A 57,671-nucleotide genomic window follows, 5' to 3' on the forward strand; every position below is an offset into this window, starting at 1 on the left:
ATTTTGGGGGGGGGCACCACGGGGGTAGTGTTCTCCTGTCCAGTCGATAAGGTCGGCGACCGGAGAGGCCAGGGTAGGATTGGCCCGTCTCCGTCCGTCGTTACCTGGATGGTGCCTGGACGGTGTGATGGCGTAGGGGACGTTCACTGCCGGTGCGTTCTCGGTTCGGACGAGTGATGTCTGGGGCCAAGAGCGGAACACGCAGGACCCGAGAAGACACCACGTTCGTCAGGGCCGTACCTCCGAATACGGGCTATGCACGGAGTAGATTGTGCCGACTCTCGGACAGCTGAGGAGTTTCGCTTCCCAGGTGCCCTGCTGTGCTGGGCGTGCGTTCTCTTGGTGGCGGCGTTTTTCTGCGTTCGTTTGGTGCGGCATTGATGCCGCAGAATTCCTATGACCGGTTGCAGTGGTGGCGCGAACTGTTCACCCCCTTTCGGCCTCGGCGATGAGCCGGATCACCGGTGCAGATCCCGAAGGGGCGAGGTGAGTGGTTCGGGTGCGTAAGGAGGGGTGATGGCGCGGTTGTTGGCGGCGACCGATCTGGTGGTGACGGTGGATCATCACTTGTTCGGGATTGTTGATCAGGCTTGTGAGCAGGATCGGACGGATCCGCCTCAGGCGCCGTCCGAGCTTGGGCAGTGGATGAGTGTGGGGGTCGCGGCGGTGTATGTGGAGGCCGAGCAGGATATCATCACTGCTGGTCTGCGTCTGGAGTGCTGGGATGGCCCGGCCCCGCTCGAGGAGCGGGACTGGCCGCGTAGTGGGCTGGCCGTGGTGCGGATGCCCAGTGGTCGCCTGGGCGTTGACGAGATTGCCGCGGGAGGTAAAGGAGACGTGTTCGCGCTGCCAGCTCCGGGGGAGTATCAGGTGCGGGTGGCGTGGCGGGAACTCGAACCGGAGCAGCAGGAGGATGACGAGAGCCCGGAAGGGTTCGCACTTGCCCAGTACTGGCCAAGCGCCTGATCAGCAAGCCCTGAGATTTTTCGGTGGCACTGCCGCGTCGGTAGGCCTCGTTGTGCCCACCGACGCGGGGGTGTCGCCCTTACCGGATAGGAACGAAGAACTCGTCGCTGTCGAGGATGCGCTGGTTGATGTACCAACGCCCTAGTCGACGACCAGCTTCCTGGTTCTGATCACGGTCGACCCAACGCACTGAGTAGTGTCCCTCGTGTTGGCTGCCCTCGTAGTTGTGGCGGGCAGCGCCCTCGTAGGTCGAAGCGAAGGCGTACTCGTCGCAGTCGTACCTACCTGGTCCCGGTTTGGGAGGCATGTTCGAGCTGCGGCAGAAGTTGCGAACCACACGGCGATTGGCAGCGTAGCGGTCCTGCTGTGCCTGCCCCGCGCCCGGAGCGAGCCTACGTAACGTGTCCTGGGGACTGGCTCCCTCCAGGGTCTTGTCCGACCGAGAAGGAACCGTGGCCGACGGGTTGGCGCGGGCATCCCCGATGTGGTCGGCCACACCTGCAACGGGGGTGTCGTCACGCCGGTACACCATCCCGGGTGTGGTGCGATCGAACACCGATCCGAGTTGGCGTGAGGAGTCGCTCGATGCCAGGTACCAGGCACTGTCGAAGCGCATGCCGCTCTCGTAGCCGTGGATGGGTTGGTCCGCGTCCCAGCCGGGCATATCGAAGTCGTAGACCGGATGGAACGTGCACGTCGCGATCTCTTCGCCTTGCTCTGCCGAAGGCGCGTCGGCTTCGGAGACCAGGTCGATCTCCGCCCCGTCACTAGCCATCCAGGATCGCAGGGAATCGTCGCGACCATCTTTCTCGCCGATCTTGCAGGGATCGGCGAACCAATCCCCTCCATCGGGGTACTCACCGTCGGTGTGGAACCGCACAGTAAAATCGGCACCCCGATAAGGGCCTGTGACCAGCAGCGGGTTGAGCTGAAACTCGAAGTGGGCCCACCGGTCGGTGGGTTCTTCCGGGTAGCCCCCGTGTTTGCCATGCCCGAGAACCGTCGGCCTCCCTATAAACAGGCCAACTAGCCGACAACCACGAGGTCCGCAGCGCAGGTGTCTTCTGACCATGAGTGTGCGCTGGCAGTAGGAGAAGCGGTTTTTGATCCATCCCTGCTCTCGGACGGCTTGCCCGTTCGCGGCGCACTCCTGCTCAGTGATGTACTGATACGGATCGGCCGGTTTGGTGCCTCCAGGAAAGCGGTCACTGTCCACCGTGTACGAGGCCGGCTGCTGCTGATACGACACCGGCCCTTTCATATCGGTGACGGGATTTACCCCCAGCGTGTCCAACGACCCTGTGCGGCGCAGTGTGTCAACGACGCGCTGCGGGTTGGCGACAAGCTCGGGGTCATTGATCAACCAGGTTTGCTGCTGATGCCTCGGTCCCTTGCCCGGCGGGGCCGAGGACGGCGTACGCCCCGATTCCTGTCCGGCGGCCGTGCCCGCCGGCATCAGCACGAGCAACGCCGCGGCGGCGAGAACGGCGACACCACGTCCACCACGCTGCATAATCACACCACCCCCCGACAACGCTCAGTCCACATCGGCAGTGGTGCGGCGACGACGACATCGACATCCAACGAGTACACAAGCGTCCCTTCGTCACGTGTTGTAATCACGTGAGTAGGAAAGCAAAGCAGTCACCAGATCAGTAGGAAACCCAGCACCAATCACTCACATGGCGGCGCAGAAAGCCCCTGGCGGAGCAATCCGGACTGAACTGCGGCCCCACCCCACCACGATGGGCCCGGGCCGGTTGGGCAGCACTTGCTGGCGCTGTCCACCGAGGAACTGAGCTCGAACGTCCGTCGATGCCGCAGACTGGTGAGCTCGCTGGTGGGCGTGCGGCGTGGCGGGTTAAGCCTGTCTGGTTCGGTTACTCCCGGCTGGGGTGCCGTAAGCCGGGCCGTAGAGGATTTCCACCATGGTGGGCGGATTCGTCAAAGGGAGCTCGTGGGGAGCACCTCGCAGTGCAAGAGTTCTCGCAGATGCCGCAGCGCCGCCCACAACACCTCACCGTGTTCCCGCTTCGGTCGCCAGGGCGTCGAACTCGGCCTGGTTTGCGATTCTGTTGACACGAAAGGCATCGTCTGATTTGTCGTCGCTGGGTATTCCCAGGATCTGTGCTCGGGTGGTCAGCAGTAGCAGCACGAGTTTGGCGGTGGGCCAGCCCAGGTCGACGGTGCGCGCGTAGTCCAGGGCGAAGTTGTCCAACGGGGGAAGTGCCGAGGCGCCCTCGGTGTGCCTCTTGCGGTGGGGCGGCGATGGGTGGTGGGCGGCTTGCCGGGAACGGGCCACCCGGTCCGATTGGGAGCGGCGGAAGCGGGGCACATACCCGGCGGCGACGTCGTCCTGAAGCAGCAGTGCGATGTTCTTGGTCGCCAGCCAAAGCGTTCATCGCCAAGCCAACCAGGGCGAGCACCGGTGCGACGATTCCGTGCCACAAGGTGGAGTCGGCTGGCTCACCCACCAAGTCCTGCGAGAAGGAGGGTGGGGAAGCCTGCCGATGCCCAGCGGGCCGTCATCGAGAAGTCGAAGTCGCTTTCCTCGCGTCGACCCGGCTCGTGGAATGTCGGAGCAGGAGTCAAGACGTCCTCCTGTCTGGTGACCGGGACCTCGGGGCGGCAGCGCTACGGGCGCGGCGCCGACTGCCGTTGACCAGGTCGTTGAAGCGGTCCACAGTCCACACTGTGCGCAGGCCGAGTGGATCCAACATCGTGACGGGAGGGAACTTCGGCTCCTTCGCCCAGATGGCGTCCAGGTCCTCGGGCCGTGATCCGTCCACGATCCGGTCAGCGATGAGCCCCCGACGTACGGTGCCTGGGCCAGTCCGTGTCCGTTGCACGCGATCGAGTAGTAGATGTTGTCCTCGATCCGGTCGGCGATCGGAAGCCAGGACGAGGTGAACGCGGTCCAGCCGCCCCACGCCCACTCGACGGCGACGTCGGCAAGGGTGGGGAAGCGCGTCGCGAACGCGGACACGGTACGTGTTCGCAGCATCTGTCCACGTGACATGGCAGCGTGCGCGAGGCCGTTGGGCTCGTAGTCACAGTCGATGTCGTGGGTCTTGATCAGGTTTTTCACGAAGCGCGCGGAGTTCTCCCAGCCGCACTGTGCCGGGCACTTTCTTGGGGTGGAGGAGGCTCAACAGTCGGAGGTCGCCGCCGGGAACGCCTGCGATCTGTCCCCCGTTGCGGGAGTTGGCCCCGTAGCCGCAGAACTCGGCCTCTAGCAGCGCCACGTCCTGACCGCGCTCGGCGAGCCGCAGCGCCGTCGCCATGCCGCCCATGCCCCGCCGACCACGGCCACATCGCACGTGAGGTCGCCATCGAGGCTTGGGAGGATGTCCGCGGGCGGGTCGATCCAGCCGGTGAAGGTGCTGTACTCCACGTTGTCGGTCTTCATGACTTCGCACTCGCTTCCTGAGTCGGCTCGACACCCGTCGCCGCGTTGTGGACGTGCAGCGCGCGGTATGCGAAGTAGTAGACGAACCCCTGGGTGCCCCATGTCGCCAGAGCGGCGGTGTAGAAGATCGTGCGTTGCTCGTCGTCGAACGGGAGCGGAAAGAAGTCGTACGTGATCGCGATGATCGACGCCGCAGCGGTGACCAGACCCGTCCAGATCGCAAGCCATTTGGAGCCGATGCTCCAAAGTCGCCTGGCGAAGTAAACCAGGAAGAGCGTCGTGAGCAGGTTGACCACGACATAGAACGCAGCGACGTAGAACGCTGTGGGGGCGGCATGAATGTCCTCGCCGTGGAAGTGCCGGAGGTAGAGCCCGGCGGCGATGGCGAGTCCGAACACGCCGATGTCGACGGCGAGCGTCGGTTTGTACCGATGAGTGACGGCCATAAGACCAAGGACGAGGATCAGAGTGATGCCGACCGATCGTGAGAACGCGTCGAGGAAGTACGCGATGTCGTAGAAAACGCTGTGCTCGTCGCCTCCGAGCAGTGACCAGAGGAGGAAGTTGGAGCCGGACGTCGCGACGATCATCCACTCGAGCCCGAGGAGGTAATTGCTGTGGTTCCGGATGAATTTCCACCCGAAGACGAAGCCGGCGAAGATCATCCAGAGATCCGCCAGCAGGAAGATCAGATCCTTCACTGTCTTGGTTCCTTTCGGGGCTCGGGTCGGGGCGGAACGACGTGACGACAGGTGCTCGATCGTGAGTTCAAATGGCCATCTCGTGCATGGCTGCCGAATTGTTCAAACGAACTCACCCGCTTCGGATTTGAGCGATAATGGTGCGTGTCACATCGCTTGTCAATCGGTGACGCTCTGAAGAAGTCGGCTTGGTGCATCCTGCACTCGTTTCGACCGAAACAGGTGCGTGTTGTTGTTGATACCGGGGTTCACGATTAGGGACGGTGAACATGCCGGTGACGGTGGATACGCCGGTACCGCGATCAGTGAGGAGTCGGAAGCAGCTATGGCCACTGAGGACTCGGAAGCAGCCGCGGAGTTCGACGTCGTCATCATCGGAGCGGGAATATCCGGGATCGGCGCGGCGACCTATTTCAGCCGGGAACTCCCCGACAAGTCGCTCATCGTTCTGGAAGGTCGTGACAACATCGGTGGCACCTGGGATCTGTTCCGTTATCCGGGGATCCGATCGGATTCCGACCTTCACACCTTCGGCTACGAGTTCAAGCCGTGGCGCCACGAAAATGCGATCGCGGACGCGCCCCTGATCCGGGAGTACCTCCAGGAAACCGTCGACGAGAACGGCCTGGGGCGCCTCATCAGGTTCCGGCACCGGGTCGTGAGGTCGGAATGGTTCTCAGCGGACTCGAAGTGGACCCTGAGCGTTGAGGCAACCGACCCTGCCACAGGAGCGACCAGCACCAAGACGATCCGCGCGAGGTGGGTGTTCGCTGCCACCGGCTACTACAGGTATGACGAGGGATTCTCCCCGGAGTTTCCGGGGCGCGAGGACTTCGAAGGATCGGTGGTACATCCCCAGCACTGGCCCGAAGACCTCGATTACAGCGGCAAGAAGGTCGTCATCATCGGCAGCGGGGCGACCGCGGTCACGATGGTGCCGGCCATGAGCACAGGACCGGGTGCCGCCCAGCACGTGACGATGCTGCAGCGCACCCCCAGCTACATCATGGCGATGTCCCGCGTTGACGGACTCGCTGTGACTCTCACGAAGCTTCTCGGTGAAGAGCGTGGTTACGCCGCGACGAGGTTCAAGAACATCTGGCTCGAACACGCGATCGTCAAGGGTCTGCGGGCGTTCCTCAGGGCCGGGCGTGCGCTGATCCGGCGGCACAACATCAAGCGCCTGCCCAAGGGGTTCGACGTCGACAAGCACTTCAACCCGCCGTACGACCCGTGGGACCAGCGGTTGTGCCTGGCACCGGACGGTGACTTCTTCGATGCGATCAAAACCGGCAGCGCCTCCATCGTCACTGACTCGATCGCGAGGTTCAGCGGACGCGGAATCGTTCTGAAGTCGGGCGAGGAGCTGGAGGCCGACATCATCGTCACCGCGACCGGGTTGAACATGCAGCTCTTCGGCGGAATGCCGATCGTGGTCGACGGCCGCGAGATCGACATCGCGGAGTCGGTCAGCTACCGCGGGATGCTGCTGAGCGGGATCCCGAACTGGGCGATGGCGATCGGCTATACGACATCGTCCTGGACTCTCAAGGTGAGCCTGATGTGCCGCTACTTCATCGACCTGGTCAAGCACATGGATGCCCAGGGACATGACTGGGCGGTCCCGGTCCCGCCGCCGGGGATGGAGCACAAGCCGGTCGTGGACCTGAACGCCGGCTATGTCAAACGCGGGGAGGCGGTCCTGCCCAAGCAGGGGTTGGCCAGCCCCTGGCGGATGGCGATGTCGTACCCCGAGGACGCCAAGGCACTCCGCGGTCCGGTGTCGGACGAGAACCTCCGGTTTGGCGTCAGCCAGTTGACGGCGCGGCCGGCCGGTGGGAGGCGGTCTGCCAGTGTCTGAGAACAGCGGCCGCGGGAGCGTCGACCAGTACGTAACCCTCCCGTCCGGAACAACGATCTGCTTCCGCGACCACGGCGGCGAGGCCGACCCCGCGATCCTGCTCATCGCCGGACTGGGCGAGGACCTCACCTTCTGGGGCTCGTTCGTTCACTCGCTTGTCGTCAGAGGCTTTCGGGTCGTAGCCATGGACAATCGTGACGTCGGCCGATCCACGTTCACGGCCACACCGGAGCCCCGGCTGTGGCGTCAAATGCTGGGATTCCCCCGCCGTGATGGCTACTCGCTGGCGGACATGGCCGAGGACGGCGTCGGAGTGCTCGACCATCTGGGCCTCGTGCGGGTTCATCTGGTCGGGCGTTCCATGGGCGGAATGATCGCGCAGACGATCGCCGCGACGGAACCTCGGCGATCCCTTTCCCTGACCTCTCTCTTCTCGACCACCGGGGCTGGCAGGGTCGGTCAGCCCGCACTGTCGACACTGTGGCTGCTCGCCGCCCCACCGGCGAGAACCAGAACCGAAGCGGTGCGCGCCCACCTGCGGATCACCGCGCACGTCGCGGGGGAGGCATACCCCATCGACGACGCGGCGGAGGCCGCCATCGCGGCACGCGGATGGGACCGCAGCGCCGGTGACCCGGCAGCAGGCAACGCTCGTCAGATCCAAGCGATCCAGGCATCCGGAGACCGGACCACCCAGTTGAGCAGGATCACTGCTCCCACCTTGGTCATCAACGGTGATCGGGACCTGCTGGTGGCTCCCAGTGGCGGTGCCGCGACCGTCAGGGCGATCCGCTCAGCGCGGCACGTCGCCTTTCCCGGCATGGGCCATCACATTCCCGAGGCCCTGGTCGACCCGATCACCCAACACATCTCGCAACACGCGAACCGCGTGGACGAAGGAGGAAATCATGTCGAAATCTCTTGAACGCGACTCGAAGGCTACATCGGTCGATGTCGTGATCGTCGGTGCCGGCTTCGCCGGCCTGACCGCCGCGGAGCGGCTCGTGAACACGGGCGTGTCCGTCCTGGTCGTCGAAGGTCGCGACCGGGTCGGCGGCCGAGCGCGCACAGGCGAGGTGGCCGGGGTTCAGGTCGACCTCGGAGCGACGTGGGTCTCACCGCGACACACCGCGATCCGAGACCTCGCGAGCCGATTGGGGTGCACCACGACCAGCCAGTTCGACGAAGGTGACAACGTCCTGTGGATGGCCGGCCAGCGCAGCACCTACACCGGCACCATTCCCGAGATCTCACCCGAGGCTTTGGAAGACGTGGGCCGCATCCAGATGGCGCTGGAGGAGTTGACCTCGACCATCAACGTCGATGCCGCCTGGGAGTCCCCGGACGCAGGCCGGCTTGACGCGATTTCGTTCGGAGACTGGCTCGACCAGCAGCAGGCGAGAACGAGCACTCGTGCGCTGATGAGCATCCTCAGCAAGGTGCAGTGGGGCTGCGGCCCGGAGGACGTCTCCCTGCTGCACGCGTTGCGCTACATCCGCGCCGTGGGCGGTATAGACCACATGCTCAGCGTCGAGGGCGGTCAGAACCAGGATCGAATCACCGAAACGACCCAAGAGATCGCCAGGCGGCTCGCGCAGCAACTCGGCGACAGGGTCGTTGTGGGAACCCCTGTTCGACGAATCACCCAGGACGACAGCGGCGTCACGGTCAGCACCGACTCGGAAGAGATCAACGCGAAGTACGCCATCGTCACTACCGCTCCCTCGCACCGCGCTGACATCGACTTCCAACCCGCCCTGCCGGACAAGGCCGAGGGGGTCACGAAGACCTGGCATCTTGGCACGCTGAGCAAGGCGTTCGTCGCCTACGAGAAGCCCTTCTGGCGGAGCAGCGGGCTTTCGGGGGAGGCGCTGACCGACACCGGGCCCGTGTTCATCACCTTCGACGTTTCGCCCGACGACAGCGGACCAGGCGTCCTGATGACCTTCTGCGACCCTCGCGTCTTCGACGGTTTCAACTCGGAGGACCGGCGCGGCCGAGTGATCCAACAGCTCGTCGAGCTGTACGGCCCCCAAGCGGGCATCCCCATCGACTACGTGGACCACTGCTGGAGCGCCGAATCCGAACCGTTCGCCCCCGGCGGGCCGAACCCCGCTGTAGCCCCCTATACATATGTCAGCTACGGCAGCGCCCTCGCAGAGCCCCACGGGCGCGTCCACTGGGCCGGGGTGGAAACCGCGGGCGAGTGGGCCGGGACCATGAACGGAGCCGTGCTCACGGGCCAGCAGGCCGCCGAACGAGTCGCACAGCGGGTTGCGGGCAGCGCTGACAAGGGCGCCCGGTAAGCAGCGTGTAGCCGTGCCCGCCTCGGCCCACGTGTGCGGCCGCCGCCGGATCGTCCGGCCCGAACACCCCGCACTGGCGATGCGCTGGTTGCCACTGCCATGCACCAGCGCAGCGAGCACGTGCTCGAACACCGTCCGGTCCGGAATCCGCCGGCGATGACACCCCCACGGGTGCGTCGGCGAGAACTCAGGCCGCTCATCCACGCCGAGCAGTGTGGCGAACCCGCCCCACAACGGCTCTGCCAGCGAGACTGGCAGCAGAGGCACGACCCGCCAAACGATCTCGGGACATCAGCAATCCCATGATCACTTCTGGGGCCGTGCCTCTACGCACAGCGACACGCGGACATCATCAATCGTCGGATGCTCCCAAAGGGGATCAGGACAGCATGAGAACCGACGGCACGAAGTACAGCAACTTCACCGGCTGGATCGACCGACCGGACGACGTGCAGCCCGCGTTGGACGGTGACCTCACCTGCGACATCGCCGTCATCGGCGGCGGCATGGGTGGCATGGCGGCCGCGCTGCGCCTTGCCGAGCGCGACCAGGATGTGGTCCTGCTGGAGGCCGAGTTCTGCGGCTACGGCTCAGCCTCACGCAACGGTGGTCAGATCGCCGGGGCGCCGGGTGGAGACCTGCGGATGCTCAGCCTCCAGTCCCCGAAGAAGATGCCGGTCATGGTCAAACTGGCGGACATACGCGGGCTACTACGTGGAAAACCTCATGAAGACGCACGACATTGACTGCGACTACGTGGCGAACGGCCTGGTGTGGGGTGCGGTCTCGCCCATCATGATGCTCAGGGTGCGCACCCAGGCGGCGCTCCTGCGCGCCTTCGGTGGGCAAGGGACCGTCGGTAGCAGAGAGGAACTCGGCCTCCCGGCCGGCTTCGTGGGCGGCATGCGGGAGAACGTCGGCGGGATGCTGAACCCGGGCAAGCTCGCTCGTGGTGTGCGTCGCGCATTGCTCGCCTCCTCGGCCAAGGTCTTCGAGCGGTCGCGGGTGAGCCATGTCCGGCGGACGGGCGGCACGGTCGAGCTCACGACATCGCAGGGCACCGTGCGGGCCAACAAGGTGGTGCTCGCGACCAACGCCTACTCCGGCGAGTGGAACATCACGCCCAAGAATCTCTCGACGCCGCTGTACGTCATCGAGATCGAGTCGGAACCCATCGCGCCGGAGCGGCTCGCCGAGCTGGACTGGACCAGTCGTTCCGGCATCATCACCCAGCACCAGTTGATGACCCACTACCGGCTCACCGAGCGCAACACCATCGTCTGCGGTGTCCGCCAAGCGCAGCGCGGCCAGACCTACCCGCTCCCGGAGCGAGTCCCGGATCCCGGTGTCGTGCAGGACATGGGGAAGGATCTGTCCAATCGCTTCCCGTCGCTGTCCGACGTGGCCATCGAGCGGGCCTGGGGCGGTTGGATCGGGATCACCCCGGACTGGCTGTCGGTCGCCGGGCAGGTGGGCGACAACGTCTACTACTCGCTGGCCTGCAACGGCCACGGCCTCGCTCAGGTGCCGTACGTGGCCAATCAGATCGCCGACTACCTGGTCGACGGTGAGATGTCGGAGGACCTCGCCGGCATCTGGTCGGACGTCTCGGAGTACCCGCGGTCGATGGCGCGGCTGCTGAATCCGTTCGTCATCCGAGCGGCCTGGGGGCTGGACCGGTTCAACGACTTCTTCAACGGCAGCAAGACGCTGGCGCGACGGGTGCTGCGTCGTCGCGGGCGCGGGGACCGCTGAGGGTTTGGGTGACTTCTGCTCTGTGACGGCGCGGGCCGCTGCTGGAAGGATGTTCACCACGCCTGAGAGTCTCCGGCGAATGATGTCGTGGTACGTGACTCTGGTGACATGACGGGTGGCAACATGGCGACAACATGTCGCCACCCGAGCGGGTACCCGCCGCTCGCGGATGCGCTTACCCTCATTCGCCGGACGGTCTGAGATCGGGGAAAGCGCCCTGACGTAAGTTGCACGCCCACGTGATCGAGGCAGACTGCCGACATGGAGGAGTTGTGGCCTCCACCCGCCCCCGAGGTCGCTGAGGCGATTCGATCGCTGTGCCAGCGGCTTCTGAACGACATGGACGGCCTGACCGACGCCGTGGCAGTACCCGCACGCACGGCCGAGGACGATCCCAATCTGCTCTCGGACGCGTCGCTGGCCGAGGAGGATCGCCAGCTCAACCGCGCCGACGTCGTCCAGTGGCTCACCGCGAACATCCAGGAACCGGGGCGACGGGTGGCCCCTTACATAGGGACGAGGACCTCGGCCTACATTCGTGACCTCGTTTCCCGCGGCATCACCCCGGATTTCGCTGAAGGTTGGAGGGCGGCACTCCCGATCGCGTGGCGCCGATGGCTCGAAGAGTGTTCGGCGTACTGCGAGGACCGGGATCTGCTCGTGGAGGTCCTCGACGTATCGGCGCAATCGATGGTGCAATACGCCATCGACTCGGTGTCGGCCCTGCGTGATGCCATGTTCGCCGCCGCGACCGGTGACGCGGATGCCGACGCGGTCGCGGTGATCCAGTTGATCGCGAACGGGGCCCCGCTGACACAGGACTTCGCGGAGGGGCGCCTGAACTATCGAATGTCCCGTTGGCACGTCGCCGTCGTGGTGTGGGCCGAGGAAATTCAGCAGGTCGGTGCCCTGGACGAGGTGGTCGCGGTCGTATGCTCCAAGACGGCTGGTCGAAACGCACTCGTCGCCCGCGCGAGTGCCACCGCGCGTTGGATCTGGCTCTCCGGATCCGCGGTTCCGGATCCCAGTCAGGTCGAAGAGGCCATGGCGAAGGCCGAGGAGATTCACGCGGCGGTCGGGAGGCCCGGGTACGGTCTCGAAGGGTTCCGGTCCAGCCACCAGGACGCTCTCGCTGCCCAGGCGATGGTGATTCGGCTCGGATCCGACCGGCGCTTCACGGCGTACGCCGACGTCGAGCTTATCGACACCCTCACGAAGGACCGCTCCACCGCACGCCGGTTCGTCACCAAGACTCTGGGCCCGTTGGCCGAAGCCGACGAAGAACTGCGGGAAGCCCTTTTGACGTATGTGCAGTGCGGTTTCAACACCACCCGGGCGGCAGCGAGTCTCTACGCGCACCGAAACACCGTCGAGCGACGCGTCACGCGCGCCAACAACCTCTCCACCGTCAAAGTGGAGGACAATCCCCCCCCCCCCCCACGTCGCCGCGGCACTCCTTGTTCTGGAGTTCGCGCCCGACATCGTGGCGGCCCCGTTCTCGTAGACGTCCGGGGGACGACAGGCAGCAGCTCGGCGGTATCGACCCCCTCGGCCACGCCGTCGAGCTGCCCTGACCGCTCGACAGCAACCCGTGGAAGTACCCGGTGGTGGGCGGGTGCGGGGGACAGTCGCGCCCTGTTCTCCGTCATCCTCGAAGAACTGAGGACACCGACTCGCGGGACGTCGCTCGAGCTTGGACGGCGGACTCCCGGCCTTGTCATGACCGCACGCCTGGGTCTCTGTGGTCGGCCGAGTCGGTGGCGATCAGTGCGGAGGAGGCCGAGGCGGTTGCTGCCTGGCGCGTACGCATTTCGACTAGCCGGGCAGCGGCACGTTGCTCCCCGGCGGCCCTGAGTGCGTTGACTCTCGCCGTGGCTATGGCGAGCGCGGCGACGCTCATCGCGCCGGGAATCGCCTTCTCACTCGTGACCTGCGCGGCGGAGCCACTGCTGATGACCGCAGCTTGGGCAGGGACGGAGCAAAGTTGTACGACGGAACGAGCGCGATGTCCAGCCCGAGCATGTATATGCGCAGGGTCACGATCAGCAGGACCATCCACTGCGTGGTCTCCTGGGACGTCGATGCTGCGGCCGTGTCGGTCTTCTCGGGTTGTTCACTCATGATCCGGTGTTGATTGTTGTTCTGGGGTAGCGGCGGGCGAACCGCCTCGAACTTCCCCTTGTGTGGAGAGTTGCGTACGGAGCAACGCGCGCAGTGCGTGGGCGGCTTCACCGACATCGAGGTCGGGGTCCAGCAGCGCGTGCAGCAGCAGTCCGTACCCGGCGGCAGCGAGCAAGGTCGCCAGCGCTGACGGGGACGTCGGACCGATACCCGCGCAGCAGGCGGAAGCCGAGCTCGTTGACGAGATCCGTTCGGTCCGACGCAGCCTGTCCCTCCGTCTCACCGCGGCTTCTGCTTCCGACTCCGTGTCTGCTCCGCGTGGACTCGGGCCTGGCGCAACCGCGAGAGGCCGGACTCGGCTTTCGGCTGGGCCGGCCCGGACTACGGGGTGGGGACGGTCCGAGCAGCTGCTCAAGTGGCACAACCCTTGTGTCCGGCCTTCGGAGGAAGGGTTGTTTCCCCAACCCCTTGATCTGTGAGGGGGTCGATGGTTAGATGAGGACGACTTACCTGGGGAGAATGGGGATTATGTTAAACGAACAGGAAAACGCGTCGCCGCTCCGCCTTAATGAGGAAGAATTCGAGCAGGACCCGCACGGATTGTACGATGCCTTGAGGGTCGAGGCGCCGGTTCGCGAGATCATCGCGCCGGGTGGGACGAAGGTCTGGCTGGTCACGAAGTATGACGACGCCAGAGCCGCACTCGCCGATAACCGGCTGTCTAAGAACATCGAGGTCGGGCAGAAGGTGATCGAACGGAACACCAGTGGCGAAGGCGAGGGCCTGGTGTACGCCTCCGAGCTGGCGGTGCACATGCTCAACACCGACCCGCCCGACCACACCCGGCTTCGGCAGCAGGTCAATCGGGTTTTCACGACGCCTGCGGTCGAGAAACTGCGTCCTCGGATCGAGGAGATCACGGCCGACCTGCTCGACTCCATGGCCGGCCAGGACGAGGCGGACCTGATGTCTGCCCTGGCCTATCCGATTCCGATGGCGGTGATCTGCGAGCTGCTGGGGGTGCCGACGTCCGATCGGGAGCGCTTCCGCGGCTGGGTCCCCAGTCAGCTCGCTGGTGGAGATCCGGAGCAGATGGCGGCGGACACCGTGAAGCTGCTGGAGTATTTGGAGGGGCTGGTCGAGAGCAAGCGCTCCGAACCCGCGGACGACTTGCTCACGGACCTGGTGCGTTCCACTGACGACGGCAAGCTGAACACCCAGGAACTGGTGTCGATGGCCTTCCTGCTGTTGGTCGCCGGTCACGAGACTACGGCCCACCTCATCGGCAACGGGATGTATGCTTTGCTGTCCCATCCCGACCAGTTCGCCGTACTGCGAGCGGATCGCTCCCTGTTACCTGGGGCGATTGAGGAGGTTCTGCGCTACGAGAGCCCGGTCAACACTTCGTCGCTGCGGTTCACGACCGAGCCGATCGAACTGGGCGGAGTCGTAATTCCCGAGGGTGAACTCGTGGTTGTAGCCCTCACCTCGGCGAACAGGGACGACTCCAAGTTTCCCGACGGTGGCACCCTGGACATTTGCCGCGGAGCGGGTGGAAACCTGTCTTTCGGGCACGGTATTCATTACTGCGTCGGTGCCCCGCTGGCCAGGCTGGAGGCGCAGATCGCCTTCGGCCAGCTCATCGATCGCTTTCCCGAGATGCGGCTGGCGGCCGACCCGGCTGACCTTCGCTGGCAACCGGGGACGGCCTTGCGCGGGTTGAAGACGCTGCCGGTACGTCTCGACGCCCAACACGGCTGAGTGGTTCGCCCAAAATCTGTATGTAACCCTGTTCCCCAGGCGATCTCATCAGAGCATCCTACCCGAGTACGAGAATGCTGGCTTGTTCGTGGGCGTACGGGCCCGGAATGAGAGTGTTGAACAATGGTTGACGTGCTGGCGGGAAGTTGTCCCATTTTATCGATGAAACATTTGGTAACTACGACGCGGAATTAGGGACAGCGACGCACTATACGCAGAATATTCCGTTTTCATGCATCAGAGCGCCATTGCTGTAGTCGGAGTTTCGTGTCGGTTTCCGGGAGCGGACGACCACCATCGTTTTTGGGGCAATCTCGCAACGGGCCGGTCACATACAGGTGAGGTAACTGGGGATCGCTGGGAGAAGCGGATGTCCCAGTTCTCGGATACGTTCGACGAGTACGCAGCGGGCACATTCACCGGCACGTGGGCCGGTCTGATCGACGATGTCGATGCCTTCGACGCATCGTTCTTCCGGCTCTCGCCGCTGGAAGCCGAGAGCGTCGACCCTCAGCAGCGGATCATGTTGGAGCTGACCTGGTCCTGCCTGGAGGATGCCGCGATTCAGCCTTCCGCTCTGTCGGGTACCGACGTCGGGGTGTTTTTCGGCTCGTTCGGCCTGGACTACAAGGAACTTCAGGAACAGCAGCTGTGCGAGGTGCCCGCGCATCACTCGACAGGAACGGCGGGGGCGGTCATCGCGAACCGGGTGTCTCATTTCTTCGACTTTCGTGGGCCGAGCGTGGTCGTGGATACGGCTTCATCGGCGTCGCTGCATGCGCTACACCTGGCAGTCCAGTCCCTTCAGCAGGGTGAGTGCGGCCTCGCCCTCGCCGGTGGGATCAACCTCGTTCTGACGCCCGCGCGCCACGTCTCGTTCTCCAAGACGGGGATGCTGTCGCCCACCGGTTCCTGCCGCCCGTTCGACGAGCGGGCGGACGGCTACGTTCGAGGTGAGGGTGCTGGCGTCGTCGTGCTGAAGCCGATCGCGGATGCCATTCGAGACGGTGACAGTGTCTACGGCGTCATCACGGGCAGCGCCGTGAACCACAGTGGCCGGACCCGCACGCTGACTTATCCCAGCCCCCAGGCCCAGGCCAAGGTGGTGTCGGATGCGATCGCCCGGGCCGGAATCTCTCCGGACACCATCGGCTACGTGGAGGCCCACGGCACGGGCACGCCGACCGGCGATCCGGTCGAATTCGAGGGGCTGGTCGAAGGTTTCCGCGCAGCGCGGGCCGTGGACGCCGACCCGTGGCAGTACAATGTGTGCGGGCTGGGGTCGGTCAAGCCCAACATCGGCCACCTGGAAGCCGCAGCCGGTATCGCGGGCGTGATCAAGGTCCTGCTGGCAATGAAGCACAAGCAGTTGCCCGGACTGCCGGACTTCCAGGACCTGAACCCGCGCATCGATCTGACAGGCACTCCGTTCAACATCGTGGATTCTCTCCGTGAGTGGGAACCACTGCACTCGGAGAGAGGCGAGCCGCTGCCCCGACGCGCGGGCGTCAGCTCGTTCGGTATCGGTGGCACCAACGCGCACGTGGTGATCGAAGAGGCGCCGCCTGCTGTCGCGGCCGTACCGGAGAGTCGGGTGGCCTACCTCGTTTGTTTGTCCGCCAAAACCGCGAAGGCCCTGCAACGACGGATCCGAGATCTGCGGGAATGGCTCACCGACGAGGAAGCCGGTGTCAGCCTCGCTGACCTCAGCGCCACGTTGCTCCTCGGGCGCGAGCACTTCGATTGCCGGACTGCGCTGGTCGTGCGCGATCGTGACGAGCTCGTGGCACAGCTGACAGCGCTGCTGGAGACCGGAGAAGCCGAGGGCCGCTTCCAGGCGCCCGTGGCCGACCGGGAACGGGATGAAACGGCGCGCTGCGAACACGAAAACGATTTCGACACCGCCATGGATCTGCCGGCCGCGGAACACCGGCAATGGCTGGTGGAGCTGGCCAGGACATTCGTCGAGGGCGACGAGCCTTCCTGGACCGAACTGTTCGAGTCGGTCGGGACACGGCGGCTGCGTTTGCCTACTTATGCGTTCGAACGGCGTCGTTTCTGGTTCACGCCGAACGTCACGGACGAGCTGCCGGGGTCTGCCGAGATCGAACACCCAACGCTCGCAGTCGAGCATGAAGAACCGGTATCGGAGACGACCGTGGACCCACGTCATCGGGACTTGATAGGAGCTGGAGTCCAGCGGAGTCTGGAAGCGGATCTGCGGAGTCTCGCGGGCGACGTGCTGAAGCTCGACGCCGACGAGATCCCTCCGACGGATCGGCTGTCCGACCTGGGATTCGACTCGGTCGGCAACACCCGGCTCGCTGGGCGGTTGAGCGAGTACTTCGGCATCGATGTAACACCGTCGTTGTTCTACGAGCATTTCACGCTGGAGATGCTCAGGGACTACCTGCTCCAGGAGCACACCGGTGCCGTGGTGCGGGTTTACGCGGTCGCCGACGAGGCCGACGCCGCGGATACGGCGGTACCGGTCTCGTCACCGGTGTCCGAGGTTCCTGCGGAGTCCACTGCGGTTACGGAGTCCGTTGCGACGACGGAAACCACCGCGGTTGTGGAAACCACTGTTGGGCCGCGGCCATCGGTCTCCGAAGGCGCTGATGACGGTTCCAACCCGATCGCCGTCATTGGTATGAGCGGACGTTTCCCGCAGGCCCGCACAGTTGATGATTTCTGGCAGCTGCTGGTCGAGGGACGCGATGCGGTGGAGCCGATCCCGGAGCACCGGCTGCGTGGATGGCGCACCGCGGGCGACGGCATCAGAGGTGGATGGGTGCCGGGCGTAGCGGAATTCGATCCGCTGTTCTTCGAGATCCCACCCAAGGAAGCCGAGTCGATGGACCCGCGGCAGCGGTTGTTGCTGCAGGAGGCGTGGCAGGCGCTGGAGGACGCCGGCTACGGGGCGAAGCACTTACGGGACAGCACCATCGGCATGTTCGTCGGAGCCGAGCAGGGCGACTATCAGTGCCTGGCCGAGGACGCGGCGACGCTGACGTCCGGCCACGACGGCATTCTGGCCGCTCGCCTCGCCTATTTCCTCAACTTCTCCGGCCCGGTGCTGACCATCAACACCGCCTGCTCGGCGGGTCTGGCAGCCGTGCACCAGGCGTGTCTGAGCTTGCGCAGTGGTGAGTGTGATACCGCGGTCGCCGCGGGGGTCAATGTTCTCGCCGGTTCCCAGTTCTACGAGCACTCCACCCGAGCCGGGATGCTGTCGGCCGACGGGACCTGCTATGCCTTCGACAAGCGCGCAAATGGGATGGTGATGGCCGAAGCGGTCGCCGCCGTCGTGCTGAAGCCGCTGGAGGCGGCCCTCGCCGACGGTGACCGAGTTCATGCCCTCATCAAGGCCAGCGGTATCAACCACGACGGTCGAACCAACGGCATCACCGCACCCAGTCAGTCCGCTCAGACCGCTCTGCTGGACTCCGTGTATGGGCGGTTCGGCGTGGACCCCGCCGACATCGAGCACGTGGTAGCACACGGTACGGGTACCCGCTTGGGCGATCCCATCGAGGTTAACGCGCTCGCCGAGGCGTTCGGCCGGCATACCGACAAGAACCAGTACTGTGCGCTGACTTCGGTCAAGACGAACATTGGGCACACTCTGGCCGCGTCCGGGGTCGTCAGCCTGATCGCTCTCGTGCAGGGCCTGCGCCATCGCATAATGCCCGCGAGTCTGCACTGCGAGCAGGACAGCGAATACATCGACTGGCAGCACAGCCCGTTCTACGTCAACAAGGAGACCCGGCCGTGGCCCGAGGTGCCGGGGCGCAACCGATCGGGCGCGGTCAGCTCCTTCGGCATCAGCGGAACCAATGCGCACGTCGTCGTCGAGGGATTCGACGCCGGTTCACCAGCGTATCCGGTCGCTTCGCGCCCCTCATATCTGCTGGCGCTGTCGGCGAAGACGGACGAGGCGTTGCGCGAGCGGGTGGCGGACCTGCTCGCGTTTCTGCGCGCCGGTGAGGCGGAGGAGGTGGACCTCGGGCGGGTCAGCAGCACCTTGCTCTCGGGGCGGCACCATTTCGCGTACAGGTGCGCGTTGGTGGCGGCCACCGTCGAGGAAGCCGAGCTCTTACTGCAGCGGATTCTCGACGGCAAGAAGGTTCCCCAGGTGTTCCGGGGAGGGCCGAGCAGGGATTTCCGTCCGCAAACCGCCCTCACCGAGTACGGCAACGAACTGATCGGACGCACTCGCGCGACCGGCGACGAGACCCGATACCAGGACGCGGTGCTCGCCCTGGCCGACCTGTACTGCCAAGGCTACGAACTGAACTGGGAAAGTTTGTTCGGTGACCGGCCGTTGCCGTGCGTGTCGCTGCCCGGCTACCCCTTCGCCCGCGAAGAGTACTGGACCGGCGCTGATCGGTCGGGCCCCGAGCCCGCGCCGTCCCCGGCGACCGCTGCGTTGCACCCGCTGCTGGACAGGAATGATTCGACATTCCAGTCACTACGTTTCAGCAAGCATCTGTCGACCGACGAATTCTTCCTGCGTGATCACGTCGTCGACGGCAAGATCCTGCTCCCGGGCGTTGCCCACTTGGAGATGGCGTACACCGCGGCCCGCATGTCCACCGGCTCGGACACCGTCACTCTGCGCGACATCATCTGGGGACACCCCGTCGTCCTGGCCGATGACGGCTCCCGAACCATAAGTATCGAACTGTCCCTGCTCGAGCAGGATTCGCTCGAGTACGTGATCCACGACGAGTTGGACGGGCAACGAACCGTCTTCTCCCAGGGCCGGGCCATCTGTACTCCCGATCAGCCCACGCGAGTGCCGGGTGGCATCGACATTCCCGCGATCAAGGCCCGGTGCACCGGCCGTCGGGAGAACCCGGAGATCTTCGTGAACTTTCGGGAAGTGGGGTTCGGGTACGGTCCGACGTTCCAGGCCATCGAGACGCTGTACTGCGGTGAGACCGAGGCGCTGGCTCGGCTCGTTCTCGACGAGAGCTTGGAGGACGATTACTCCCGCTTCACCCTGCACCCGTCGCTGTTCGATGCCGCGGTCAATACGCTGCGGGGTATCGGATATCAGGACGGCGTCCTGCGGATTCCGTTCAGTCTCGAAGAGCTGATGGTGTTCGCGCCGATTCCGCGCCGGTCGTATTGCCACGGCACCATTCACCGGATCGGGCGGGACGGCGAGATCAGTGTCGATCTCGCTATCTGTGATGACGATGGGACCGAGTGCGTGAGGCTCACCGGTCTGGTGTTCAAGGAGGTCGCACCAGGCAAGAGCGAGCAGCTGCTGTACTACGTTCCGCGCTGGAGCGAAACCGATGTGGCACTCGCCGAGGACGTGAAACCTCTCGATGCCGGGCGAGTCCTGCTCGTCCTCGACGAGGACGACGCCCGTTCGGAGCGGTTGCGGGCCGACTACTCGGGTTCTGTCGTGCGGGTGAGGTCGGCGGCCCGGTTCGAGGAGATCGCACCGGATCTGTTCGGTGTGGACCGCCGCGACCCGGACGATTTCGACCGACTGCTGGAAGTCTTGGACGAACGTGTGGGGTTGCCGCACGCGATCGTCAACCTGTGGTCGTTGACGTCGGACGACCCTGACCTCACGATCGAACTGGAAAGCGCACTGCATCTGTTCCGAGCCGTGCATCGGACCGGTGCCGCGATCCTGCATCTGTCGGTACTGTCCGACGAGCCGGGGCCGCATCGGGCGGCGGGTGAAGCCCTCGCCGGTTTTGCCAGGGCCATACCGCAGGTGAATCACCTGTTCCGGATGAACAGCCTCCATGTCGCCGGTGCAGGCGACACCGGCACCGTAGTCGACAGCGTGCTGCAGGAACTGTGCGTGGCCGAGGGCGATATGCGGGCCGGGCGGGAGATCCGCCGCGCGGACGGTGTTCGTTCGGAACGGTTGCTCCGGCCGTGGTCCCCGGAAGCGCGCCACGTCGGCTCCGAGCTGCCCCTGAAAGAGGGGGGCGTCTACCTCATCAGCGGCGGGGTCGGAGCCCTGGGGACGATCCTGGGCACCTACCTCGCCCGGCAGTGCCGGGCCCGGCTCGTGTTGCTCGGCCGCCGGGCCTCGGACGACACCGTCCGAGAGAAGATCGCCGCCTTGGAGGAGGCCGGAGCCGAGGTCCTCTACCTTACCTGCGATGTCGCCGATTCCGGCCAGGTGAGCGCGGCGCTCGCTGCGGCACGTGAGCGATTCGGGACTCTGGACGGGGTCTTCCACGGTGCGGGCCTGATCAGTGGCACTCCAGTGCTGGACGTGGACCGTGCTGGCCTCGCAGCGGTGCTCGCGCCGAAACTGCGTGGAACCGTGCACCTCGATGAACTGACCGTCGTGGACTCGCTCGACTTTTTCGTCGCGTTCTCGTCCATCGCCGCGTACGTCGGCGACTTCGGGCAGGGCAGCTACGCGGCCGCCAACCGGTTTCTCGACGGGTATGTCCAACATCGGGAGGGGCTTCGAGAGGAGGGGCTGCGGCACGGCCGGAGCCTCTCGATCAACTGGCCGTACTGGGATGACGGGGGCATGCTCGGTGAACTCGCCGAGGACGGTGCGGCGAAGGCTCTCTATTACGACTACTCGGGCCTGCGTGGCTTGCGTACCGAGGAAGGTATCGAAGCCCTGCTGCGGATCCTCGCCTCCGGTGAGACCCAGGTGATGGTGACCAAGGGGGAGCGCCCGAAGATCGAGAAGGTGCTCCGCGTCGCCGGGGGCGAACACGCTCAGGTGGCGGCGAAACCGGAACAGATCTCCACCGGTGAGCCCGTGGCCGTCGCGAATGCGCTGCCGTCGGTGTCCACGAGTGGCGCGGATGACTTGTTCGATCGGACGGTCGATTATCTGAAAGACCGGTTGTCGCAGGTCTTCGGTATTCCGCAGAGTCGTATCGACACCGCCGCGGAGCTGGGGGACTACGGCATCGAGTCGGTTCAGATCATGGAACTGATGCGTACCCTGGGGAAGGATTTCGAAGCGATCCCGGGGACGTTGTTCTTCGAGTATCGGACGATTCAGGAACTGGCGGGGTACTTCACCGAGCACCAGGCGGCACGGCTGGCCGAGTTGCTGGATCTGCGGCCTACCGCTGCAGCAGAATCGCCGCAGTCGACCACCACCGTACCTGCGGATGATCGACCCGCTGCGCGAGGCGGTTTCACGGCGTCCCGAACCCACGCGGCATCTGCCATGACCAAGCCATCGGCGGCGCGGGCGGATCATGGGACCGCAGATCGCTCCCGTGACGTGGCCATCATCGGTATCAGCGGCCGGTACCCGAGAGCGTGGAATCTCAACGAGCTCTGGAAGGTGCTGGAGCGCGGGGAGGACTGCATCGAGGAGATCCCGCCGCATCGCTGGGACAAGGACGCGTACTACGCCCCCGAGAAAGCGCCCGGCAAGACCGACAGCAAATGGGGCGGCTTCATCGACGGAGCCGAAAACTTCGACGCGTTGTTCTTCAACATGTCCCCGAACCAGGCTGCCGTGACCGATCCTCAGACCAGGCTGTTCCTCCAGGCCACTTGGGAGGCCATGGAGGATGCCGGGTACACGCGGCAGACGTTGACGCCCGGCAAGTCTCGCGACGTCAGTGTGTACCTGGGCATGATGTGGAACGAGTACCAGCTCCTCAGCGGCCGCGATGTCGTCCTGTCCGACCGCGCGGCCGCCGCCAACGCCGTGTCGTATTTCTTCAACCTGCATGGGCAGAGCCTGACTGTCGACACCGCATGCTCCTCGTCGCTGTACGCCATCGCCATGGCGGTCGAGAACATCAGAAGCGGATCCTCCTCCCTTGCGTTCGCCGGCGGAGCCAACCTGTCGCTGCATCCCAACAAATACGTCTCGCTCAGCCAGATGAACTTCTTCGCCAAGGACGGACGATGCCGCTCCTTTGGCGACGGCGGCACCGGTTACGTGCCAGGCGAGGGCGTCGGTTGTGTACTGCTCAAGTCACTCGACAGCGCGATCGAGGACGGGGACCACATCTACGGCGTCATCCGCGGCGTGGCCACTATGCACGGCGGCAAGACCAACGGTATGACCGTGCCCAATCCGCTGGCACAGGCGGACATGGTCACGGCGGCCCTGGAGGATGCCGGAATCTCGGCCGAGGATGTCAGCTACGTCGAGGGCCACGGCACGGGCACCTCGCTCGGTGATCCCATCGAGATCACCGGCCTGACCCGCGCGTTCCGGGAACACACCGGCAAGAAACAGTTCTGCCCCATCGGCTCGGTGAAGTCGAACATCGGCCATCTCGAGGGCGCCGCCGGTGTTGTCGCCGTTACCAAGGTCCTGTTGCAGATGCGGGAGGGAACGCTCGTGCCCTCCTTGCACTCTGAACAGCTGAACCCCTATATCGACTTCCCGAACTCACCGTTCTATGTACAGCAGAAGCTGGAGCCGTGGGAGCGCCGGGTTCGAACGACCGACGGCGGGGCACAGACGTTGCCCCGGATCGCTGGTGTCTCCTCCTTCGGTGCCCACGGCGCGATCGCGCACGTCATCATCGAGGAGTACTTGCCCGAGCGGGATCGGCCCGAACAGCCGGATCGGGATCCGCGTCCGCAACTGATCGTGCTGTCGGCGAAGGACAGCGAGCGGTTGCGGGAGCAGGCCGAGGCGCTGCTCGCGTGGCTGGCGGAGTCCGGTCGTGACGCCGACCTGGTCGATGTCGCCTATACCCTCCAGGTCGGCCGTGAGGCCATGGAGGAGCGTCTCGCCCTGGTCGTGGACGGGCACGATGCCCTGCGTCAGAAACTGCGGGCGTTCCTCGACGACCAATCGGCGGCGGACAATGTCGTTCGCGGCAACGTGCGGCAGCACGCGGAAACCGTTGCTCTGCTCGAAGCCGATGCTCAGATGGGGGAGGTGGTGCAGGGCTGGCTTCGGGAGGCCCGCTACGAGAAGCTGGCCGAGGTCTGGGTCAAGGGCTTGGCGCTGGACTGGGCATCCGTCGCTCGGGACACCGTGCCCCGCCGCATCTCGCTGCCGACCTACCCGTTCGCACAGGAGCGTCACTGGCTGGAAACACCTCCTGCGGGGGCGATCGCACAGCCCGATCCGGTGGCTGTTCCGGCCGGTCCGGCATCGCAGCCAGCCGCCGAAGAGCGAGCTCGGCCCCTGGCCTTCGTGGAGGACTGGGAGCCCGCCGAGCTGGACTCGGTCCCGATGGGTGAGGTGCGCAGCGTCGTTTTCCTGTGCACTGGAGCCGGCCGTCAGGACGAGGTCGCACGGGCCGTACGGGCCCTCGACCCAACCGTTCGCGCACTCTTCGTCGGCTACGGGGAAACCTGTCGCAGGTTGTCTTCGGACTCCTACCAGATCCGCCGGGGCGAAGCCGCCGACATCCGGGAGACCTTCCGGGACATCGCGGCGGGGCAGGCCGGAATCGACGCCATCGTGAGTCTGGAGGCACTGGAATCCGGTGCGGTGAGCGGCGATTTCAGCGACGTCGTCCTGACCATCCAGGCCATCGCCGAATCCGGGATCGACGCAGCGCGTCTCGTGATCGCAGGCCAGTACCACGACGGCGTGGAGCGCGCGTTGATCGAGGCGAACCTGGGCTTCGAGCGCTCGGTGGGCCTGGTGATGCCGAACTCGTCCGTCGTCGCAGTGCTTCAGGACGGGGCCGATCCGCACCGACCGGCGGACGTCGCCACCTGGATCGAGCGGTTGTTCGCCGAGTTGCACCAGGACGAGCCGGTCAGTGCGCTCTATCGTGACGGGCAACGCTTCGTTACCCGGGTCCGGGAGGCCGTACCGGCCGAAGACCGTCCAAGTGTCCTGCGGCACGGCGGTACCTATCTGATTACCGGTGGATGCGGGGGGCTGGGTTTGATCGTCGCCCGGCATCTCACCGAGCACTTCGCGGCGAACCTGGTCCTCACCGGGCGCTCCCCGTTGGACGAGTCCCGGCGGGAGGCGTTGCGCGAACTCGGACCGCGCGTGTCGTACTCGCAGGCCGACGTCGCCGATCCACACGACATGAAGAGAGTGCTGGAGCAGGCGCGCCAGCGTTGGGGAGCCGTGCACGGTGTCGTCCATGCCGCCGGTGTTCAGAGCGAGGACAGCATCCTGCAGAAGGACCTGCACTCCTTCGACAGCGTTCTGGCCCCCAAGATCAGGGGCACGCTCGCACTGGACGAGGCGCTGGTTGGTGAGCCCCTGGACTTCGTCTGTTACTTCTCCTCCGTCGCCGCTGTCATCGGTGATTTCGGTAGCTGTGATTACGCGGTCGGCAACCGTTTCCAGATGGCCTACGCCAGGCACCGTGCTGCCCAGGTGGACAGCGGCCGGTCGTTCGGCCGGACCGTGGTCATCAACTGGCCGCTGTGGCGCGAAGGCGGTATGGGCTTCGACGACGACACCACCACGATGCTGCTGCGGTCCAGCGGCCAGGACTTCCTGGAGACCACGGACGGCCTCGCGCTGTTCGAGCGTTTGCTGTCCCAGCGAAACACTGGTTATCTGATCGTGGTCGGCAAGCCGAGCCGGGTGTCCCAGTTCCTGGGGCAGACACCGCCGGACGACACCCCTGCCCGGTCGATCACGAGTACCGCCGCGCCCCGGCCCGCCGTGTCCGTCGACGTAGGCGTGCTGGCGGGTTCCGCTCCCGACATCGAGGAATGCCTGGAGAAGGACTTGCGGCAGGTCGTCGGCCGCACGGTCAATCTGTCGCCCGACCGACTCCACGATGACGACAACCTCGCCGACTACGGCTTCGACTCGGTGAGCCTGGCCGAACTGGCCGCTCAGCTGGGCAAGCATTTCGGGGTCGCAATCACGCCTGCGCTGTTCTTCAGCCATTCCACGTTGGCGAAGTTGAAGAGGTATTTCGCCACCGAGCACGCAGACCGGCTCGCCGCTCTCTACGGTGGCAGCGCTGCCGCTTCCGAACCGGCTGCCGCTCCCGAGCCGAATGCTGTCGCCTCCGAACCGTCCGCAGAGGATTCGGTTCGGCCGCAGGAGACTTCGACGGACAACGGCGAGGCCGTCGCGATCATCGGAATGAGTGGACGGTTCCCAGGCGCCGACGATCCCGATCAGCTGTGGTCGGTTCTCGAGGAAGGCCGCGATGTCGTCAGCGGGGTCGCTCGTGAGCGCCTCGACCTCTGGGACGAACCACACGACAGCCCGTTCGCGGCCTTCCGCGTCGGGCAGCTGTCCGGTCCGGACGAGTTCGACCCCCTGTTCTTCGAGATCTCCCCCAAGGAAGCGCGGACTATGGACCCGCGTCAGCGGCTGCTGCTGCAGGAGTCATGGCGTGCGCTCGAGGACGCGGGATGGACGCCAGAGGCCACTCACAGAATCGGCATGTTCGCCGGTGTCGAGCAGGGTGACTACGAAGATCTCGACCCCGGGGCCGGGACCGTAACCGCTAACCACGATGGCATCCTCGCCGCGCGGCTGTCGTATTTTCTGGGTTTGAACGGACCGGTGATGGCCGTCAATACCGCCTGCTCCTCGGGGCTCGTCGCCGCCCATCAAGCGGGTGCGAGCATCCGCAACGGCGAGTGCGAGGTCGCCCTCGCCGCGGGGGTCAGTCTGATCACGACACCGCGGGTGCTGACCCACACCCAGCAGGCCGGCATGCTGTCCGAGGACGGCGTCACCTACGCCTTCGACAAACGCGCCAACGGTATGGTGCTCGGCGAGGCCGTTGCCGTGGTCGCATTGAAACGGTTGTCGGCGGCGGTCGCCGATGGCGACCGGATCTACGGCGTGATCCGTGGCAGCGGCATCAACTACGACGGTCGATCGAACGGCATCACCGCACCGAACGGCGAAGCGCAGGTCGAGCTGCTCCGCGACACCTACCGTCGGTACGGCATCGACCCGGCGGACATCGAGTACATGGTCGCCCACGGCACTGGTACTCGTCTCGGCGATCCCGTCGAGGTCAACGCGCTCAAAGACGTCTTCCGGGAAGCTACTGGCAAGCGGCAGTACTGCGCCCTGACGTCGGTCAAGCCGAACGTCGGGCACACGCTGGCAGCTTCCGGACTCGTGAGCCTCATCGCGGTCCTGCAGGCGATGCGTCACGAGACGATCCCCACGTCCCTGCACTATGAGCGGGAAAACGACTACATCGACTGGAAAGACGGCCCGTTCTTCGTGAACACGGTGAACCGGCCGTGGCCCGAAGTGACCGGACGCACAAGGACCGCCGCGCTCAGCTCGTTCGGTATGAGTGGCACCAACGCGCACATGGTCGTGGAGAGTCATCCGGTGCGGGACCCCGACGATTCCGGGGCGGCGTCGGCACATCTGCTGGCCGTGTCGGCCAAGTCGGAGGAGTCACTGCGGCAGCGTGTTGCCGACCTGATCGATTTCTTGGAGGACGCCACGCATCCGCACGATCTGCGTGCGGTCGGTGCGACACTGCTCGGCAGACGGTCCCATTTCCCGTACCGCTGTGCGGTCGTGGCCGCAGACACCGCCGAAGCGGTCGATCTGCTGCGGCGGTGGGCGAGGGACGAGTCGGGCCCCGAGATCTTCACAGGACATGTCCCCAAGAGTTTCGTTCCCCTCGGTGAAGTTCGGCAGGCGGGTGACCAGCTGCTGGAGGCGGCGTCCGGGCTGCGTCACGACGCCGCTGCGTACCGGGACGCGTTGTGTGGCGCGGCCAAGACGTACTGCCAGGGATACGATTTGAGCTGGCGGCTGCTGTTCGGCGCATCGCGTACCGTGCCGGTGGCACTTCCGGGCTACCCCTTCGCCAAGAGGCGGCTGTGGCAGCAACGCACCTCGCGGTCCGCGGCGAGCGTGGCGCTCCAGACCGTCTCCGGCGGTTCGGCACTGCGGCCTGTCCCGACCGATTCGATGGCACCGCGATTCGGCGTGACACTGACCGGGACGGAATACTTTCTGCGTGACCACGTCGTGGCGGGGGAGAAGGTCCTGCCGGGGGTCGCCCATCTGGAGCTGGTTCGCGCTGCCCACGAGATCGCGAACTCCGAGTCGCAGCGCGGTGCCTCTGCTGCGGAGTTTGCTGCTCCTTCGGACGGGGAACAGGATCAGCCGGCTGCGGTCACGATCCGGGATGTGGTGTGGCGACGGCCGGTCAAGGTCGGCGACGGTCCGCTGGACCTGGAGGTGGCATTCGACGGAACCGCTGGTTACCGGGTCCTGGAGTCGCGGGCAGACGGTCGTGAGGTCGTGTACAGCCAGGGCCGGATCGAGGCCGGTGCGGCACCGGTAACCGAGCGGCTCGATCTGGCGGGGCTCCGGGCCGAGTGCGGCCTGTACGAGATCGCCGGAGAGGAGGCGTACCTCGCCTACCGACGTCAAGGGATAGCGTACGGACCTTCGTTCCAAGGACTGGTGCGGCTGTTCGTGGGCGAGGCGCAGGTGCTCGCCGAACTCGCACTGCCGGACCTGCCGGAGCCCGCACCGGGCAGTGCACTGCTGCATCCCGGGCTGCTGGACGCCGCGCTGCAGGCATCCCTCGGACTCGGGGAAGGAAACGAGGGCCTGCGTCTTCCTTATGCCGTCGGTGCGGTCGAGATCCTCGGGCCGTGTGAGCCGGTGATGTATGCCTGGCTGCACCGCACCGAGCGCAGCGGCGAGCGGTTCGACGTCGACTTCTGCGACGCGCAGGGCGAAATTCGCGTGCGAATCAGAGCATTCAGCACCCGACCGCTGCGCGCCGCGCCCGAGGTCGAGCCGATGTCCGAGCGGTCCGTTGACGACGGGCGATTGACGATGCTGGCACCGGACTGGGAGGAGATACGGTTACCGTCCGGTCGTGCCGGGGAAGGGAACCTCTCGGAGAGCTGGACCCTCTTGGTCGGAGACGATCCGGAGGTGCTGGCCGACGTGCTCACCGACCGCGAGAACGTCGACGTACTGTTGCTGCGGCCCGACGAGACCGTCGACGGTCTGCGGGCACGGCTGGCCCGCAGATCCTACGGCAGTATCGTATGGCTCGCGTGGAGCCCCACACCAGTAGCACCGGACAGCGAGGAGCTGATTTCCCGGCAAGAGCGGGGAGTCTACGCCTGCTTCCGTCTGGCCAAGGCGCTGCTCGCCCTCGGCTACGAAAAACATCCGCTGGAATGGACGGCCCTGACCGTTGGCAGCCAGTTCGTTGTCGATGGCGACCGAATCGATCCCACCCACACCGGTGTGCACGGACTACTGGGATCACTGGCCAAGGAGAATGTGCGGTGGCAGGTACGCCTCGCCGACGTGGCGGAGCTACGCGACGATGTCGTCGAGGAAGCGCTGCGTCTGCCGGTGGACTCCTCCGGCTTCAGCTGTGCGCACCGCGGCGGGCGCTGGTACCGGCAGACTCTCACCCACGTAACGCTCGATAACGCCGGTGAGGAAGTGCCGTACCAGCGTAACCGCGTGTATGTGGTCATCGGGGGCGCAGGCGGTCTGGGAGCTGTCTGGACGGAGCACGTGGTGCGTCACTACGGGGCGCAGGTGGTCTGGATCGGCCGCCGCGACGAGGACGAGGCCATCCGTGCCAAGATCCACGAGTTGGCTCTGCTGGGGCCAGCGCCGTGGTATCTGCAGGCCGACGCCACCGACGGGCAGGCGTTAGCCGCTGCGGTCGCGCGGATCAAGACGCGGTTCCCGCAGATCCACGGTGTCGTGCACTCCGCCCTCGCGCTGCTCGACCAGAGTGTGGCCGGGATGTCCGAGGAGCGTTTCCGGGCGGCAGTGCGTGCGAAGCTGGATATCAGCGTGCACATGGCGCGGGAATTCGCCGCCGAACCGCTGGATTTCGTGCTCTTCTTCTCCTCGGCCAACTCGTTTCAGCGGTCCGCGGGACAGAGCAACTACGTGTGCGGCTGCGTGTTCACGGATGCCTTCGCGCTGCTGTGGCAGCAGACCCGCTCCACCAGTGTGAAGGTGGTGAACTGGAGTTACTGGGGCAGCGTCGGAGTCGTCGCCACGGACGGCTATCACCGGAGGATGGCGCATAGCGGCATCGGTTCCATCGAGCCGGCCGAGGGCATGGCGGCGCTGGATCTGCTGCTTTCCGGGCCGTACCACCAGCTCGTCGTCGAGAAGACCACGGCCGCACAGCGAACAGTGGAGGTGGCCGAGCCCGCGCCGGACAGTGTGCACGGTCGGCAGCTACAGCGTGTGCTTGACGACAGCGGAAGCGCCCGGGGATTCGACGACGCCTTGCTCTGCGAACTGCTGTTGGTACAACTGCGGACGCTGGGGATGAGCGAGGAGGGCGTGACGGCCGACGATCTCGGGGCGGTACTGAAACCGGGCGATGGCTACGATCGCTGGCTGGAAACCAGCCTGCGAACCCTCACCGAGCACGGGTACCTGGCGTCCGGCTCCGAGCGTTACATCCCGACGGGCCATGGACGGGCCGACACCGCCGCGTGGCAGCGCTGGGAGGAAGTGTGTCGGCAGAGCGGTGGCACCAATCCCTATGTCAACTTGCTGGACCCGGTGATCCGCGCGCTTCCCGACATCCTCACGGGACGTCGTCCCGCGACCGATGTCATCTTCCCCGACTCGTCGATGGCCCTGGTACGGGGGCTGTATCGTGACTGTGACAGTGCGACGGCGCTGAACGAAGTCGTGGCGGAGCTGGTGACGAACCGTGTCGGGGACCTGCTCGGCCGCGACCCCGACCACCGGGTCCGGATCCTCGAGGTCGGTGCCGGCTGCGGCGGCACCAGCGAGCAGGTGCTGCGGCTGTTGGCCCCGTACCGCGACAACGTGGTGGAATACTGCTACACCGACGTCTCGCAATACTTCTTGCGCAACGGACGGCAGGAGTTCGGCGACGACTACCGGTATATCCGGTTCGAGCTGTTCGACGTCGAGCAGGACCCCGCCGCGCAAGGCTTGCGTGCCGGTGACTACGACATCGTCGTTGCCACCAACGTCCTGCACGCCACGCGGGATGTCCGGATGGCTGTGCGCAATGTCGGGGCGCTGTTGGCCGGAGACGGCGCACTCGTGCTCAACGAGCTGGCGGCCGGCACCCTGTTCCTGCACCTGACCTTCGGGCTGCTCGACGGGTGGTGGCTGTACGAGGATCCCGAATTGAGGATCCAGGGTTGTCCGGGACTGGCTCCCGGCACCTGGCGCAGGGTGCTGGAAGAACAGGGCTTCACTGCGGTCTCCTTCCCCGCCGAGCCGGTCCACGACGCCGGGCACCAGATTGTCGTGGCACAAGCCGGTGAACCGGCGAGAGCGCCCGAGTCGGTGGCAGCGCCCGCGGCGGAGAGCGCAGGCGACCCGCACGAGTGGGTGGAGCGCGTGATCCTCGCGCAGGTGGAGAAGCTGTTGGAGCTGGACCGCCGCGAGATCTCCGAAGAGGATGCGTTCTCCGACTACGGCGTGGACTCGATCCTCGGCGTCGAACTGATCGGGCAGCTCAATGGTCGCCTGGGCGGGGTACTGGTCCCGACAGACCTGTTCGATCACGGCTCGGTGCGGCGCTTGGCGGCCTATGTGGCCGAAACCTTCCCGGAGCAGGCGCGGGCGTTGGCTGATGTGGGTGCTCCCAGCGGCACGTCGGGCCCGGATGTCGTGCAAGCGACGGCTCCGCCGGCCGCGCACGAGACCGTTGTCGGGGTGAACGCCGCGTCGCAGACCTCGGACACCGGGTTCACCGCTGCGGTCACGACCGCAGCGACCGTCGCGCCGCAGCCGGATGATTCTGCCGACGGCCCCGAACCGATCGCGATCGTCGGTATGAGCGGGAGATTCGGTACAGCCGAGGACGTCGACCAACTGTGGCAGCACTTGGTCGACGGTCGCAGCCTGGTCGGTGAGATCTCGCGTTGGGACCTCTCCGCATTCGTCCCCCCCGGTGCTTCCTACCCGAGGTACGCCGCGTTGATGGACGGCATCGACCGGTTCGACCCGGCGTTCTTCCAGATCTCGGGCCTGGAAGCCGCGTACATGGACCCCCAGCAGCGCATGGTGCTGGAGGAGTCCTGGAAGGCCCTTGAGGATGCCGGGTACGCTGGGGAGGCCATCCGTGGCCGGCCGTGCGGCGTCTACATCGGTACCCAGGTCAGCGATTACCTGACCGGATCCGGACAGGACACACCTGCCCAGGCCATGTGGGGCAACGCCGAGGCGATCATCCCGGCCCGCGTCTCCTACGCGCTGGACCTGCAAGGTCCCGCCCTCGCCGTCGACACCGCGTGCTCCGGCTCCCTCGTTGCCCTGCACACCGCGTGCCAGGCGCTACGCGCCGGCGAGGTCGGCATGGCCTTGGCCGGCGGGGTTTCGGTGCAGTGCACACCCGGTTACTACCTGGACGCCCACAAAGCCGGGATGTTGTCGGAAACCGGGCAGTGTCACACCTTCGACGAGCGTGCCGACGGCTTCGTACCGGGCGAGGGGGTCGGCGTCGTCGTGCTCAAACCGCTGCGCGACGCTCTCAGCGACGGCGACCATATCCACGGTGTGGTGCGCGGCTCGGGGATCAATCAGGACGGCACCTCCAACGGCATCACCGCGCCGAGCGCCAAGGCCCAGGAACGGCTCGAACGCGAGGTCTACGACACGTTCGGGATCGACCCCGCCGGAATTGATCTGGTCGAGGCCCACGGCACGGGTACCCGGCTCGGTGACCCCATCGAGTTCCAGGCACTGACCCGAGCATTCCGGCACCACACCGACGAACGGGGATACTGTGCCCTGGGGTCGATCAAGACCAATATCGGGCACGCGGCACCGGCCTCCGGAATGGCGGGACTGATCAAGGTTCTGCTGGCCCTGCGTCACCGGGAACTTCCGCGTTCGCTGCACTTCGAGCAGGGCAACACCCACATCGAGTTCGAGGGCAGCCCGTTCTACGTCAATACCGAGCACCGCCCGTGGGCAAGCGAGCCGGGCCGTCCGCGGCTTGCGGCGTTGAGCTCTTTCGGATTCAGCGGCACCAACGCCCATGTGGTGCTCGAGCAGGCCCCCGATCGACCGCGTCAGGCGGTTTCGACCGCTGCGGACCATCTCGTGACGCTGTCCGCTTTCTCCCGCGAGCAGGTGCGTAACCAGGCGCAACGCCTGGCGGAGCAGCTGCGCAGACACCCGGATACCGCTCTCGGCGACATCAGCATGACCTTGTTGCTCGGCAGGCGGCACTGCCCTGTCCGGCTGGCGTGCGTCGTCGGCGATACGGCCGAACTGGTGACGGCGCTGGACCGGTGGCTCGTCGATGGACATGCGGAGCACGTTCGGTTCGCCGATCTCACAGAGATCACGACAAGTCCGCAACCGGCGTCGAAACAGTTCGGCGAGCACTGCCTGCGGCAGTGCGCCGAGGGAGCCGCCGGGGCGATCCGCCGGGAACACCTCGAAGCAGTGCGTGACCTCTATCTCCAGGGCTACGAACTCGAGTATGCGCGATTGTTCGAGGCGGGAACCTACCGGCGTGTCCCGCTGCCCGTGTATCCGTTTCAGCGGCAACGTCACTGGTTACCCGAGCAGGGCACACCTCCGCGCGCGGAACACCTGTCCACGTCGAGCAGCTCTCGGGAGGCCCACCACCAGGCTCTGGCGCCACTGTGGATCAGGGAAGAGGCCCCCGGAGCGGGTCGAATTCCCGATGGTGATCTCGTGGTCATGGGGGGCGACGCCGCGGATCGGGCCGCCCTCGCGGCCGAACGCCCCGACGCGCACTTCCTCGCGGATCCAGGTGCGTTGGGTGCCGAGACTCTGGTCGAGCAGCTGCGACGGGTGGGAACGTTGCGGCACGTCGTGTGGATCTCGCCCGACTCCGCCGCTGGCGGGGTGCAGCGCATCAACGTCGGTGTGCTCGCGTTCTTCCGGCTGATCAAGGCGCTGTTCGCCTCGGGCCACGGCGGAGCGGACCTGGCTTGGACCGTGGTGACCCGGCAGACCCAGTCCGTGCTCGGCGGCGAGCCGGTGTTACCCGCCGACGCTGGTGTGCTGGGCCTGGCCGAGGTGATGGCGAAGGAACTGCCCAACTGGAACGTCAAATCCTTCGACCTCGGCGTAACGGATCAGCTTCCGGTACGGACCTTGCTCGCGGCCCCAGCCCAGAGCGTGCGGGCTTTGCACAATGGTCAGTGGTTCCGCCGGGGGCTGTCCCCGGTCGATCTGCCCGAAGCGAGCCGCTCACCGTACCGAGAGGGCGGTGTCTACGTCGTTGTCGGCGGCGCGGGCGGTATCGGGCGGCTCTTCAGCGAGCACCTGATCCGGAACTACGGAGCCCGGATCGTCTGGATCGGCCGCAGGGAGCGGAATGCTGTCCAGACGGAGATCGACCGATTGGCCGGATTGGGCCACGCGCCGTGGTATGTCCAGGCGGACGCCGCTGATCCGGACTCGCTGCTGACCGCGTACGCCCAGATCAGACAGCACTTCGGTGTCGTTCACGGCGTGGTCCACTCCGCATTCGGGCTGGTGGACCAGAGTCTGTCCAACACCACCGAGCAGCAGTTCCGGCAGGGACTGCGTGCCAAGATCGACGCGGGTATCGGTATGGCGGAGGTCTTCGACACCGACGAGCTGGACTTCATGCTGATCTTCTCCTCGATCGCGTCGGTCAGCCCGTCCATGGGGTACTGCAGTTACGTGGCCGGCAACGCTTTCCAGGATGCTCTTGCCCTGCGGTTGTCCGGGGAACGCAGGTGCGCGGTCAAGGTGGTCAACTGGGGCTACTGGGGCGCCGTCGGCAGTGGCCTGGAAGTGCCCGAGCACGTCCGTGAGCGCATCTACGAGCAGGAAGGACTCGGCGATATCGACCCCGGGCGGGCGATGGACGCGGTCGAGCGACTGCTGGCCGCCCCGCTCGATCAGATGGTCTACCTGAACACCAGCAAGCCGGAACGATTCGATGCCTACACCGATCGGGAGTCGGTCCGTGCGCTGGGAACGCCGCGGCGCGGCAGCGAACCGCTCGTCTCGCTGCTGCCGTCGCGCGGCGAATCGTTGCAGAGCGTGCAAACGCAGGCCAAGTCCAAGCTACTCACCCTCGATGCGCTGCTCACCCGGCTGTTGTGGTGCACCCTGCACGGCCGCGGCTGGATCGGCGACGGTGTCTTCGACGCCGAGTCGCTCCGGCTCGCCAACGGGATCATGGACAAGTACGACCGCTGGCTGTCGGAGACCCTGAGGCTCTTCGCCCGGGAAGGCTGGATCATGGAGACCGGCACCGGCTACCGTGGTCCAGCAGCCGAGCCCCTCGATGCCGACGCTGTCTCGGCCGAATGGGAGCGCAGCAAGCGCGAATGGCTCGCCGATCGTGAGTTGCGGGCATCGGTCGAGCTTGTCGACAAGACGCTGCCCGCCTTGACCGACATCCTCACTGGCAGCACCCCCGCCGTCGATGTGATCTTCCCCGACTCCTCGTTGAACCTGGTCGACGGCATCTACAAGTCCAATATGATCGCCGACTACTTCAACGACGTCGTCGGTGACTGTGTCGTTGCCCTGATCGAGCGCGCCCTGGCCCAGGACCCCGCCGCCGAGGTGCGCGTTCTGGAAGTCGGTGCCGGAACAGGAGGCACCACCGCCACGGTCCTGCACCGGATCCAGCCCTACCGGCAGCACGTCGGCGAATACTGCTATACCGACGTGTCCAAGGCTTTCCTCACCCACGGCGAGCGCGAATTCGGTGCGGAACACCCCTACCTGCGTTGCGAGGTCTTCGACGCCGGTCAGCCGGTCGCTGAGCAGGGGTTCGGCGAAGGCGGGTACGACCTGGTCATAGCCACCAACGTGCTGCACGCCACCGAGGACATCCGTACGTCGCTGCGCAACAGCAAAGCGTTGCTGAAACCCGGCGGGGCCCTGCTCGTCAACGAGATCAACGGCTACTCGGTGTTCGGCATGCTGACGTTCGGACTGTTGGACGGCTGGTGGCTCTACGCCGACCCCGAGATTCGCGACACCGGCGGCCCCGGTCTGCAGCCGGACACGTGGAAGTCCGTCCTCGAATGGGAGGGCTTCGAGGACGTCGAGTTCGTCGCGCGCGACGCGCATGCGCTCGGCCAGCAAGTCGTGGTCGGCTGCAGCGACGGCCTGATACGCCAGGTTCGTGACGGCCGGTCGGGCCGCGAGGCCGAAGCGGCGGACGAGCCCGATACCGCGCCGCAGCCGACGTCTCCGGCGACACAGTCCGCAGAGCCCACACACACCAGGGTGGACGAGGCGGTGTTCGCAGCGGCCGTGCGTGCCTACCTGTCGGACCTCATCGGACGGACGCTGCGGATTCCGGTCGATTCGATCGATGCGCGCGAGCCGCTGTCCACCTACGGCATCGACTCCATTCTAGTCATGCAACTGCTGAACAGCCTCGAGAAGGACCTGGGGGAGTGCAGCAGCACACTGTTCTTCGAGTACCGCACGATCGAGGCGCTCACCGAGTATTTCGTCACCGAGCGCGGCGAAACAGTGGCACGCGCTCTCGGCCTCGCGCCAGCCGCCGCACCGGCAGCGCCGGTGGTCGATGAGGAGGCGGCCGTGCTCACGCCGAGTCCGCCGCCCCCGGCATCGGAACCGGCATCCCGGGGAATCGCGATCATCGGAATGAGCGGGCGCTTCCCGCAGGCCGAGACCCTGGACGCTTTCTGGGAGAACCTGTGCGCGGGCCGAAACACCGCGACAGAGATCCCCGCGGACCGGTGGCCCCTCGAATCCTTCTACGAGCCCGACAAGGAGAAGGCCGCCGCGGAAGGCAAGAGTTACAGCAAGTGGGGCAGCTTCCTCGAAGGATTCGCCGATTTCGACCCGCTGTTCTTCGAGATGACGCCGAATGAGGCCCTCCAGATCGACCCGCAGGAGCGGCTGTTCCTGCAGGAGACGTGGCGAGCATTCGAGGACGCGGGTTATCCGCGGGCCCGCATCGAGGAGCAGCACCACGGCAGAGTCGGAGTCTTCGCCGGCATCACCCGGGCCGGGCACAACTTGTACGGTCCGGAACGGTGGAGCAGGGGTGACACCACCTACCCGTACACTTCCTTCGGGTCGTCGGCCAACCGCGTGTCGTTCAAACTGAACTTGAACGGCCCGAGCATGCCAGTCGACACGATGTGCTCCTCTTCCCTGACCGCGCTGCACGAAGCGTGCGAGCACCTGCTGCACGGTGACTCCGAGATGGCAGTGGCCGGTGGCGTGAATCTCTATCTGCACCCGTCGAGCTACATCAACCTGTGCAACCTGGAGATGCTCGCCGACGGGGACCGATGCCGCAGCTTCGGCGCCGCAGCCAACGGGTTCGTCCCCGGCGAGGGGGTCGGCGCGCTCGTCCTCAAGCGCCTCGACGATGCTGAGCGCGACGGTGACCACATTCATGCCGTCATCCGCGGCACGAGCATCAACCACGGCGGGACCACCAACGGTTACACCGTGCCGAACCCGGTCGCTCAGGGCAGGGTCATCCGTTCGGCGTTCGATCGGGCCGGTGTCGATGCCCGGACGATCAGCTACATCGAAGCCCACGGCACCGGCACCGCGCTCGGTGATCCGATCGAGATCAACGGCCTGAACAGGGCGTTCTCCCAGGACACCCAGGACGTGCAGTTCTGCGCGATCGGCTCGGTCAAGAGCAACATCGGCCACGCCGAAGCGGCCGCCGGAATCGCGGGTGTGTTCAAGACGCTGTTGCAGCTGCGACACGGTCAACTCGTCCCCAGCCTGCACGCCGAGGAACCGAATCCGAACATCCACTTTGGCTCCACTCCGTTCGCCCTTCAACGGGAGCTGGCGCCGTGGCAGCGGCCTGTCGTCCCCATGGACGGTGTCGTTCGCGAGGTGCCGCGCCGGGCTGGGGTCTCGTCCTTCGGCGCGGGCGGTGCCAACGCACACGTGATGATCGAAGAGTACGTGCACGGACAACGGACCGTGAGCAGTGCCGGGCCGGTCGTCGTCGTCCTGTCCGCCAAGGATGAGCAACGGCTCACCGAACAGGCGAGCAACCTGCTGCGGTGGCTTTCTGCGGGTGAGCGGGAGGAAGTGGCACTGGCCGATATCGCGTACACCTTGCAGATCGGACGCGAAGCCATGACCGAGCGCCTGGGCACCGTCGTCAACTCGTACGCCGAGTTGACCGAGCGTCTGCGGACGTTCCTCGAACCTCCCGGGAGTGGCCGGGGCCTACACAGAGGCCGGGCCGGGCGCACCGACCGCGGGGTGTCCGCACTCATCGCCGACGAGGACATGAGCGCGGTCACCGGGAAGTGGCTCGCCGAAGGCAAGTACGCGAAGGTGCTCGACCTGTGGGTGAACGGCTTCGAGGTGGACTGGCGTCGTATGTATTCCGGGAGATCGCCGCGGATTGTTCCCCTGCCGACGTACCCCTTCGCACGCGAGCGGTACTGGATCGTGGAGCAGCCGGTCGGCTCCGGAACCGGCGCCCCGGACGGAGCGGCCGAGAGCGCGGAGTCGCCGATCGACGACATACTGGATAACTTTCTCAGCGGCTCTCTGAGCATCGAAGCCGCCGCCGAGCACATTCGGCTGTCCGCCGAGAACGGCAACGGCCGGAACACCTACGACGGGGGGCGCTGACCACATGGATATTCAGCTGGAACAGCTTCTGCGGGATCTCGAGGACGAGCGCGTCACGAAGGAGCACGTCAAGCGGATTCTGAACGAGCAGCGAGATCGGAGGCTCCCGGCCGAGACCAGCAGAGCCGGAGAGCAGCCCGAGATCGCGGCCTCGCCGGAACCGGATCTGGTCCGGTGTCTGCCGGTGTGGGAGGAAGTCGGCAGCGCCTCGAACGGCGGGGAGACCGGACACCTGGTGCTCCTTGTCGGCCCGGCGGAAGTGGAACGCGCGCTGCGTGAGCGGGCTCCCGGGATCGACATCCGGCTCCTGCACAGCGAAGCATCCGGAATCGCGGACCGTTACGCAGATCTCGCCACCGAGACGCTGGACACGCTGCGCGTGCTGCTCAACGAGCAGCCGCCGCGCACGCTCGTCCAGCTCGTCTGCCCGCAACAGGGCGAGAACTCCCTGCTGTCGGGCCTTTTCGCCCTGGTCGAGAGCGCGGGTTTGGAGAACCCGAAGATCGTGCCCCAGTTGGTGTCGGTCGACACCTCGGAGTCGGCGGACAGCGCCGCCGCCCATGTCCTGGAGTGCCGTAACCGCAGCAGCGATCGCACCGTACGGGTCCGGGACGGTCGTCGTGAGGTGCAGACATGGCGGGAGATGGCTGGAGCCGGACACGCCCCGCTGCCCTGGCGGGAGGGCGGCACGTACGTCGTCACCGGCGGGCTCGGCGGAGTCGGACTGATCTTCGCCAGGGACCTGCTGCGCTCGGTACAGAGCGCGACCGTTGTCCTGGCCGGGCGTTCGCCGCTCGACGACGACCGGCGGCGGTTGCTGAACGAGCTGCGCGGCCCGCACGCACGCGTGGAGTACGTGCGTGTCGACGTGGCCGATGCCGCGGGGGTCGAGCGGTTCCTGGCGCAGGTGCGGCGTGAGTACGGTGCCATTCACGGCATCATCCACGGCGCTGGCGTCCTGCGGGACGGGTTCGTGCTGCACAAGGACGCCGCGCAACTGCGCGAAGTCCTCGCGCCCAAGGTGGCCGGCACCGTCAACCTCGATGTCGCCAGCGAGGACGAACCGCTGGACTTTTTCGCGGTGTTCTCCTCCACCGCAGCGGTGACTGGTAATGCAGGCCAGTCCGATTACGCGGCGGCCAATGCGTTCATGGATCGTTTCGCGCACCACCGTGACCGTCTGGTCGCTGCGGGCCAGCGGTCCGGCCGCAGTCTGTCGCTGAACTGGCCCCTGTGGGCCGAGGGCGGTATGCCGGTCGGTGCGGAGACCGAGCGGGCGCTGTGGGAGCACGTCGGTATGCGCGCGCTTCGTACCGGTTCCGGTCTCCAGGTCTTCTACGAATCCCTCGACTCGGGGTATTCCCAGGTGATGGCGATCGAGGGTGACGGACAGCGCATCCGCCGGGCTCTGCTCGGGCAGCCGACGGAGGCGTCCGTCGGCGCCTCGTCCGTCGCGCCGGCCGCTGCTGTGGTTGTCGATGGCGATGCGCTGTACGACAAGGTCGTTCTCAAGCTGAGGCAGGAATTCGGCGCCGTCATCGGCCTGGCGTCCGCGCGGATCGACGCGCAGACCCCGCTCCAGAGTTACGGTATCGACTCGCTCGTGGTCACACGGCTGAACCGGAAGCTCGCCGGGATCTTCGCCGATCTCCCCAAATCGCTGCTCTACGAATTCGACTCCCTGGCAGCGCTCGCGGAGTACTTCGTGCGGGAGCACCGGCAGAGGTGTCTGCAGTGGACGGGTTTGGCCGCGGCTCGGCAGTCCGCCCCTGCGTCGCAGCCGGTTGCGGACTCATCGGCAGGTGGGCCGTCGGTCGCCGTGACCGAGCCTGCCCCGGCCCTCAGCTCCACTGCTGAGCCCACCGAGTTCCCGGACAGTGTGGCCGTCATCGGGATGAGCGGGCGGTTCCCGATGGCCAGGAACCTGGGGGAATTCTGGGAGAACCTGGATGCTGGCCGGGACTGCATCACGGAGATTCCCGAGGGCCGCTGGTCGTTGGACGGCTTCTACCACCCCGACCGCGACGAGGCAGTGGCGGCGGGTCTGAGCTACAGCAAATGGGGCGGCTTCCTCGAGGGGTTCGCCGAATTCGACCCCTTGTTCTTCAATATCTCGCCACACGAGGCGATGAGCATGGACCCGCAGGAACGCCTGTTCTTGCAGGAGTCCTGGAATGCGCTTGAGGACGCCGGCTATACCCGGCAGCGCCTGGCCGAGGAACATCGTAGGCGGGTGGGTGTCTTCGCCGGCGTCTCGAAGACGGGTTTCGATCTGTACGGGCCCGATCTGTGGAGACGCAACGAGAAGCTGCACCCCCTGACCTCGTTCGCCTCGGTGGCGAATCGGGTGTCGTATCTCCTCGACCTCAAGGGGCCGAGCGTGCCGGTCGACACGCTCTGCTCGTCTTCGCTGAGCGCCGTGCACGAGGCGGTCCAGCACCTGCTTCGCGGCGAGTGCGACCTGGCCATCGCCGGGGGGGTCAATCTCTATCTGCACCCGTCGAACTACACCCTGATGTCCGGGAAGCGGATGCTGTCCGACGACGGCAGGTGCCGCAGCTTCGGAGCAGGTGGCAGCGGTTTCGTGCCGGGTGAGGGCGTGGCCGCCGTCCTGCTGAAGCGGCTGTCCGATGCCGAGCGCGACAACGACGTCATCCGCGCCGTCATCCGCGGCAGCAGGATCAACCACGGCGGTCGGAGCAACGGTTATACCGTTCCCAACCCGGTAGCGCAGGCCGAGGTGGTGCGCGAGGCCCTCGACCACGCCGGCGTTTCCGCCGCCGACGTGGGCTTCGTCGAAACGCATGGCACCGGTACCGAGCTGGGGGATCCGATCGAGGTCGACGGGCTGGCCCAGGCGTTCGCACCGGATACCGATTCCCGGCAGTACTGCGCCATCGGCTCGGTGAAGAGCAATATCGGTCACCTCGAAGCCGCCGCCGGTATAGCCGGGCTGCTCAAGGTGATCCTGCAGATGCAGCACGGGCACCTTGCGGCGAGCCTGCACGCGCAGGAACCCAACCCCAATATCGACTTCACCAGGACGCCGTTCCGTCTCCAGCGGCAGACCACCGAGTGGACGAGGCCCACGACCATCGATGACGCCGGGGAGACACTGGTAGGGGACCGGATCGCCGGAGTCTCCTCGTTCGGCGCCGGTGGTGCCAATGCTCATGTCGTCGTGTCGGAGTACCGCCCGTCCGGCTCTGCTCCCCTCACCGCTGAAGGCAACGCCCCGTACCTGATCGTGCTCTCGGCGAAGGACACCGAGCGTCTGCGGGAACGAGCCCGCGACCTGCTCGGCTGGCTGCGTCTCCAGGACTCCGTCGAGGTCGATCTCGGCGCCGTGGCCTGCACACTGCAACTCGGCCGTGAGCCGATGGAGGCTCGGCTCGCCTTGACGGTCGGCACACCCGACGAACTCATCAGCAAGCTCGCCGAGTTCGTGGCCGGGGAACAGGACATCGAGGACCTGCACTTCGGCCTCGTCACGGATCACCGAGAGACGCTGGCCGCCCTTGGTACCGACAGCGATATGGCCGCCGCAGTCGAGATGTGGATCGCGAAGGGGAAGTACGACAGGCTGCTTGGGATGTGGGTCAAGGGCCTGGCCGTCGACTGGGGCAAGCTGTACGGGCAGCGACGCCCCCGGATGGTCCCGCTGCCCGGCTATCCCTTCGCCCGCGAGTCCTACTGGGTCGGCGACCTGGCCGCCGAATCCGGCGCCGGTCCCATCAGCGCTGACCGGCTGCACCCGCTGGTCCACACCAACACTTCCACGCTCGACGCCCAGCAGTTCGGCTCGGTTCTCTCCGGTGAGGAATTCTTCCTCGCCGACCATGTCGTCGACGGTCGCAAGGTGTTGCCGGGCGCCGCGTACCTCGAGATGGCCAGGGCGGCGTTGGAGGCTTCGCTGGCCGAGCGTCCACAACGGATGTTGCTGCGCAATGTCGTGTGGGCTCAGCCGCTGACGGTCGCGGAGGAGGCCGCGTACGTACGTACGATGCTGCACGCCGCGCAAGTCGACGGTGCTGGGGAGCCGGGCGAATCCGCTGGCGAGGTAGCCTTCGAGATCTCCAGCGTCGCGGGAGGGACTCCCGACTCCGAGGCCGTCGTGCACAGCAAGGGTGTGATCCGGGGTCTCAAGGACGGCGACGCACCGGCGGCAGTGGACGTGACCGCGCTCCGCGAGGTGTGCGGTGCCACCCGGATCGACGCTGACCAGTGCTATCGCACCTACCAGGCCATGGGGTTGGACTACGGCCCCGCACATCGCGGCATCGACAGCGTCGAGGTCGGCGATGAACAGGCACTGGCACGGCTGCGGCTACCCGCTGCGGCGTCGGCCGATGTTGACGACTACGTGCTGCATCCGAGTCTGCTGGATGCGGCCCTGCAGGCCGCTGTCGGCTTGTTCGGCGGTGAAACAGCGAACCGCGCCGACACCGTGCTGCACCTGCCGTACGCGGTCGACGAAGTGGAAATCCTCGGGCCGTGCGCCCCGCGGATGTGGTCGTGGGTCCGCTACAGCGACGACGACCGGCCGGACAGCGACCTGCGCAAACTGGACATCGACATCCTCGACGACACTGGGACGCCCCGCTGCCGGCTTCGGGGACTCACCTCGCGGGTGTACGACGCGGAAGCGTCCACTGAGCGAATCGGCGGAGACTTACCGCACGCGCGTTCTCCGGCCGCCGCTGAGGACGGTGCGCAGCCGGGTGATACACCGGAGGAGCAGGTCCGCCGGTACCTGGCCGGCGTCCTGTCCTCCGAGCTGGGCATGTCGGTCGAGCGGATCGATGCCGACGGTGCCTTCGAGAACTACGGCATCGACTCGATCATGGCGTTGAATCTGACAAACCTGCTTGAGCGGGTCTTCGGATCGCTGCCCAAAACCCTGTTCTACGAGTACCCGAGCATCAGCGCCCTGGCAGGGTACTTCCTCGAAGGTCATCGCGATCGGTTGACCGAGCTGCTCGCCGTTCGAACTCCGGAGCTCTCGTCCACGCCCCCGAACGGGTCCGCCGCAGGTGGCAGCGCCGCCGCCCGTGGCGGCGCTCCGGCCGTGCGTCCCCATCCGGCCGGAGCGCGGGAGAAGCGTCGAGAACCGGAGGACAGTGGCACCGAGATCGCCATCGTCGGATTGGCGGGCCGCTATCCGCAGGCGCGCGATATCCGGGAATTCTGGGGGAACCTGGCCGAGGGGCGTGACTGCATCACCGAGGTTCCCGCCGACCGCTGGGACCACGGCCGCTACTTCGATCCGGACCGGAACGCCCCCGGCAAGACGTACACCAAATGGGGCGGCTTCCTTGACGACGTCGACCACTTCGATGCTCTGTTCTTCAGTATCGCCCCGCGCGAGGCGGCGTTCATGGACCCGCAGGAGCGACTGTTCCTGGAATGTGTGTACGAGACGCTGGAGGACGCGGGTTACACCCGCGAGACGTTGAGTCACTACTCGGACCGCGGCCTCCCCGGAAACGTCGGCGTTTTCGCCGGCGTGATGTACGGGGAGTACCAGCTCTACGGTGCTCAGGAACAGGCGTTCGGGCACAACATCACCTTGTCCAGCAGCGCGTCGACCATCGCCAACCGGGTGTCCTACGTCTTCGATCTGCACGGCCCGAGCCTGGCCGTCGACACCATGTGCTCGTCGTCGCTCACTGCGCTGCATCTGGCCTGCCAGAGCCTGCGGACCGGCAGCTGCGAACTGGCCATAGCCGGCGGCGTGAACCTGTCGCTGCACCCCAACAAGTACCTCATGCTGGGCAGCGGGCAATACGCATCGAGCACGGGCCGATGCGTCAGCTTCGGCGCGGGCGGTGACGGATACGTCCCGGGTGAGGGTGTCGGTGCGGTCCTGCTCAAGCCGCTCGCCCGGGCACGCGAGGACAACGACATCATCTACGGCGTCATCCGGGGCACGTCGGTCAACCACGGTGGCAGGACCAACGGATACTCCGTTCCTAACCCCGGCGCTCAGCACAACGTCATCGGTCACGCGCTGCGTTCGGCCGGAGTCGATGCCGGTTCGGTGAGCTACGTCGAGGCGCACGGTACCGGCACCGCGCTCGGGGACCCCATCGAAATCGCCGGACTGACCAGGGCATTCCGCGAGCAAACCGACCGCGACCAGTTCTGTGCGATCGGTTCGGTCAAGAGCAACATCGGACATGCCGAGAGCGCGGCGGGCATCGCCGCGCTGACGAAGGTGCTGCTGCAGATGAAGCACGGCGAGATCGTGCCTTCCTTGCACTCCGAGGTGATCAATCCCAACATCGAGTTCGAGGGCAGCCCCTTCCACGTGGCGAGACAGTCCGCGACGTGGAGTCGCCCGACGGGCGCCGACGGCACCGAGATGCCCCGGATCGCCGGCATCTCGTCGTTCGGGGCAGGTGGTTCGAACGCACACGTCATCGTCGAGGAACACATCTCGGCGCGCCGTGCCGCGGACTCCCGCCCTGCCGAGGGCGGTCCTGCCGTAATCGTCCTGTCGGCGCGCACGGCCGACGGGTTGCGCTCCCAGGCCGATCAGCTGCTGCGCTGGACGAGCGGTGGCGAGGGAGCGGAAACAGAGCCGGCGGATATCGCCTACACGCTCCAGATGGGCCGGGAGGCGCACGAGGAACGCCTTGGATTCATCGCAGCCACGATCGGTGAACTCACCGTGAAGCTGCGAGCATTCCTGGACGGCGAGGCCGAGGGCGCTGGACTGTACCGGGGGCGGGTGGAACGCCAGCAGGGCAGCCTGGCCGTCTTCACCGCCGATGTCGACCAGACGCGCGTCCTGGAGGCGGCGATCGCGCAGCGCTCCTACGGCGAGCTGTTGCGGCTGTGGACCACTGGTCTCGTGGTGGATTGGACGAAGCTGCACACCGACGCCGCGCCGCGTCGCGTATCGATGCCGACCTACCCTTTCCAAGGCGAAAGCTACTGGTTCGGCAGTGGTGCGGCCACCGGACAGGGCCTGTCGACGGGCCCGGCACAGTTGCACCCGTTACTGCACGTCAACACCTCCACCCTCGCGGTGCAGCGTTTCACCTCGGTCTACACCGGTGAGGAATTCTTCCTGCGGGATCACCGGGTCAGAGGACAGCGTGTGCTGTCCGGCGCCGCCTGCCTGGAGCTGGCGCGGGCCGCGGTTGCCGCCTCACTCGACGAGCCGCGCAACGTCTCGAGCATTCGCCACGTCGTCTGGACGCGGCCGGTCACCGTGCAGGAGCAAGGTCTGACCGTCCAGGTGCGACTGTGGGCCGCGGCGGACGATGAGGTCGGGTTCGCGATCCTGAGCCCGGGCGACTCATCCGAAGGGACCGCCGAGGTGGTCCACAGCGAGGGGCTCGTGCGCGTGACGCCGCCCTCGAACGCCGAGACCCGACTCGACCTGTCGCGGCTGCGGGACGAATGCCGAGAGGCAGGTCCCGAGGCCGACGAGTTCTACGCGGCCTGCGAGGCACGGGGAATCGTGTACGGCCCGGCCCACCGCGGTGTCCAACGCCTGTGGACGGGGACGGGACAAGTCCTGGCCCGGATCGCGTTGCCCACGGATGTGCGGGACACGCTGGATGATTACGGTTTGCACCCCTCGCTGGTCGACTCCGCTCTGCAAGTCTGTGCGGGCCTACCGTCCGCGGCGGACGGCGAAGAATCGCTACTGCTGCCTTTCGCAGTCGACGAGGTCGAGATCTTCGGTCACTGCTCACCGGTGGGGTGGGTCTGGGTGCGCGAAAGCGACGGCCGGGTCGACGAGGCGCTGCGCCGCGTCGACATCGACCTATGTGACGACGATGGACGGGTGTTTCTGCGGCTAACGGGCGTCGCGCTGCGCGCCCACACGGATCCGGCCACCACTCCCGCGCTGTTCGCCACCCCGTGCTGGGTGACCGAGGAGCAGGAGTCAGTCACCGACCCGACCTCTGAGGGGCTGGTGCTGGTCGCGGAGCTCCCCGAAGTCGCCACAGCACTCGAGACGCGGGACGACGCACGAGTGGTCCGGCTGGAATCGAGCGCTACAGACCCCGGCGACCGTTACACCGGTTACGCGCTGCGTGTCTTGGCCGAGGTCAAAAGCCTGCTGGGCGAGGCCGCACAGCACCCGGTCCGGGTTCAGCTGATCGCTTCGGCAGTCGAGCCGTCGTTGCCGACGGGACTGGCCGCTGTCCTGAAATCGGCGGGACTGGAGAATCCGCGGCTGCTCGGCCAAACGGTGCTGGTGGACTCCGGTGACGATCCGGAGCGCGCCGCGTCCCAGGTGACGGCCGAGCGCGCAGCGCTCGCGGACGCCTGTGTGCGGTACCGCCGCGGCAGTCGGGAGGTCCTGAAGTGGCGGGCGGAGGACGGTCACCGCACGCCGGGATCTACGCCCTGGAAAGACGGTGGCGTGTACCTGATCACCGGTGGCGCAGGTGGACTCGGCACCGTCTTCGCCCAGGACATCGCGCGGCGAGCTCGTACCTCTCGGATCGTGATCGCCGGCCGGTCGCCTCACGACGCGCACAAGGAGGCGCTGCTGGAGCAACTGCGGCGGCACGGTGCGGAGACGGTCTACGTGCAAGCCGATGTGGCGGTAAGAGACGAAGCCGTCGCGCTGGTCGGTGAGGCCGTCCAGCGGTACGGACGGATCGACGGGATCCTGCACGCCGCCGGATTCGTTGCGGACGCGTTCGTCGTACGGAAGGACGCCGACGAGTTCTCCCGGGTGCTGGCGCCGAAGGTCGCCGGACTGGTGCACCTGGACGAGGCCACACACGATGCCGACCTAGACTTCCTGGTCGCTTTCTCGTCGGTCGCAGGAGCCCTGGGAAATGTCGGACAGGCCGACTACGCGGCCGCGAACGCGTTCATGGACGCCTTCGCGGCTCACCGCAACGCGCTGGTGGCCCGAGGCGAGCGCCAGGGCAGGACCGTGTCTGTCGGCTGGCCCCTGTGGGCCGACGGCGGCATGCACGTCGATGCGTCGACGGAGCGGTCGCTGCACGAACGTTTCGGTCTCGTGTCGATGTCGGGTGAGGCCGGCGTGGACGCCTTCACCCGGGCTCTTGCCGGGCAAGCCGACCAGGTGATGGTGCTGGCGGGCGATCGCGTGAAGATCTCGCAGACTCTCCTTTCCGGGCTCCTCGTGGACGGTCCCGCGCCCCGGTCGGCCCCTGCACGGCAGGTCGTGGACGGGAGCCTGTCGGAGGCGAAGGTGGCAGAGCCCCTCGGCGGTCCGGATGAGATTGCCGCCCAGCAGGCCGAGGCCTACTTCAAGAGGCTCCTGGCATCGGCCATCGACCTGCCCGCCGCCAGGATCGATCCCGAGGTGTCGCTGGAGGACTACGGCGTCGACTCCGTCATGACCATGGAGATGACCCGCACCCTTGAGGAAGTCTTCGGTTCGCTGCCGAAGACACTGTTCTTCGAGCATCGGACCATCACGGACCTGACCCGCCACTTTCTCGATAGTTATCCGGATCAGCTCCGGGAACTCCTGCCCGCAGCGGGTGTGGACCGGCAGACATCCGCAGCCCCGCAGGACGGCCACGAGCAGACCGCACCGGAAGCGGGACGGAGTTGGCCCGTAGCCTCGGCTGCCCCGGCGGAGAGCACAGCCGACTCGCCCTCGGGAACCGAAAACGGCGATATCGCGATCATCGGGTTGGCGGGCCGCTATCCACAGGCCCGCGACGTGCGGGAGTTTTGGCAGAACCTCGCTGCCGGCAAGGACTGCGTCACCGAGATCCCACATGACCGCTGGGACGGCGAGCGCTTCTTCGATCCGGACAAGGAGGCCGCGGGGAAGTCCTACACCAAATGGGGTGGATTCCTCGACGGCGCCTACGAGTTCGACCCGCAGTTCTTCAACATCTCCCCGCGAGAGGCGGAGATAATGGACCCGCAGGAACGGCTGTTCCTGCAGTGCGTGCACGATACCCTGGAGGACGCCGGATACGTCCGGGACACCGGTAAGGACCGTACGGGGAACATGCTCGACGGCCGGGTCGGTGTCTTCGCCGGTGTGATGTATCAGGAATATCAGCTCTTCGGTGCCCGGACCGACGATGCCCGAGCGACGCCGGTCGTGCCGGGCAGCTCCGCGTCCATCGCCAACCGTGTGTCGCACGTGTTCAATCTCCGGGGCCCGAGCATGAGTGTCGACACGATGTGCTCGTCGTCGCTCATGGCCGTGCATCTGGCCTGTCGTAGCCTGAAATGGGGCGACTGCGACACCGCGATTGCCGGTGGAGTGAATCTTTCACTGCACCCGAACAAGTATCTGGTGCTGAGTCAGGGCAGGCTCGCGTCGAGCAACGGTCACTGCGCGAGTTTCGGTGCCGACGGGGACGGCTACGTCCCGGGGGAGGGCGTGGGCGCGGTCCTGCTCAAGCCGCTGGCGAGAGCGATCGCCGACGGCGACCGGATCTACGGAGTGGTCAAGGGCACGGCTGCCAACCATCGGGGCAGGAGCAACGGCTACTCGGTGCCGGAACCGCAGGGGCAGGCCGACGCCATCGGTGAGGCCCTGCGGCACGCGGGTGTGGACGCGCGGACCGTGAGCTACATCGAGGCCAACAGCACCGGCACGGTTTTGGGTGACCCGATCGAGATCGCCGGACTGTGCAAGGCATTCGGCCCCCATACCGACGAGCGGGGATTCTGCGCGATCGGCTCGGTGAAGAGCAACATCGGCCACGCCGAGAGCGCGGCGGGCATAGCCGGCATCACCAAGGTCCTGCTCCAGCTGCAGCACGGTCAGCTGGCTCCGTCGCTTCACGCCGCCACGTCCAACCCGCACATCGAGTTCGAGCAGACCCCCTTCGTGCTGCAACGGGAGCTTTCCGAGTGGCCTCGCGCCGTACCGGCGGAAGGTGCGGGCAGCGCGCTGCCGCGCGTGGCGGGCGTATCGGCGTTCGGCGCCGCAGGTTCCAATGTGCACGTCGTGATAGGGGAGTACATCCCCGAGGGGGACGCCGCGCGCCCGTCGACCGGACCGCGTGCCGTGATACCGCTGTCGGCCCGCACGAGCGAGCAGCTCCGGGCACGAGCCGAGCGACTGGTGCGGTGGCTGGACCACCCCGAGAACTCAGAAATCGCCCTCGCCGACGTGGCCTACACACTGCAGGTCGGCCGCGAGGCACGGGAGGAACGCGTCGGTGTCCTCGCCACTTCCGTGTCCGATCTGATCGAGAAGTTGCGTCAGTTCTCGGCGGGCGAGTTCGACACCGGTGAGATTGTCCGCGGTTCGGTCACTCGTGACGTCCCGGCGCTGACGTTGTTCGCGCCGGATTCCGACCTCGACGCGATGATCGCGGCGTGGGCCGGCAAGGGTAAGTACGAGAGGCTGCTTGAGCTGTGGGTCAACGGCGTGCTCGTGAATTGGCGGCTCCTTTACCGAACCGCCACTCCGCGGCGGGTGGCGTTGCCGACCTACCCGTTCGCGGCCGAACGGTACTTCGCATTCGACGACGAGGCCGTTGCCGCACCGGGTCCGCACGAGCGGCCGACTTCGTTGCACCCCCTGGTGCAGGTCAACACCTCAGATTTCACCGAGCAGCGTTTCAGCTCCGTGCTGAGCGGGCGGGAGCACTTCCTGGACGACTGCGCCGGACAGATCGTGCCCAGCGCGGCTTTCCTGGAGATGGCCGTGGCCGCGAGTTGTCTGAGCTGCCGGACCACCATCGAGCCCGCCGAGCCGGTCGTGCTGCGCGATGTCGTGCTCACGCAGCCGCTTCGTGTGGCGGACGGACCACGCGAAGTTCATATCGGTCTGCGTCCGGAGGACGACAGCGACATCCGGTTCCAGATCAGCAGCACACCCCCGGGAGCGGAGAGCGACGTCGACGCAGCCGTGCACGGCGGGGGCTTCCTTTACTTCGCCGAAGGCACCGAGAGTACCGAAAAGACGGTACTCGACCTGCTCGCCCTACAGGATTCCTGCGAGCGCGACAGAGGCGGGCACGGGCCCGGACATCGCACTGTCCGGCACATCTGGACCCGCCCGCGGCACGCGCTACTCCAGCTGGAGCTGCCCGAGCGCGATATCGAGGGCGGTGTCGTGTTGCATCCGAACCTGCTCGACGCCGCGGTGCGGGCGTGTTCCGATATCGTTGGACGCCTGAACGGCCGGGGCAGCACCGACGGCGGTGGTGGACTCGTTGGGGTTCGCGCCATCGAGGAGGTACTCGTTCTCGACGCCTGCACGAGCTCGATGTGGGCGTGGGTCCGGCCCAGCTCAGAGCAGGCCGACGATTCGGCGTTCAGCGGGTTCGACATCGACCTGGCCGACGAGCACGGCCGGGTCCGGATCCGGATCGGCGGACTCACGTTCGATCGGGCGCCTTCCGAGCGTGACGATTCCGAATCGACGAGGTCCGATCCGCCGAGCGACGACACGACCTCCGGTACGAGGCCGGAGCTGTGCAGCGAGCGAGTGGCACTGCTGCATCCGCAGTGGCACGCGCGGCCCGCACCGAGCCGGTCCTCGGGCCCGGCCGCCGCGCGGCCCACCGTGCTGCTGGCCGGACTGCCCGAGGTCGCGGACCTGCTTCGGGACGAAGACAGCGATGTAGTCGTCCTGACCACCGAGGAGAAGACCCCAGACCGTCGGTACACCGCCTACGGTCTCCAGATCCTGCAGCACCTGCGCTCCGGCGCTGTCGACCGCGGTTATGTCCAGCTGGTGCTCCCCGGCACTTCGGACGCGGCGCTGCTGTCCGGACTCGCGGCCGTGCTCATGACGGCCGAGCTCGAAAATCTCACTTTCACCGGGCAAGTCGTCATTCTGGATAGGACCGACACCGCTGAACGGGCTGTGGAGCGGATCCGGGAGAACCGAAGGTGCGTTGAGGACACCCTTGTGCGCTATGCCGACGGCCGTCGTGAGGTGCGGGCCTGGTCCGAGCGCGACACCACTGCTGCCACGGGCACGCTGCCGTGGAAGGAGAACGGAGTCTACCTCGTCACGGGCGAATCGGGTTCGCTCGGCAGCGTCATCGCCCAGGAGATCGCCGTACAGGCAGGCAACGCGACTGTTGTCCTCGTCGGCCGGGCTTCGCCGAGCGTCGAGCACAATGGGGTGTCGCGGGAGCCGTCGGCCGTCGGCGCAGTGCACTGCGAACAAGCCGATATCGCCAGCCCTGCCGAAGTCGATGCGCTGGTGGCGCGCACGCTCGACCGATTCGGTCGGATCGACGGAGTCGTGCACAGCGCCGGAATCACACGTGACGCTCCCATCGCCGACAAGGCGGCCCGGGAGTTCCTGGACGTTCTGGCTCCGAAGGTCGCGGGTGTGGTGAACCTGGACACCGCGACCCGGTCACTTCCGCTGGACTTCTTCGTGACCTTCTCGTCCACCTCAGCGGTGAACGACAACATCGGGCGGGGCGGTGCCGCGGCCGATGCCTTTCTGTACGCCTATGCGCAGTACCGCCAGGAACTCGTCGCCCGCGGTGAGCGCTCCGGCCACAGCCAGTCGGTCGACTGGCCGCCGGGAGAAGTCGGGACCGAGGCCCTCTACCGGATTCTGCACTCCGAGCACCACCAGCTGCGGGTGTGGGCGCCGAGCCGTGCCCGGGACGAATCGGACGCCTTGTTCCTGACACAGCAGAAGTTTCCTGTTTTCTCCACCGCTGGGACGGATTCGTGACGTACTACGACAACGAGGCACTCGTGCAGAAGGCGACCGAGTTCCTGGAGGGGCTCCTCGCCGAGATCACCAAGCTTCCCCGTGCGCGGGTCGATGCTCGGGCGGGTTTCGAAAGCTTTGGCATCGACTCGGTCATGGCGATGACCATGACCACGCGGATGGAAGCGGTGTTCGGCACGCTGCCCAAAACCCTGTTTTTCGAGTTCGACACACCTCATGAGCTGGCCCGGCACCTTGCAACCACCCGCCAGTCCGAGGTGTCGAGTTTGTTCGAGGAAGTCGTCGAGGACACCGGCGCCCCGGTCGACGGCGTACCGGTCGACGGCGCACCGGCGTCGCGTCCGGATGCACGGCCCACGAGTGCCCTACGACGCAAACCCCTGGCGTCGACCAGGTGGTCGGCGCAGAAGACCGCGCAGCGGTCGGTTCCGGCACCCGGAGACCGGGCCGTCGGCCAGGAGCGGCAAGGCGTGGACATCGCGATCATCGGGCTCGCCGGGCGTTACCCCGAGGCCCGTACCGTCGACGAGTTCTGGGCGAATCTGGCTGCGGGGCGCGACAGCGTCACCGAGATACCGGCCGAGCGGTGGGATCAGGCAGTGTACTTCGACCCGGACCCGGACGCGCCCGGTAAGACCTACAGTCGGTGGGGCGGATTCGTGGACGGTGTCGACGAGTTTGATCCGCTGCTGTTCAACATCTCGCCGGCCGATGCGGAGCGGATGGACCCGCAGGAGCGGTTGTTCCTGCAATGCGTCCACGAGACCGTCGAAGACGCGGGCTACACCTCGGCCCGGCTGAACGCGCCGTCAGACTCCGGCCACCCACACGCCGTAGGCGTCTACGTCGGCGTCATGTACTCGGAATACCAGCTGTACGGAGCCCAGGAGCAGGTCCTCGGGAACCCGGTGGCTCTGCCGGGCAACATCTCGGCCGTCGCGAACCGAGTCTCGCACTGTTTCGACTTCCGTGGCCCGAGCATGGGAGTCGACACCATGTGCTCCTCGTCGCTCACGGCTGTCCAGCTGGCCTGTCAGGCCATCCGCTCGGGGGGTTGCGACCTGGCGGTCGCCGGTGGGGTGAACGTGTCGGTGCACCCCAACAAGTATCTGCTCCTCGGCGAGAGCCGGTTCGTTTCCAGCACCGGCCGGTGCGAGAGCTTCGGCAAGGGGGGTGACGGATACGTCCCTGGCGAAGGCGTGGGGGCTGTGCTGCTGAAGCCTCTGGAGCGGGCCGTACAGGATCGCGACTACATTCACGGGGTCATCCGGGGCGTTGCCATCAATCACGGTGGCCGGACGAACGGCTACTCGGTCCCCAGCCCGGCCGCCCAGGCGAGCGCGATCACCGAGGCCTGGCGACAGGGCGGGATCGACCCGCGCTCGATCGGCTACATCGAAGCGCACGGCACCGGCACCGCGCTCGGGGACCCCATCGAGGTCGCCGGGCTCACCCGGGCCTTCCGGGAGCACACCGGCGACGAGGGGTTCTGCGCGATCGGCTCGGTCAAGAGCAACATCGGACACGCCGAGAGCGCCGCCGGCATGTCCGGGCTCACCAAGGTGCTGCTCCAGATGCGGCACGGCAAGCTCGCTCCCTCGCTGCATTCCACAGAACTGAACCCGAACCTCGACCTGGACGGCACACCCTTTACCGTCCAGCAGACGCTCGCCGACTGGCCGCAGCCGTACGTGGCCGTCGACGGCGTGTCGCGCGAGTCGCCCCGGATCGCGGGAATCTCCTCCTTCGGGGCGGGTGGTGCCAACGCGCATCTCGTCGTCGAGGAGTTCCGGCCGGACCCGGATGGCGCTTCGGACCTCGCCCCCGCCTCCGGCGCTCCCGTCCCGGTCGTCTTGTCGGCCCGCACCGCCGAACAGCTGCGACAGAAGGCCGCGCAACTGGCGGACTGGATCGAGCAGAAGAACCTGTCGACCGGTGACCTGCCCGCGCTCGCTCACACCCTCCAAGTAGGGCGCGAGGCGATGCGCGAGCGACTCGGTGTCGTGGTGGACGCTATGCCAGACCTGCTCGCCCGACTCCGGGACTTCGGTGTCCGAAACGCGGCCGAAGGACTGGTCCGTGGCCGAGCAGGCGATGACACCGCGTCGCGCTCGGCCGCTGACGTTTCCGACGCGCTCGCGCGGCGGGACCTCGCGACACTGTTGCGATCGTGGGTCGAGGGCAACGCCGTCGACTGGCAGGCACTGCACGGGGGCCAGCCATCGGCTCGTATCGCCCTGCCGACCTACCCGTTCGCTCGGACTCGGTACTGGATCGACACCACGCGCACAGCCGCAGCCCTCTCCGGCGGGGCGGCAGCGCGATCGGAGGCCGCAGTGACCGAGGAGACCGACGGGGATCCGGCTGCTCTGCTCTTCACAGAGTCCTGGGAGCCACAGGATCTGCAGGCGATCCGCCGGGCCGATGTGCCGCGCACCCTTGTCTGCTTGTGCACCGACTCGGTGGATCGTGCCGAGCTGGCCCGTATCGCGCACGAACTCGACCCCGCCGTCACGCTGCTGTTCGTCACCCGTGGACCGGGGTTCGCCGCAGTGTCCGGCAACTGCTACGAAGTCGATGATCGCACCCCGGACGACTTGGTCCGTGTCTTCGAAGACATCCTGTCGCGGTATGGCGCGGTCGACGGCGTGTTGAACCTGTGGTTCCTCGACGGCGCGGCGGCACCTGACTCCTACACCGCCACCGTGCACCTCCTGCAGGCGATCGCCGTATCGGGGTTGCCGGTGGAGCGCGTGCTGCAGGCTGGAGAATTCTGCGATGGCGTCGAGCGGGCGTACCTGGAGTCGTGGCTCGGGTTCGAACGCTCCATCGGCAGCGTGCTCCCCGGCGTGCGGTTCGTTGCGGTCCTTCAGGAGGTCCGGGACACGAGCGACGGGACAGCCCACGGCATGTGGTTCGAACGCCTGTGGAACGAGTTGTCTGCCGAGACGTCGATCAGTGCGCTGTACCGGGATGGTGCCCGGCATGTCAGTCGGGTTCAGCCGAGTACGTCCGGTACCAGCCGGGACCTGCTCAGGCCGGGCGGCACGTACCTCGTCACGGGTGGCATGGGGGGCTTGGGTTTGTCGCTCGCCGAGCATCTGGCTGAGAACCGCTCGGCGCGCTTGGTGCTGACCGGACGCTCCCCCCTCGACGCGACCAAGAGTCGCCACATTGCGCGAATCGAGTCCCTGGGCGGTGAGGTCCTGTACCGGCAGGCCGACAGTGCCGATCGGCAGGCCATGCGGGAGGTGGTGGCCTCAGCCCACGAGCGGTTCGGCCCGATCCACGGGATCGTGCATGCCGCCGGTGTCGCCGCGCACAGCTCGCTGCTCGCCGACGACGCCCGATCCTTCCGGGACCTGCTCTCCGCGAAGGTGGACGGCACGCTCGCGCTCGACGACGTTTTGACCGCGGAACCCCTCGACTTCGTCTGCTACTTCTCCTCGACCTCGGCCGTCCTCGGCGACTTCGGCAACTGCGCCTACTCGGTGGCCAATCGCTTCCAAACTTCCTATGCCCGGCACCGTGACCAGCAGGTAAGGAAGGGAAACCTGTCCGGTGCGACGGTGGCGATCAATTGGCCCCTGTGGAGCGGTGGCGGCATGGGATTCGACGATGCGCAGGGCGCCGAGGTGTATCTGTCCACCAGCGGGCTGCGCCTTCTCGGGGAAGCCGAGGGCCTCGCGCTGTTCGAACGTCTCCTCGGACGGGCAACCACACAGCAGATCGTCATGGCAGGCGATCCGGCACGAGTACGACGCATGCTCGGCGTGGATCCGGATCCGACCGCCCCACGACGCGAGGTCCTCCCCGCTACACCTGCCACAACCCGCGCCACACGTTCTGCGGATGTCCCCGCCGAGGAATCAGACCTCGAAGCTTTGGTCCTCTCGGACCTCGAAACAGCGATCGCCGAATTGTCGCGGATACCTCATGAGCAAGTTTACGCCGACGAGAATTTCTTCGAACTCGGGTTTGACTCGGTCAGCCTGGCTAAGCTGGCCAAGACCCTGGGCGAAGATTTCGCGATCGAGGTGTTGCCCTCGGTCTTCTTCTCCTATCCCACCCCGCAGAAACTGGTGACGCATCTGGTCGCGGAGCATCGGGAGCTGCTGGACCGACATTACGCTTCGACCGCGGCCGATGTTCCGGCAGCTGGCGCTGCCGCGGGTACGCAGGTCGGTGGCGTCGCGGCGGAGGACTGCTCCGGTCCGGCTCCGCAGTCGATGTCGGGTACTGATCCCGAACCGATCGCCGTCATCGGTATGAGCGGGCGCTTTCCGGCCGCCCGGTCCGTAGACGAATTCTGGCGGATTCTCCTGGAGGGCAGGGATGTACTGTCATCCGTCCCGGCGGACCGCCGCGCTGATTGGGATGAACTGGACGCTGAACAACGGGAGCAGGTCCGCTGCGGGTTCCTCCCGGGAATCGCCGAATTCGACGCCGCGTTCTTCGAGATCTCGCCGCGCGAGGCCCAGACCATGGATCCGCGCCAGCGCCTGCTGCTGCAGGAAGCCTGGCGTGCCCTGGAGGACGCGGGATACGGCGACCGGCGGCTGCGCGCCGGGGCTATCGGCATGTTCGTCGGTGCCGAACAGGGCGACTACTCCGACCTGACCCAGGGGCAGAGCACCATCACCTCCCAGCACGAGGCGATCATGGCCTCGCGGCTGGCCTACCTACTGGACTTCTCCGGACCTGTGCTGACCGTCAACACCGCCTGTTCCTCAGCACTGACAGCTGCCCACCAGGCGTGCACGAGCCTGCGTGGTGGCGAGTGCGAGACCGCGATCGTCGCCGGCGCCAATGTGGCGAGCACCGCGCGTGGCTACACCGAGATGAGCAAGGCCGGAATGCTCTCCGACAGTGGTGTCTGCCAGGCCTTCGATCAGCGGGCCGACGGCCTGGTCCTCGGTGAGGCCGTCGCCGTCGTAGTACTCAAACGCCTCTCTCGGGCGGAAGCCGACGGAGATCGCGTCCTCGGTGTGATTCGCGGCAGCGGCATGAATTACGACGGTCGGACCAATAGCATCACCGCGCCGAGCGGAACAGCTCAGACGCAGCTTTACCAGCAGGTCTACGAGCGCCACGGCATCGATCCCGAATGTATCGAGCACATCGTGGCGCACGGTACAGGAACCCGGCTCGGCGACCCGGTCGAAGTGAACGCCCTGAACGAGGCGTACCGCGAACGCACGAACAAGATCGGATTCTGTGCGCTGACCTCCACAAAGACCAATGTCGGTCACACACTCGCGGCCTCCGGCCTTGTCGGGATGATCTCCCTGATCCAATCACTGCGGCACGGCGTCATCCCGGCGAGTCTGCACTGCGAGCAGGACAGCGACTACATCGCCTGGAAGGACAGTCCTTTCTACGTCAACAAGGCGGCCGCGCAGTGGCAGACCGGGCCCACCGGAACGAGGCTGGGTGCGGTGAGTTCCTTCGGTATGAGCGGGACCAATGTCCATATGGTGGTGGAGAGTTACCCGGAGTCCACCCGCAGTGCCCCGCTCGCCGGACCCCCGGCTCGTCTGCTGCTGTTGTCCGCTAAGACCCCTGAGGCTTTACACCGGCAGACCCAGGAGCTGCGCTCGGCTCTTGCCGGCGGGGAGCTCGATGCCCGACGGCTGAACGACACGGCGTACACCTTGCTCAACGGCAGGCAGCACCTCGCCCACCGTTGCG

At 66.3% G+C, this 57,671-nt stretch carries 14 protein-coding genes and 2 pseudogenes (1 of these 16 running past the window's edge); 10 read left to right on the forward strand and 6 right to left on the reverse strand.

Translation table 11 applies throughout. The features are described 5' to 3' along the window. Positions 1 to 516 precede the first annotated feature (516 nt). Positions 517 to 966: a hypothetical protein gene (locus ACOQFL_RS16000; protein ID WP_435544979.1), complete on the forward strand. Its 450-nt coding sequence runs from the start codon at positions 517 to 519 to the stop codon at positions 964 to 966. 79 nt (positions 967 to 1,045) lie between these two features. Here the strand turns inward: ACOQFL_RS16000 and ACOQFL_RS16005 are convergent, their stop codons facing one another. The 4 genes from ACOQFL_RS16005 to ACOQFL_RS16020 all read right to left on the reverse strand — a co-directional run bounded on the left by ACOQFL_RS16005 (position 1,046) and on the right by ACOQFL_RS16020 (position 5,076). After that, a complete protein-coding gene (locus tag ACOQFL_RS16005; RefSeq protein WP_435545144.1) occupies positions 1,046 to 2,479 on the reverse strand; it encodes a NucA/NucB deoxyribonuclease domain-containing protein in 1,434 nt (477 codons plus the stop codon). 504 nt (positions 2,480 to 2,983) lie between these two features. After that, positions 2,984 to 3,268, reverse strand: coding sequence for a hypothetical protein (locus ACOQFL_RS16010; RefSeq protein ID WP_435544980.1), 285 nt, complete (start codon positions 3,266 to 3,268; stop codon positions 2,984 to 2,986). 748 nt (positions 3,269 to 4,016) lie between these two features. Then, positions 4,017 to 4,259: an FAD-dependent oxidoreductase gene (locus tag ACOQFL_RS16015; protein WP_435544981.1), complete on the reverse strand. Its 243-nt coding sequence runs from the start codon at positions 4,257 to 4,259 to the stop codon at positions 4,017 to 4,019. Positions 4,260 to 4,371: 112 nt separating this feature from the next. After that, a complete protein-coding gene (locus tag ACOQFL_RS16020; RefSeq protein ID WP_435544982.1) occupies positions 4,372 to 5,076 on the reverse strand; it encodes a transporter in 705 nt (234 codons plus the stop codon). Between the two features lie 325 nt (positions 5,077 to 5,401). Between ACOQFL_RS16020 and ACOQFL_RS16025 the strand changes: the two genes are divergently transcribed. From ACOQFL_RS16025 to ACOQFL_RS16035, 3 genes are read left to right on the forward strand one after another with little or no spacing between them, the layout of a single operon-like run. Next, entirely contained in the window at positions 5,402 to 6,937 is a 1,536-nt protein-coding gene (locus ACOQFL_RS16025) for a flavin-containing monooxygenase (RefSeq protein ID WP_435544983.1), read from the forward strand. Beyond that, positions 6,930 to 7,862: an alpha/beta fold hydrolase gene (locus ACOQFL_RS16030; RefSeq protein ID WP_435544984.1), complete on the forward strand. Its 933-nt coding sequence runs from the start codon at positions 6,930 to 6,932 to the stop codon at positions 7,860 to 7,862. Before ACOQFL_RS16025 ends, ACOQFL_RS16030 begins: the two co-directional genes overlap by 8 nt. Further along, positions 7,846 to 9,243, forward strand: a complete 1,398-nt coding sequence (locus tag ACOQFL_RS16035; protein WP_435544985.1) for a flavin monoamine oxidase family protein — start codon at positions 7,846 to 7,848, stop codon at positions 9,241 to 9,243. The genes ACOQFL_RS16030 and ACOQFL_RS16035 overlap by 17 nt, the downstream gene beginning before the upstream one ends. 9 nt (positions 9,244 to 9,252) lie before the next feature. Here ACOQFL_RS16035 and ACOQFL_RS16040 read toward each other — a convergent pair. Next, a pseudogene (locus ACOQFL_RS16040) lies at positions 9,253 to 9,510 on the reverse strand (IS5/IS1182 family transposase); the annotation flags it as partial. A 248-nt stretch (positions 9,511 to 9,758) separates the two neighbouring features. On the opposite strand from ACOQFL_RS16040, the pseudogene ACOQFL_RS16045 reads away from it, so the two are divergent. Both ACOQFL_RS16045 and ACOQFL_RS16050 read left to right on the forward strand, forming a co-directional pair. Then, positions 9,759 to 10,998 (forward strand): annotated as a pseudogene (locus tag ACOQFL_RS16045) (NAD(P)/FAD-dependent oxidoreductase). A 261-nt stretch (positions 10,999 to 11,259) separates the two neighbouring features. Beyond that, complete coding sequence (locus ACOQFL_RS16050) at positions 11,260 to 12,852, forward strand: PucR family transcriptional regulator (protein ID WP_435544986.1); 1,593 nt, start codon at positions 11,260 to 11,262, stop codon at positions 12,850 to 12,852. Between the two features lie 42 nt (positions 12,853 to 12,894). Here ACOQFL_RS16050 and ACOQFL_RS16055 read toward each other — a convergent pair whose 3' ends face one another. Beyond that, positions 12,895 to 13,119 carry a hypothetical protein gene (locus tag ACOQFL_RS16055; protein ID WP_435544987.1) on the reverse strand — a complete coding sequence of 75 codons (225 nt, stop codon included), beginning with the start codon at positions 13,117 to 13,119 and terminating at the stop codon, positions 12,895 to 12,897. Positions 13,120 to 13,647: 528 nt separating this feature from the next. On the opposite strand from ACOQFL_RS16055, the gene ACOQFL_RS16060 reads away from it, so the two are divergent. The 4 genes from ACOQFL_RS16060 to ACOQFL_RS16075 form a co-directional block, all read left to right on the forward strand. Further along, positions 13,648 to 14,880, forward strand: coding sequence for a cytochrome P450 family protein (locus ACOQFL_RS16060; RefSeq protein WP_435544988.1), 1,233 nt, complete (start codon positions 13,648 to 13,650; stop codon positions 14,878 to 14,880). Between the two features lie 232 nt (positions 14,881 to 15,112). Further along, the gene (locus ACOQFL_RS16065; protein ID WP_435544989.1) at positions 15,113 to 38,350 is read left to right on the forward strand and encodes an SDR family NAD(P)-dependent oxidoreductase; all 23,238 of its coding nucleotides are present in this window, start codon (positions 15,113 to 15,115) and stop codon (positions 38,348 to 38,350) included. A 4-nt stretch (positions 38,351 to 38,354) separates the two neighbouring features. Continuing rightward, the gene (locus ACOQFL_RS16070) at positions 38,355 to 51,980 is read left to right on the forward strand and encodes an SDR family NAD(P)-dependent oxidoreductase (RefSeq protein ID WP_435544990.1); all 13,626 of its coding nucleotides are present in this window, start codon (positions 38,355 to 38,357) and stop codon (positions 51,978 to 51,980) included. Further along, on the forward strand, positions 51,977 to 57,671 hold the 5' portion of the coding sequence (locus tag ACOQFL_RS16075; protein ID WP_435544991.1) for an SDR family NAD(P)-dependent oxidoreductase. Its footprint extends 2,405 nt past the window's final position; 5,695 of the gene's 8,100 nt are visible here — the first part of the coding sequence; its start codon is at positions 51,977 to 51,979; the stop codon falls past the right edge of the window. Before ACOQFL_RS16070 ends, ACOQFL_RS16075 begins: the two co-directional genes overlap by 4 nt.

This window comes from Actinopolyspora sabaoui (assembly GCF_051225635.1).
Taxonomy (GTDB): Bacteria; Actinomycetota; Actinomycetes; order Mycobacteriales; family Pseudonocardiaceae; genus Actinopolyspora.

Excerpts from the sequence above, each read along its gene's own strand:
- ACOQFL_RS16000 (WP_435544979.1), top strand. The coding sequence starts at position 517 with ATGGCGCGGTTGTTGGCGGCGACCGATCTGGTGGTGACGGTGGATCAT.
- ACOQFL_RS16005 (WP_435545144.1), bottom strand. The coding sequence starts at position 2,479 with ATGCAGCGTGGTGGACGTGGTGTCGCCGTTCTCGCCGCCGCGGCGTTG.
- ACOQFL_RS16015 (WP_435544981.1), bottom strand. The coding sequence starts at position 4,259 with ATGGGCGGCATGGCGACGGCGCTGCGGCTCGCCGAGCGCGGTCAGGAC.
- ACOQFL_RS16025 (WP_435544983.1), top strand. The coding sequence starts at position 5,402 with ATGGCCACTGAGGACTCGGAAGCAGCCGCGGAGTTCGACGTCGTCATC.
- ACOQFL_RS16035 (WP_435544985.1), top strand. The coding sequence starts at position 7,846 with ATGTCGAAATCTCTTGAACGCGACTCGAAGGCTACATCGGTCGATGTC.
- ACOQFL_RS16050 (WP_435544986.1), top strand. The coding sequence starts at position 11,260 with ATGGAGGAGTTGTGGCCTCCACCCGCCCCCGAGGTCGCTGAGGCGATT.
- ACOQFL_RS16055 (WP_435544987.1), bottom strand. The coding sequence starts at position 13,119 with ATGAGTGAACAACCCGAGAAGACCGACACGGCCGCAGCATCGACGTCC.
- ACOQFL_RS16060 (WP_435544988.1), top strand. The coding sequence starts at position 13,648 with ATGTTAAACGAACAGGAAAACGCGTCGCCGCTCCGCCTTAATGAGGAA.
- ACOQFL_RS16065 (WP_435544989.1), top strand. The coding sequence starts at position 15,113 with ATGCATCAGAGCGCCATTGCTGTAGTCGGAGTTTCGTGTCGGTTTCCG.
- ACOQFL_RS16070 (WP_435544990.1), top strand. The coding sequence starts at position 38,355 with ATGGATATTCAGCTGGAACAGCTTCTGCGGGATCTCGAGGACGAGCGC.